This window comes from Planctomycetaceae bacterium (genome assembly GCA_041398785.1).
GTDB lineage: Bacteria > Planctomycetota > Planctomycetia > Planctomycetales > Planctomycetaceae > JAWKUA01.
The window spans coordinates 115344-173014 of the sequence record JAWKUA010000007.1 but is presented as its reverse complement, the minus strand read 5'-3'; the positions used below and the strand labels follow the sequence as shown (position 1 = coordinate 173014).

Sequence of the window (57671 nt, the reverse complement as noted above, 5' to 3'; positions counted from 1 at the left end):
ATCCCGTGGCGAACAGCAGCGTTGTCAGCAGAAGGAAAGCAGAGAACGGAATACGTCGTTCGGGGAAATCGGAATAGCAGGACATAATGCCGAAGATCCGGAGTTGAGAGATCTGGCGAATGGGAGACACAGAGTCAGAACCCGTAACAAAAAAGCGGTTGTTGAATCGGATGGGATTCAACAACCGCCTGTCATCGAAAACTCAGCAGTCAGTACCGGCTTCCCGGCCCATATTAGGCGATCGGCAGATAAGAGTTTACCAGTGCAGAGCGGCAACTGCTTTACCCTCCCGTTTGAACGGGAGGGTCGCCGATCGAATGCCGTTCAGGCGTTCGATCGCGGGGAGGGCTGGGCACAGGGCACTCCCGTTGCGCGGCCGACCCTCCCCTCGATTGATCGGCTAAACGCCGATCATCCCCGACCCTCCCGCGGTCGGGAGGGTATATTCTCATCTGCCGCAGGCCTTATTCGGAATCCTCATCGGACTGTTCCGAACTATCGGCGTCGGTGTCAGAACCAGGCGTGGACATACTGAACAGCGGGCCGGCTCCGGAACCGGTGCCACCCTTGAGTTCTTCCCGCTGCCTTGGTGCGGCGGCTTCTGTTTCACCGGCGGCTTCGGCCGCGGCGGCTTCCTTGATTTCCTCATCAGAACGACAGCTCAGGCCGATCTTTCGATCCGCAGTGTCGACTCGCAGGATGCGGACTTCCAGCATGTCGCCGACGTTTACCATGCTTTCCGGATGTTCGACTTTGTGGTCGGCAAGTTCGGAAACGTGCAGCAGGCCTTCCAGTTCGGTTTCCAGCTCGACGAACACGCCGAAGTTGGTGATCTTGGTGACCTTCCCGGTGACGGTTTTTCCGGGAGCGTACTTTTCGGGAATGGTCGTTTCCCAGGGATCGTTGTCCAGTTGCTTCAGACCCAGCGCGATTCGGCGCCGGTCTTCATCGACGGACAGAATCTGGCATTCGACCTCGTCGCCCTTCTTCAGCATTTCGTTGGAGTGGGAGATCTTTCGGGTCCACGACATGTCGCTGATGTGCAGCAGTCCGTCGACACCTTCTTCCAGTTCCACAAAAGCGCCGTAGTTGGTGAGGTTGCGGACGGTGCCTTTGACCTTTGCTCCCACCGGGTACTTTTCGGAAACATTGTCCCAGGGATTGGCCTGGGTCTGCTTCATTCCCAGCGAGATTTCCTGCTTGTCCTCATTGATGCCCAGCACCATGACTTCGACTTCGTCGCCGATGCTGACCAGTTCGCTGGGATGATTGACGCGGCGCGTCCACGACATTTCGCTGATGTGGACGAGCCCTTCGATGCCGTCTTCCAGCTTGACGAAGGCACCATAGGACAGGACGTTGACCACTTCGCCGGTGATGCGAGTGCCAACGGGGTACTTTTCGCTGATGTTTTCCCAGGGACTGGCGCTCTTTTGTTTCAGACCCAGAGCGATCTTTTCCTTGTCGTAGTCGATGTTCAGAATCATGACTTCGATTTCGTCGTCGATCTTCACCATTTCCGTGGGGTGATTGATGCGTCCCCAGCTCATGTCGGTGATGTGCAGCAGACCGTCGATGCCGCCCAGATCGACAAACGCACCAAAGTCGGCGATGTTCTTGACCGTCCCCTTGCGCAGGTCGCCGATGTTGATTTTTTCCAGAAGCTCCTTCTTCATCTTTTCGCGGGCTTCTTCGATCAGACGGCGTCGCGACACGACGATATTGCGCCGCTGTTCGTCGATCTTCAGGATCATGCATTCGATGTCCTGACCGATGTAGTCCGCGATGTCAGACGGTCGCCGCACGTCCACCTGGCTGGCCGGCAGAAACACGTTGACGCCGATATTCACCAGCAGGCCGCCCTTGATCTTGCGCACGACGGGGCCTTTGACAACGTCGCCTTCGTTGTGCGTGGAGATGACCTTTTCCCATTCCCGGACGCGGTCCGCTTTCCGCTTCGACAGGACGATCAGGCCGATGGAATCCTCGAATTCCTCCAGCAGCACTTCGATTTTCTGGCCGGGTTTCGGCTGCTCGTCACCTGGTTCCCATTCGTCCCGCTGAACAACGCCTTCACTCTTGTACCCGATGTCCACCATGACTTCTTCGTCGTCAACTTTGACGATCGTGCCCATCATGATTTCGTTGATGTCGTAGGTCTGGGCTTCCGTTTCGTACATCGCGGCTTCGTCAAGAAAGCCGGAATCGTCGGTCGGGAAAAGTGAATCAAGTTCCTGTTCGTCTACGGAAAACTCACGGAGAAGGTTACGATCAACCATTATTGAAACCACCTGAAACTGCCGCCTGAGCCACACGGTGCCGACTCAGAACGAGCGTAAAAAGGGCCACGACCGGGACCAGGAACGACACGCTGCCATTCGCACGAAGGGGGAGTCACCAGTTCAGGACGCGGCGTTATATCGGCGACCCGCGAAAAAGTCCAGTTGAGCATGCGTGCGGACAAAAGGCACACACCGGGCAATTCCTGTGGCAATGGCCGGAAAACGCGGGTCACAGCAGTGCCTGGAGGAGCGGCTATTCCACGCCCTGAGCGGCCAGCCAGCGTTCGGCATCCAGCGCCGCCATGCAGCCGGTTCCGGCCGCCGTGATGGCCTGCTTGTAGTAGTCGTCGGCGACGTCGCCGGCCGCGAAAACGCCTTCCACACTGGTGTTCGTGCGGAATGGAACGGTCCAGACAAGATAGCCCTTGCTGTTCATCTTTAGCTGGCCCTTCAGGAAATCCGTATTCGGAGTATGCCCGATGGCGGCGAAGTAGCCGGTCGCCTGCAGTTCCTCCGTCGCATCTCCGGAAGCGCTGCGAATGCGAACGCCGGTGACGCCGGCTTCGTCGGTGCCGAGCACTTCATCCACAACAGAATTCCATTTCACTTCGATCTTTTCACTTGCCAGAGCACGGTCGGCCATGATCTTGCTGGCTCGGAACGCATCGCGGCGATGCACGATGTAGACCTTCGACGCGTACTTTGTCAGAAACGTGGCTTCTTCCATGGCACTGTCGCCGCCGCCGACGACAACCAGCGGCTTTCCGCGAAACCGAGGCAGCGCACCGTCGCAGACGGCGCAGGCGGAGACTCCCATGTTCTTGAATCGCTCTTCGGATTCCAGGCCCAGGTAGTTCGCGCGAGCCCCCGTGGCGACGATGACCGCGTGCGATTCGAACTCTTCACCACCCAGACTCTTCAGCCGGAACGGCCGGGTTGAAAAGTCCACTTCGGCGATATCGTCGGTGACGATTCGTGCTCCGAAGTTTGTGGCCTGCTGCCTCATCAACTCCATCAGTTCCGGCCCGGACACGCCTTCCTTCGCGTGCGGAGCCATGTACTTTCGCTTGCTTTCGTCGATGGAGCTGTCCAGGTAGGCGGTCATGTCGCCCGCCGGGAATCCCGGGAAATTCTCGACTTCGGTTGTCAGTGCCAACTGCCCGAGCGGCAGCGTTCCCTTCAGGCGATTGTCTTCGTTAAAAGCGCCCTCGAAGACCAGCGGCTCGAGATTCGCGCGGCCGGAATAGATCGCCGCTGTCCATCCGGCCGGGCCGGAACCAATGATCGTGATTCGCTCTGTCATGCATCTGTCCGAACGTCTGGTGCTGTCGATGAAACGCGGCGAACCTTAGCGTAGTGCCGTCAGTGGAACAACGGTTCCGTGATCGCCAAACTCGGGTGCTCCGGGGAGAATTGGCTGTGCCGATTCAAACACGGCTTCTTCCGGAGGGACGTCAACTGCGGACCAGGACGCGTCGGGCGTTTCGGACGCTAAGGCGTGCGGCAGATGAGAATCTACCCGCCAGCCGCAGGGCGGTAGTGTTTTGTCAGGCATAAATCGATGGGTCGAACAACGAACCGGCAACACGCCGCAGTTCCCGATGAACCTTTTTCCGGCATATCCGTGACGTCGGCAGAGTCCATGTCAGCGGATTCCCCTGGCCGTCGGTTGCAGACAAACGAGGCGATCCGGTCGCCGACGCCGGCGGAGTGGCATTCAGTCCCGGTGTGCCGGCGCGTCAGCATTCGCGGAGTTTCCGTCTTCCTCCGAATGCCGGGAATCGTACTCTTCCATCAGGACCGACGGGCAGGTTTCTTCCTGTTCGCACTGTCGGCAAATGATGCGAATCAAGTCAGAACCGCCGAGTCTGAGATCGTGCGTTTCGCACAACTGGTAGAGATCCTTCAGATGCGTGCAGACCATCGCGGTGACTCCGTGGGAACGTGGCAGTCAGTGAACCTGGCAGCCGGGAAACGTCGCTGCCGGCACACCATCTTACTGGGATTCGTCGCCGACCGACGATTCTCGACAGTCGCTGTTCACTCCAGGAAATCGTGATTCTACGCCGGCGCGGACGGATTTTGCGCGATTCCTGCGAAGTCCGCCATGCCGCCGCGGAGTGACTGAGGATTTCGCAGGATTGCCGTTCAGCCACAAATGCTTGGCGGAATACAGGTTACGCGATTCCGCCGCAGGTGACCGGCGTTGACGGCATTTGTCGGTCAGAATTATACTCGCTCCACCGATCGACGGATCGATCGTTTTCGCCGGCACGCGCGACGCCGGCCGTGGAATGCAGGCACAGGAATCAGGGACGAATTCCATGCAGTCAGATGGCTCTGACCGGCGCGAAGTTATTCCGTTGAGTGACGACGAGCAGGTGCGCGAAGCTCAGTCGATCGTGCGCCAGGAAGCCGATGCTTTGCTGCGACTGGCGGACGGACTCGACAGCACGTTTTGTGCAGTGATCCGGTCGATCCGGGAATGTTCCGGCCGCGTGATCGTGACCGGCGTGGGCAAGGCGGGGCTGATCGGGCAGAAGGTTGTGGCGACTCTGGCGAGCACCGGCACGGCCGCGTTCTTCCTGCATCCCACGGAGGCCGTTCATGGAGACCTTGGCTGCGTGCGCTGCGGCGATGTCGTCGTCGCGTTTTCCAACAGCGGCGAATCCGATGAGGTGCTGCGACTGGTGCCGAGTCTGCGTCGGATCGGCGTCACACTGATCGCTGTGACTCGCGACACACAGAATTCGCTAAGTCGGCTGGCTGACATTTCGCTGCCGCTGGGGAATCATTCCGAAGCCGGACCGCTGCAGTTGGCGCCGACATCCAGTACCACCGCCATGCTGGCTCTGGGCGACGCGGTCGCGATGGTGTTGAGTCGCCTGAACGGATTTTCCGAACACGACTTCGCATTGTTTCATCCGGCCGGAAGTCTGGGAGCCAAACTGCGACCGGTGCACGAAGTCATGCGACGCGGCAGTCAGCTTCGCATTGCGGACGCGTCCGAAACGGTTCGACAGGTGATGATCGATCACAGTTGCCCGGGCCGCCGCACGGGAGCCGTCATCCTGACCGGCTGCGAAGGCCGCATCGCCGGGATCTTTACCGACAGCGACCTGGCTCGACTGTTTGAACAGCGACGTGAAGATCAACTGGATCAGCCAATTCGCGAAGTTATGACTGTGAACCCGACCACGGTGCGAAGCCACGTGCTGCTGCCGGAAGTCATTCAACTGATGTCCGACCGAAAACTCAGCGAACTTCCTGTGATCGACGACGATCGCCGACCAGTGGGCCTGGTGGATATCACCGACGTGATCTCCATGCCAGTGGAACCGTACGCTGCCGCAAAGAACCAACCGATCAGACGAACGGGTTGAGAGTTGAGAGGCCAGAGTTGAGAGTCCAGAGGCCGGGCGTCGAACCGCCATTCTCCATTCTCAATTTCCCATTCTCTATCGTTCCCGTCCCCTTGTTCCTGCACTTAACGATTGACAACAGAACGTCTGTCGCAAACTTCCCCCATGGCATCCGGTAACTCAGATTCCCGATTCCTTCGCAGCATCGTGGTCGCGGTGTTGCTGGCGGGAACGTACGCCGGGTATTCGGCGTTGCTGTCGCCGGTGCTGGACGTTGCCAGGAAGGAGCGGCGATTGTCGCGTCCTGCGGCGAAGGAAAGTTTGCCGTCGGGAGCCAGAGAACTGGCCGTTCGATGGTTTCCGGCCGATCCGTGGGTGGCGGAATGCGGCAACGATCTGCATGACGGCAGGCGGTTTCTGTATTACGAACATTCGGAAACGATCGACGACGGGTACACGCTGAAGGCCAACCCGGTGGCTCTGCTGTGGCTCGACAATCAGTCCGATCGCGACAGCGTGCCGGTAACGGTGGTTGCCGAACAGGCACGACTGCGGACGTCGGAAAAGCTGTCGGTGCAGAGCAGCGGTATCGGGCGAATCGTGGGGGGGGTACTGGACGGGTCGGTTCGCATCCGGGGGCCGCGAAACCTGAGAATCGACGGTGATACGTTCAGCGTCTCGGAAAATTCTCTGACGCTTTCGTCCAGCCATCCGGTGTCGTTCGGATGGGAAGATCACACGGGCGAGGCGTCCAAGGGAGTCGACATTGCGCTGCGGGCTTCACGCGACGAAGATGGCGGGCTGATGTCGGTCTCCGATGTCAGCGAAGTCCGGCTGAACGGCCGTGTCACGTGCCAGATTCTGATTCGTGCCCGGCGAGCGGACGAGGAAGACATCCGCCTTGAAGTCACGGCGGCGGACGGTTTCAAGTATCACGTCGACAGCCGCATCGGAACATTTCACGGGCTGCACAAGCGGTCTCAGTCGTCTGCGTTCCGGCTGCAGGACCAGGTGCTGGTGACGCGGTTTGCGAAGGACGGCACGAAGGATCAGTTGGTGTGTTCGCAACTGGAACTGGATTTTCGACCCGAAGTTTCGCCCGTGACCGGCGTGGAGATTTCGAATCGCCTGCGGCTGGAACGCGTTGTCGCCGCCGGTGAACAGGTCGTGTTCTATTCGCAGGCTCAGAACCTGACGGCCAAGATGAGCGAACTGACGTATCTGGTCGATGAACGCCGGGTGCTGATGCGCAACACCAATCGCGACCCCGGCGATCGGCCGCTGCCGGTGGAAGTGTCGCAGCAGGGCAGCCGGCTGCTGGTCAGCGAATTGCAGATTCTGCACGCTTCCGACGGCCACGTTCAGCGGCTGGAATGTCGCGGTCCGGGAGGCATCCGTCATGCGGAATCCGTGCAGTCCGGAGTCCTGGCGGCTCACTGGCGAAACGCTCTGGTCGTTCAGGAATCGGCTGACCAGTTGCTGCGAACCGTCACGCTGACCGGCGACGCCGGTGTGGAACAGGAACAGGACGGCTTCGAACTGTCCGCCGACGAGATCATCATGAAGCTGCGCAATTCGCCGGCGGATGCGGCTGTCATCAGCAAGCAACCGGCGTCGGGTTCCGCTGCTCTGGATCTTCACAGTCTGCAACCGGAACAACTGACGGCTCGAGGCCGCGTGTCGCTGATTTCTCCCGACGCGACCGGCACGATCCGCGATCAGTTGACCGTTACGTTTGAACCGGCGGTGCTGTCGTCGCCCGAAGACGGGTCGGCGGCGGGAACATCACCAGGAAATCCGCTGGCTCACCGCAGCCGCCAGCCGGAATCGTCGTTGGGCGGCGATTCGAACGAAGCAGCCGTTTCGTTTTCCGCTGACATGCTGAAGGCCACGATTCGGCACGGCAGCGATGGTTCCGCCGACGAAGGCGGCCGCAGGCGCATGGAACTGGCGAACGTGTGGCTGACCGGACAGGTGGAACTTGTTCGCAGCGACACCGATCCGGGAAAGACCTTCACGGCGTCCGGCAACAGTCTGGAAGCCGCCAACGGACTGCACGACACTCGGCAGATCCGGCTGTTCGGCGATCCGGCCAGTATTGTGACCGGACTTCGGCGGCTGGACGGCAAACGCATCGACGTGGAACAGAACCCCGATACGCTGACCGTGGATGGCAGCGGCCGGCTGAGAATCGTGACCGACAGGGGCATCGATGGAACGGTGTTGCCGCGCCCGACTCCGCTGGACATTTACTGGAGCGAATCAATGTCGTTTCAGGGCCGCGTCGCGAAGTTTGTCGGCAACATCCGCGTTGTTGTCGAAGACGGAGCGACGCAGGATCTGGAACTGACGTGTGCCGGTCTGAAGGTCCACTTCAATCGTGATATCGGACTTCAGTCGGATCGGAACGGCAACACGATTCAACTGACGTCGCTTTCGTCGTCGCCAGGTTCTGACAGCAGTCCGCCGATTGAAATTTCCCGCATCGAATGTGAAAGCGTCGTGACGGTGCGTTTCGACCAGCTTGTCGACGGTGCCGTTCACGCTCGCCATAGCGCGCGAGTTGTCGATCTGAGCGTTGATACCGAAACGGGTGACTGCCACGCTCTGGGACCGGGCTGGATTTCGTCCACGTCTCCGGATACCGAAGGGCCGCTGCAAACCACAACCGCCGCGTCCGCGCGAGCGAACGTTCCGGCGCGAATCAGTGACAATGAATTTGTGTTCGTGCAGGCGTCGTTCATCGGCGAACTGAGCGGAAATCTGCAGCAACAGAATGCCACTTTGTCGCAGCATGTGCGCGGCGTGTTTGCTCCCGTGCGGGACATCAATGGTCAAATCACGGTCGACACAATTCCAACCGATCAGTTGCCGGAAAATGTCGGCATTCTGCGAGCGGAGCGGCTTGTGGCCGCGGCGATTCCGGCCGTCAGCGATCATCCGGCTTCGTTTTCACTGACCGCCAGCGAGAACGCTCGAATCGAATCTCGCCCGTTTTCGGGCAACGCCGATGTGATTACGTACGATCATTCCAAGCAGCAGTTCATCCTTCGCGCGGAAGGCAGCGCGTCGGCGAACGTGCGTTATCGCGACGGAAAAAGCGGCGGCTATTCGAACACCAGCGGCCAGCGATTCGTCTACAACCGAGCGACCGAACATCTGGCCTTCAATTCGATCTCCGGATTGTCCGGCGGAAAGTGATTCCGTTCGGGGTCAGGGCGATCGGTTACCACGTCTTCGAAGCCGTCGTGTCGCGCAGCGATCGGAAACCGCTTACGGACACTGTTCGGAAATGTGACGGACGACATCGGCGGGGCGCCGGACACCGCTTTCTGACGGCGGTGCCGCGCAACGTCGTTGAAGATGTGGTACCCCGCGGGGCATGCGATCAGTGACGCATCCGTTACCAGATCTGAATCCGGTCTGCCGGTGCCTTGTACAGCTTGTCGCCGGGCTTTGTCTGGAAGGCTTCGTGGAAGGCGTTCAGGTTGGTGATCGGACCGTTTGCCCGGAAATGGCTGGGAGAATGGGGATCCGTGACGAGCCGCCGAATCAGTTCCTCATCGCGGTACAGTCGCCGCCAGATTTGCGACCAGCCCAGGAAGAAACGCTGCGGGCCGGTGAATCCGTCAATAACCGGAGCTTCCTGGCCGTGCAGCGACAGCAGGTACGCCTTGTAGGCAATCGCCATTCCGCTCAGGTCGGCGATGTTTTCGCCCAGCGTCAGTTCGCCGTTCAGCGTTCGTCCCGGCATGGCCTCATACCCGGCAAACTGATCGACGAGCTGCCCCGTCAGTTTTCTGAACGCCGCTCCGTCTTCGTCGGTCCACCAGTTCTGAAGGTTGCCGTCACCGTCGTACTTGCTGCCCTGATCATCGAAACCGTGGCTGATTTCGTGACCGATCACAGCTCCGATGCCGCCATAGTTGGCGGCGGCGTCGGCTTCGGCGTCAAAGAACGGCGGCTGCAGAATCGCGGCCGGAAACACAATCTCGTTCTTGCTGGGGTTGTAGTACGCGTTGACGGTTTGCGGCGTCATGCCCCATTCCGTTTTGTCGACGGGAGTACCCAGCCGGTCAATGTCGCGCTGATGTTCGAACTTTGCGGACCGCATGATGTTGCCGATCAGATCGTCGTCGCGAATTTCCAGTTTCGAATAGTCTCGCCACTTTTCCGTGTAGCCGATTTTAGGCGTGATCTTGTGAAGCTTTTCCAGCGCCTTCTGCTTTGTCGTATCGGTCATCCAGGTCAGGTCACCGATGCTGGTTTCGTAGGCTGCCAGCAGGTTGGCGACAAGTGCGTCCATCTGCTGCTTGGCTTCCGGCTTGAAGTACCGGGCCACGTAAAGCTGACCGACGGCGTCACCCAGCACACCGAAATCTCCCGCGCCGCCTCCCGATGTCGCTTCGACACCACGCTTCCAGCGCGGCTCCTGCTCCGGCACACCGGCAAGTTGCCGGCGGTGCAGGTCGAAGTGAGCATCCACAAACGGAGTTGGCAGGTAATCGGCATAGGCATCCAGCAAGCGAAACGTCAGATACTGTTTCGCGCGATCCAGCGGCAGCGTGCCGCCAATCTGCTGCAGTTCTTCGAAGAAGCTGGGAGTCATCACGTTGACCTGCTTCAGGTCGGGGACTCCGGCCGCTTCAAAGAAGACCGGCCACGGCAGATCAGGAGTCAGTTGCGGAAGGTCGGTGACAGCATATTTGTTGTATCGCTTTTCCGCGTCACGAAGCTCCGTTCGCGTCCACTGAGCCTTCGCGAGCCGGGTTTCGAGTTCCAGAATGGCTTCCGCCGCGGAAGCGCCGTCGGGTTGATCCGCCAGTTCAAAAAGGCGTTCGATGTATGTCTTCAGGGCCTCACGAGCCTGCAGGTACTTTTCCTTGTCTTCCAGATAGTAGTCACGGTCGGGCAGAGTCGTGCCGCTCTGAACGATCGCGGCCAGGTAGCTGTTCGAATCCTTCGCGTCGGTGGAAACAAAAATCCCGACGGGTCCGCCGACGCCGATCGTCTGCAGGTAACCCATGTGTCGAAAAACGTCTTCCATACTGCCCAGCCGCTGAATTCGCTTCAGCTCGTCTTCGATCGGCTTCAGACCATTGGACTCGATCAGTGATTCGTTCATGAAGCTTTCAAAGAACTGTCCGACCTTGCGGCCGTTATCGTCCTGAGGATCGCGGGCCGCTTCTTCGATGATTTCGCGGATGTGTTCCCGCGCCGCGTCGTCCAGAGCACTGAATGATCCGTAGTTGGACTTGTCGGAAGGGATCTTTGTCGACAACAGCCAGCGGCCATTCACGAACAAGTACAGGTCGTCCTGTGGCCGAACGGACCGGTCGAAGCCATCCGGATCAATTCCGGAAAACAGATCTTCGGCAGAAACGGGAACCCACATGGCGGCGACACACAGCGACACGGCAGCAAGCAAACGAGACATGACAAAAACCCGAACGTATCAGAGAAAGTGATATCCAGCAAAAGACGCGAACTCGTGAGCGGCGATTGTCGCGCATCCGGATCAGGTTTTCCATCGCACCAGCGACGAAGCTGCTTCAATTGAGATTGCGGCGGGTGAGTCCCTGAATTCGATGACACCGGTTTCCGACGGAGATCCTGCCGCGGAGCAAAGTCCGGAGTTCTCGCAGACGATGATTCGGGCGACCGATGCAGAATCAGGCTTCGTTCGCTCCATCAATCAAAGCGGACGTGATTTGACCGGTGCCGTGCGGTTCGCGGCGGAGAGCCCCGCACCTTCGCCAACGCTGCCAGGCGTTGACCTATGTTGTGCGAACGACGCTCAGTTGTGTGAGACCTGGTCGATGGTAGAATCGACCGCTGCGCGATGTGGAGCGGAGTTGCAGGAGGTTGACATTTTTCAGCTAATCAGATTTTAAGATTGGGGAGCCATGCCGAAGAGCATTCCAAACGACGGCGAAGAGACAGCGGTGGCCAGCGAAGCGGCGGTGAATCCTGCTTCGGGTCTGATCGGAGGACACGCTCTGGTGATATCACCGCTTGTGGGCATCGCTCTGTCGGTTGTCGCCGCCCTGGTGATCTGGGGAGTGCTCGAATCCATACTGCCCGTGTTTGAATTGTCGGAACGCCTTCGGGAACTGAGCGGTAACGCTCCCGAAGAACAGCAGCGTGAACGAATGGAAGCGTCGATCGCGGCGGCCAGCAACAACGCGACGCTGTCAATGGCGATGCTGGCGGCCACGATTGCATTGTTTCTGGCGGCCGCGGAAGCAAAGTTCCGACGGGCGGGTCTTCGCATGATGTGGGGAGGCGTGCTGGCTGCGGGGGTCGCAGCTGGATTTGCCGTCGGTGCCGGAATTCTGCGTGGTGAGCTGGACGCTTCGTCGGCAATGCCGGAAGACCCCCTGACGGAAACCATTGTTCTGCAGACCATTGCCTGGGGTATCACCGGACTGGGAATCGGGCTGGGAGTCGCTCTGGGAGTTTCGCTGCCGAATGTGTCGTCAAAGTTGCTGGGAACGTGTCTGTTTGGCGGACTGCTGGGAGGAGCATTGGGTGGTCTGATCTACCCGCTGGCGTCCAGCGTGCTGCTGCCGAATGCCCGCACCGAAGTTTCCATGCCCGACCCGGGATTGAGCCTGTTTCTGTGGCTGGGGCTGGGTGCCGTCATCATCGCTCTGACGGTCACCGGAATGGGACGCGAAAAGAAGAAGGCCGAGGCATGACGCGGCCGTGGTCGTTACGTCGCCGGTGAGACCCGGACGGACGCACGAAGCGAGCCTTGTCGAGTCAGTTCGGGCGGCGGTTGTGCGGGATCCAGTTCCATGAAGCCAGCCGCATTATTCGGACGACCGATGGTGCTTCTGTGCGTCGTGATTGCCGCGGGCCTTGGCATTCGAGCGGTGCTGCGGACGGCGGGACCGGAACAGAATCCGTCAACAAAGTCGCAGCAGTCGCAGTCGCAGCTACAGCCGGAGCCGACGTCAGAACAGGCGTGGTCGCCGACAGGGCTCGATGGTCCGATTCAGGTCAAAGTCACCGGACACGAATTCTTCTGGCGTTTCCGGTTTCCCGGTCCGGACGGCGAATTTGAAACGGAAGATGATGCTGCCGTGGAAAAGGTGATTCATCTTCCGATCGGGCAGGATGTTGAGTTCCTGGTGACCAGCGACGACTACGTTTACACAATGGCAATTCCGGAACTTGGCCTGAGACAGATTGCGGTGCCGGAACTGACATTTCCGCTGGAATTCAGGACCGCGCAGGAAGGGACGCTGGAGATCGCGGCGGATCCGTTGTGCGGAGTTCGTTTGCTGCATGACGAATTCATGGGCCGCATCGTCGTTCAGTCAGCTTCCGCGTTTGATTCGTGGTACAGGGAGATTCCATGACGCTGTCGTCCGGCACGTTCCTGTCGTGCGCAGTGGGACTGTGCCTGCTGGCTGGTTGCGAGGGCGACGCGGCTCCGGGCCGTTTTCCGGCGATGTCTCCCGGCGATGACGGTATCTACCACGTTCATCCGGGTGAAAGTATTCAGGCCGCGATCGAAGCCGCCGCTCGCGATTCCGCCCACAAAACTGTGAAAGTTCACGCGGGAACCTACCGTCCTTCGCGCGCGGGTCAGGCATTGATCTGGTTCAACCGCAGTCATGACGGAGTGATTCTGGAAGCGGAAGGCGAGGTCGTGCTGACGGCGCAAAACCCGGAAATTGCGGACAAGTCAGCGGCCGGTTACCCGGCGGTCGTCAACCACGTCATCTATTTCGGCGACGGCATCACGGGCCGCACGGTCGTCCGCGGCTTCAGGGTCACGGGAGCCAACAACTTCGTCACGACGACGGAAGGAGCCGGTTCCGTCGAGCCGGAACCTCTCGATCCGATGCTGACAAAGGGACTGTTCTTCTATGCCGACGGCGGAGGCATCAAAGTGTTCGGACGTTCCTATCCGACGATCGAACACCTGGAAATCGTCGACAACTACACCAGCCCCTGCGGTGGAGGAATCTCCATCGAACATGCCGGTTTCAATCAGGATTCGGTGACGATCAGGGACTGCGTGTTTCGAAACAACCGCTGTCAGATCACGGGATCCGCGGTGGATGTTCTGGTGGGAAGTTCGGCGACGATCAGCAACTGTCTGTTCGTCGGCAACGTTTCGAACACGGGCGAAAACTACATCGGCGGCGCGGACAATCCGTACAACGAAGAACACGGCTGCGGCGCTCTGACCGTGTTTCCCAATTCGCAGGTAACCGTCGACCGCTGTACCTTTACCGGCAACTGGAACGGTGCCGACGACAAGGGCACCGGCAATTCCTACACAAACTGCATCTTCTGGAAGAACACAAAGGAAGGCGGCATATCGCCGGAACATCGCTACGAACTTGACATCCTTGACGGGGCCGGAGTGAAGGGCTGCTTTCTGGGCGGAAGCACCAGCGATCTGCGGGGAACCATCGACGCGGCGGCGAATACGCTCAACGCCTCCGATCCGGACTTTGATGACTTGTTCGTGCCTCAGGCCATAGAATACGCCGGCGTCGGTTATCGACCGCCGGATCGGCAGCAATGACGTGTCTGCGCGGCGAATCGTGGTTGTGCGTGGAAGTCGGTGTCCGGAAAGTCACGCCAGTGGTTCGTGATCGTCGCCGATCGAAGCGTCGACAGGACCAGACGTCGTCCCCATTGCGGCAGATTCTCATTTCAGACGCCGAACACCGAACGGGCATAGTGAGGTCCCCATGAAGAAAGTCATCGCCGTCTGCCTGCTTGCGGCGTTCAGCGGATGCGAGTCAGACACGACGCCCGTGGACTCAGTGGCGTCCACAGGGAACGCAGTTGCGGAAGAAAAGGTGCACAATCCGCCGATCCTGATGCGCGCGCCTGACTTCGAGTTCACGGACCAAACCGGCCAGCCGTATGGTTCTGACAATATCCTCGGCCGAGTCTGCATTGTGAACTTCATCACGACGCGCGGGGAGAACACATCGCAGGCTCAGACGTCGCGGCTGGCGGAGCTTCAAAAGGAATGGAGAACCAGCCGGGCGTGGAACGATATTCGGATGCTGAGCATCACGGTCGATCCCGACTACGACACGCCGCAGATTCTGAGCGAGTACGCCGCGAAAGCAAAAGCGGACCCGGATCACTGGAAGTTTCTGACCGGCCCGCGAGATGCCGTCGTGGAACTGTCGAGCGTCGGGTTTCAACTGCAGGTCGACGAAACCGCGCAGGCCGACGGTGCTTCAGTCCCGCACAGCCCCGGACTTGTCCTGATCGATCCCGAAGGAGACGTTCGGGGAATCTACGACGCCGGTGTCGCGGAAGACATCGACCGGTTAAAGCTGGATCTGGCAACGACACTGGAAGAACGGCTGCTGATTCACGCCGACCTGCTGGATCCGTCATGGCTGAAACGCCGACGCGACGCGCAGCTTGCGACGGTGGACCGGTTTAGCGTGTTCCACGATTTTTCGTTCACCGACCGCCGTCGCGAAAGCGGGATTACGTTTCGAAACCGGATTGTCGACGACGCGGGACGCGAACATAAGCCGTGCCACTACGATCATGGAAACGGACTTGCCGTGGCCGACGTGGATGGTGACGGATTGCTCGACGTGTACTTCGTAACTCAGGCTGGCGGCAACGAACTCTGGAAGAATCGCGGCGACGGAACGTTCGAAAACGTGACGCAGGCAGCCGGTGTGGCGGTCAGCGACCGGATCGGCGTTTCAGCTTCGTTCGCGGATATCGATAATGACGGCGATCCCGATCTGTATGTCACCAACGTTCGCAGCCCCAACGTGCTGTTCCGCAATGACGGAGGCGGAAAGTTCACGGACGTTTCCGCGGCGTCCGGCGTCGACTACAACGGCCATTCGTCGTCCGCTGTTTTTTTTGACTATAACCGCGACGGGCTGCTGGATCTGTTTCTGGTAAACGTCGGCAAGTACACGACGGAAGAAGTCAAAACCGTTGTCCACGACCGCTATACCGGCCCCGATACCGGTGACTATCCCTTTTATGTCGCCAACCCCGATGCGTTCATGGCACACCTGAAGCCCGAACGCTCAGAAAGCAGTGTTCTGTTTGAAAATCGCGGCGACTGCCGGTTTGACGATGTCACGCAGAAAGTCGGCCTGGACGATCGATCCTGGTCGGGCGACGCCAGCGTGCTGGACGGCAATGACGACGGCTGGCCCGATCTGTACGTGCTGAACATGCAGGGCCATGACGAATACTACGAAAACGAAGAAGGCCGGCGGTTTGTCAGGAAGAGTCGTGAACTGTTCCCCGCGACTCCCTGGGGAGCGATGGGAGTCAAGGTGTTCGATTTCGACAACGACGGACGGCAGGACATGTATCTGACCGACATGCACACCGATATGGCGGATCCCGTCGGCCCCGAAAAGGAAAAGCTGAAGGCGAAGATCGAACAGTTTGCACCCGGTGTCTTGAATACGGACGGCAATCATGTGCTTGGAAATGCGTTCTTTCAGAAGCAAGCGGACGGCGGCTACCGGGAGATTTCCGACAGCATCGGAGCGGAAACGTACTGGCCGTGGGGAATCAGCACGGGCGACCTGAACGCCGACGGCTTTGACGACGTGTTTGTTGCCGCCAGTATGAACTTTCCATTTCGCTATGCGGTCAACTCCGTCCTGCTGAACAACGAAGGTCACGAGTTTCTGGATGCGGAATATCTGCTGGGTGTCGAGCCGCGGCGAAGCGGACGCACGGCGATTCCCTGGTTCGAATTCGACGTCACCGGGAACGACAAGGAACTGTTCGAAGCGTACCAGGCACGAGGTTCCCGTGTGACTCGCATCGTCGCATGGGGCGCCCTTGGGACACGCTCGTCGGCAATCTTCGACATCGACAGCGACGGCGATCTCGACATAATTACCAACGACTTCAACTCCGAACCGCTGGTGCTGGTCAGCGACCTGAACGATCGAATTCCGGAACTTCACTTTCTGAAGATTGACCTGACCGGAACAGAATCGAATCGTGACGGACTCGGCGCTATCGTCACTGTCAGGACAGCGGACAAGACCCAGGTGAAGGTGAACGACGGCAAGTCAGGATATCTGTCACAGAGCAGTTGTCCGCTGTATTTTGGTCTGGGTAATTCCGGCAATGTTCAGGGGATTGAGATCCGCTGGCCGTCGGGGACACTGCAGAAAGTTGAAGGGCCCGTGACAGTGGATTCGACTCTGGAGGTCCAGGAAGCCGATCCGCAGTGAGCGGCTGCTGCGTTCGACCGGCTGATGGTCGGTGAGTTGAATTGCAGTTAGCTTCTGACTCTAATGCTGGCCGTTCTGAAGGTTCCATCCGTTGGTGGAATCCTTCTGTGATTTGTGACGCTGGTTTCAAAGTTCTGAGGTAGTGTTCGATGGCTCGTTATTCATGGTTGCTGGTGCCGTTTGCCTGTTTCGTCTTCTCAGGATGTGCTGAAGAAACTCTTCCGGCACCGGATGAAGCGGAAACCAAGACGACAACCCCCATTGAAGATGACTTGAAGGATGCCGGTATGGGCAAGATGACCGATGCCGAGTACACGAGTGGCGGCAAGAAGTAGTCATCGGTTGTCGACAGCATTCGCGACGCCCCCGGCAGGTTGCCGGAGGCGTACTTTGCTGTGCTGCACACTCAGGACCGTGCTGCGATCTCAGGCTAGTGCTTTGTCAGGCGTGGATCGGTGGGTCGTGTGCCACTGGCTGTGCCAGTGTTTTCCCGAGCACAGGGCACTGGCACAGCCAGTGGCACACATCAACTTACGATCGACAGGACACCAGGCCAGCGCAAGTGGCTGGGATTGCCGATGCATGGCTGGCACGCATCGTGACGGACCCGCCTTGTGAGCTGTGACCTGAGCCGCCGTTCACGATGGACGTCATCCTCCCGCGCGCAGCGGGAGGATGGTTGTTGTTGATCTGTGTGGAATGGATCAGGCGTCGGGACGGCGGGCTGAGCGCTTTGCTGCTCGGATTCCCGCGACGCCTGGCTGACTCCGTCCCACCCATTCGCGCGAGCGGGACGTTTCTCCGGACTCCGCGGGTGCTCGACACACGATGTACCTGCGCAGCGGCGATTCAACGGTACTCCCAAAACCCCCAGGAATTCAAACCATGAAACACATGTCGCGCTGTCTGGCGTTCACACTGGCCATTGGCATTGCTCTTTCCGCATGCGCCGCGGAGAAGACTCAGCCGGTGCGGATGGGTTGCGGGATCATGACGTTCGACACCGTCCCCGGATGGGCTCTGGGCGAAGACGGGAAGTCCGTTCTGGGACCGACTCACGGGGCGGTGGTGATCGACAAGGCGGGAAACATCTACACCAGCGCGCAGATCGGCGTGTTTGTGTTTTCTCCCGACGGCAAGGTGGTCCGCCGATTCCTGGGTGACGAATACTCCAACATCCATGACATGGAAATCCGTGATGAGCCCGATGGCGAATTCATCTACGGTGCCCGCAACGCCAACGCCGAAGGAATCAAGTTCAGCGCCGAAACCGGTGACATCGTTCTGAAACTGCCGTTTCCGGAAGAGTCCGGTCTGAAGCTAGACAAGTTCAGCCCGACGGCCATCACGGTGGCTCCCAACGGAGACATCATTTTGTCCGACGGATACGCCAGCAATCACATCTTCAAGTTCGACAGCACCGGCAAGTATCTGATGCACTTCGGAACAAAGGGCAACGGGCTGAAGGAATTCAACACGGCTCACGGGATGACGCTGGACACGCGCTACGACCCGCCGCGGCTGCTGATCTGTGACCGCAACCACACTCCGCCCGGATTCGATAAGCCCCGCGGAAGACTGCTGCACTACAGCCTGGACGGTGAGTACATCGACGAAGTCATCACAGGTCTGGGAATGCCCACATCAGCGGCGGTTCAGGGAGACTTTGTATCGGTTCCCGACCTGAATGGCCGGCTGGTGATTCTCGACAAGACGAACGTCATCATGGCGGTCCTGGGCCACAATCCCGATCCATCGAAGGGCACCAACTTCAACGTGCCGCAGGAAGAATGGATCGAAGGCATTTTCCACGGGACACACGGTTCATACTGGGACCGTGACGGAAACCTGTATGTTCAGGACTGGAACGTTTCCGGCCGCATTATGAAGCTGGTGCGAGCCGACGCGGGGCTCCACTGAAAACAGCTCGCATCAGAATTCGGCACCGTCAGCGACACAGCGGCAACGCTTCACGCGATGGTCAGCGGGTTACGTCGTCGACGGGACGGCGATCGGACAGCAGCCGCAGCAGTTCCATCCGCAGGTTTGCCCGGGTGTACGACGGCGGCAGCGAATCGACAAACTCACAAAGTTCTTCGACGCGATCGTTGCGGATCATGGCCTGAGCGAACCCCTGCTGTCCGAGTGCAAAGCACGAGCAATCGTCGCCGTTCAGGATCGCCGCTGCCGCTGCGTTTTTGTAGGTCCGAAAGGCGTCTTCAGTCAGACCGGCTTCCGCCTGAAGCACGGCGACTTTGGGAAACGTCGTGCAGTTTTGGAAATGACCGTAGTGCCGGCTGTTTAGCTGTCGCAGGCATTCGTGTGCAACGGTCTGCGCTCCATCAGCCGATCCGTTTTTGGCCTGTTCGATCGCAATTTCGACCCCGGCACACATGGCCTGTTCCGAGTCGCTGATCAGCCGGGCGGTTTCCAGCGCTTCCGCGTACTGTCCCGCTGCCGCTTCAGCGACGGCGATGTCGCGGAAGCCGACTGACTGAGCACTGTCGTTGGCGATCGACCGAACGGTTGCCTTCGCCTGGCCAAACAGTTTCGACTGCGTTTGCAGGTGAGCGATCACGGCCAGCGTCTTGATCGAAAGCGAATCGTTGTTCATCGACCGGGCCGTCGCGAGTGCCTCCGGAAACATGCCCAGTTTTGCCTGAGCAACCGCGATGCTCCACAGCGCGAAGGAACTGCGATATTCGTCTCTGCTTTCGCCGACCAGTTTCGTCGCCTCAACGATCGCGATCGACGCCTGATCCGGGTCGGACGCTTCCGCTCTCGCGTCGGCGACAAGTGCCAGAGCGAGTGCTGTCCATTCGTCGCTGCCGATGGAACGAGCGGTCTCAAGTGCCTGCGGAAACATGCCGACATGTGCCTGGGCTCGGGCGATACCGCTGAGTGCCGAGTACCGCGATTGTTCGTCGTCAATCGATTCCGCGAACCCGCGGGCTTCCGCGATGGCGGCGCACACGTCGTCGTGAGCGGTATCTTCGGGCAGTTCGAGTATGACCTGTGACAGGATGAACGCCTGTTTGTATTCCTCACGCACCAGTCGAACGGTTTCCAACGCATCTCTGTACATTCCCAGGCTGGCCTGAGCCTCCGCGATGTCGTGAAGTGCGTGCGATTGCTTTTCACTGTCCTTCACCGTCCGTGCCGACTTCAGGACATGCCGCAGGTCGTCGATCGCAGAACGTCGCAAGGCGGCCAAATCCGGCTGCTGAATCAGTTCGCTTACGTCCGCCGGCAGCGGAACAGATTCTGAAACCAGCGACTGCGTGTTTTCCGCTTCCGCTGCAGCCGTCGACGCGGAATCTGACGTCGTCGGCGACGCCTCATTTGCCGCAACCGCCGCGGCGGTGTCGGTTTCGGGAACGATCTCAGCGTTTTCGGACGAACGGTCATCGGAAGGTTCCGACACGCTGGCGTCGTCGGGAACGGCATCCGGTTCGTTGATTGCCGACAACAACTGCGCGTCTTCCTCCGTCGTGTCCGGCACCACGGACGATACTTCATTAACGACCGAAGGTTCATCAACGGACGATGATGCTTCGACGGCGGTGGTCACAATGTCGGTCGACTGATTCCGGACGACTTCGCCGGGATCGTGAACGTCAACTGCGACGCTGGCTTTGTCGCGCTGGTCGAAGACGGCAGCATCTTTTTCGCTCGGTTGTTTGGAGTTCTGAGCGTCACTGGTTTCGATCTGTTCCGCCAGTGAGTCTGTTCCGGACGTCGGACCTGGCCCGGCTTCGACTGCGGTTCCGCTGTGATCCGTCGCACGGCTCAGCCAGCCGCTCAGCCGGTTCCGGATGAGGTTGTCCGGAACCACGGCCAGCAATGCCAGCAGCGTTCCAACCAGGATGACGCCGGTCACCCAACGGACGACATGCCTTCGGCGTCGGCGTCGATGCCACGACTTCGCGTTCGGCCGACTGCCCGGACGAGTGCTCTGGCGGCGGCGATGTCGCGGTATCGCATCGCTGCGGGAGCTGACGATTGCCGGTTCGCGGGTACCGGCTGCCGCGAGCGGATCGTTCGAATCCGGCAGCAGCGTTCCAGCATCGGCGCGCGGTGCCGGCATCGTCCCGGCGGTCTGACGATTCGCCGCTGCGGTCGCCGAGTCTCTTGCTGAGTCCATGGTCGCGGCACGCAACTGTCGCGCGAACTCACGGCAATTCGGCCAGCGGTCCTGCGGATTCTTATGCAAAGCCCGGGCGACGATCGGCTGTTCGTTCTCCGGAAGTGATGACAGATCCGGCGCGAGCGACAGGTGACCGTACATTACTTCGTGAAAGCTGCCTTCAAACGGAACGTGACCGTGCCGAAGCTGGCAATAGGTCAGCGCCAGGGAATACTGATCGCTGTGAATCGACACTTCGCCGCGAAACATCTCCGGCGCGGCGAACAGGGGCGACATGGCTCCCGTGTGACTGGCTCCGGACGGCCCGACCGCCTTGGCCAGGCCGAAATCCGCGAGTTTTACGGAACCGCCGACCAGAAAGATGTTCTGCGGCTTCACGTCGCGATGCTGCACTCCAGCGCGAACTTCGCCGCCGGAACCGCACTGCGGATCGTGCAGAAAATCGAGTCCCATGGCGGCCTCGTCCAGATACCGCAGCAGTTCCTCCAGCGGGATGCCCGGCAAATGCTGTTCGCGGCATTCGCGGAAGCGGTCCCACAGGCTGCGATCGCACAGCGACGTGGCGATCACCAGCCAGTCGTCCACCTGCACGACAAAATGCACGTCCAGCAGATGCGGATGTCGGATTTCGCGAATGGCCGTCAGAGCACGATGTTCCGGACCCGTGTGCCCCTGCTTCGTATCGATAAACTTCAGCGCGACGTGCAGCCCGCCGGGCGCTTCGGCCTTCCAGACTTCGCCGAAGGTGCCCCGACCGAGAAAGTCAACCAATTGATAACCAGGGATCGGCCTGGCGCCGGCACATAAGCTGAACGGCATGACCAATTCCTTCAGTCACAGTCACGGTTGTTGCGTTCTATCGATGACGGGCCATCGGTTTCGCCATTCGCGCTGCCGGTTCTGCCGGTGGCGGCCACCGTTCGAACGTTTTCCGGCTGGCCGGCACCGGATTCGTCGAACACCACCTGCAGCGTTTCCCCGGACAGCCGCAGCGCAGCACCGCCCGTTGTCCGATTCGGCAGCGAGCGAGGCTATACCCCAAGCGGGGCGATTTGAGGTATTCTGGCTCGCGGCATGAAGAAGTGCGAAAAGTATCAGCGTTCGCCGCGGCCAGTATAAAAGCCATTGTCGCCGTGGTTGACGACCGGTTGCGTGGATTTCTGAACGAACCCTGCACCAGGCGCGACACGTGCCGGGACGCCGGGAAAGGGACCAGCTACGATGCTCCCCGTCGCACGCGCCAGGCGACGCAGCGGTGCGACAAGTGGAATCGGGCGGCGCGGGATTCCGTCACCGGATCGCCCGGCGACGATCCCGTTTTCTTCTGAATTTTTCCGGACCAGTGGCAATCGCATGAAGATCGAACATACAGCTTTCAATGTGGAAGAACCGGTGCTGATGGCGCGCTGGTACGTGGAACATCTCGGACTGACCGTCAAGCGTCGCACCGTCGACGCTCCGTACGCCCATTTTCTGGCGGACGACAGCGGTTCGGTGATGATTGAAATCTACGGAAATCGCGACGCCCCTCTTCCCGATTACCGCAACAGGAATCCGGCCGAACTTCACCTGGCATTCGTTTCCAAAGACGTCTCCGGCGACGTACGCCGGTTGACCAATGCCGGAGCAACCGTCGTGGCCGACACGCATTCGCTGCCGGGCGGAGACACGTTTGCGATGCTGCGCGATCCGTGGGGGCTGCCGCTGCAACTGGTTCAGCGAGCGTCGCCGATGATCTGAGCACCGCGCGCGGCGATGGAAATCGGCGGTGCGCAGACATCGCGGATGTTCGGGAGTATCATCGCCTGCGGAAGCTCCGCCGTGGCAGGAGTGCCTTGTCCATCGTGTTTTGATGCGTGCCACTGGCTGTGCCAGTGCTCTGTGCTCAGGAAAACACCGGCACAGCCAGTGGCACTCATCAATCTGAACCCCGTATCCTGACGGAGCTCTCTCATAATGAAATCGACATCAAAAACTGGTGGGTGCATCGACGCCCGAATCGCGGAGCGCGTTGCTGTTCGAAAACACAGTTTGGGAAGTCTGGTCTGTGCCGGCGGACGTCTGACGTCGCGTCGCAGAAACCGGGATTCGACCGATCGGGGATATTCTTGTTGGAAGGGCTGATCTAATGAAACCACTGACTCTGGCAACCGCCGTGATGTGCGTGCTGACTGGCGGTATCGCCATCGCCGACGACGCAAAGGAAGCCACTGACGTTACTCTGACCGCCGGAACGTGGCAGGATCTTCAGGCGTATGTGGCCCAAAACCGCGACAAGATCGTGGTGGTCGACGTCTGGTCCACGTCGTGTCTGCCGTGCATGAAGGAGTTCCCGGGGCTGGTGAAGCTTCACGAATCCTTTCCGAAGGACGTGGTCTGTGTCAGCTTCTGCGTCGACTATGTGGGGATCAAGTCGCGGCCGCCGGAACGATACCGGGAAAAGGCGGAGAAGTTTCTGGTCAAGCAGAACGCTGCGTTTCGCAACTACCTGAGCACCACCGCATCGGACGAGTTGTTTGACGAAATCAAACTCAGTTCCATTCCCGCGGTGTACGTCTATGGCCGCGACGGAAAATTGGCAAAACGCTTTGATCCGTCGCTGATTGAGGACGGTAAAGAAGAAGCCTTTACCTACGCCGAAGATATCATTCCGTTCGTCAAAGCGATGCAGAGGACGAAATAGCCCCGCCAGAAGCTTCGGTACAGAATTCTAGCCGGCTGCCCGAAATTGCGCCCGCTGCATGGTGAACGCCCGATCGCCTTTGGCCGCGCGGTTTGGGGAGGTCGTGGCTACCGGCGGCGGTGTCGGCACGGACTTCGGCAAAAACTGCGGATTCGTCTGGTCGCGATTTTGTGAATCGGCTAAGTTCCGGCAGAATCCGCTGAAAGTTCGCGCGGAGGGGCTCCGCACAGAGCGGGTTCGTCGCGCAAATTGTCCAATGCAGGGAGGCATTGATCATGGAAATTCGGTTTCTTCACGCGGATCATCTGCGGCTGGCATCGTCGGTTCGAGGCATCGCCGACGCTCCCGGATGGCTGAAGACTCTGGCGGCCGGAGCGTTTCGCCAGGCGACTCGCAACCTGATTGAGCAGGCGATCGCCACGAGGGCTCACTTTGTCGTGATCGCAGGTTCGATCACGGATTCCGACGCGGATCTGGAGCCCGTCGTGAGGTGGCTGGACGGGCAGTTCGACTCGCTGCGGAACGCTCAGATTCCGGTGGTTGCGTGGGCTGCGAATGAGACTCACCGTTCGGCGCTGAGTCGAATCTGTTCGGTGGTCCTGACCAGCGATCAGCGGCTGGACGTGTGCTGCGATTCGCTGACGTCAGCGGGACAGCTTCGGTTTTCCGCGAGGCCGATGACGGCTGACACCCGATCCGATCTGACGATCTGCGCCGGGCAGTCGTTTGCTGATCGGTGGTCGGGGAATTCGCTGCGGTATCAGATTCAGCCGTCGCGGCAACATCAGCACGCAAATCGGCTGACGGCGGGTAATGGTGTTCTGACAGCCTCCGCCGGAGCAACTCAGGCGCAGTCGCCGGACGAACGACATGCGTGCGGCTGCCTGCTGGTCACAGCCGACACGGCCACGCAGTCTCTGACGGCGAAGTTTCTGGAGACGGACGTTCTGCGGTTTTCACAGCAGCATCTGTCGCTGGATTCCGCGGCCCTGCATTCCGGGCTTCGCGAATGCGTGGGGCGAGTGCTGTCCGGTGTGGGCGTTGACAACGAACGAACGCTGCTGGTCGACTGGGTGGTCAGCGGTGCCGGACGATTCGGCGGGCCGTCGCTTCACGAGTTGTCGGAAGCGCGCCTGCTGAGACTGATGCGGAATGACCTGCAGTCCGGACATCGCGGAGCCTGGCCGCGATCCGTCCGCTACCAGGAAGACCTGGTATCGGTGGAAATCCCGTCGCTGACGCTGGCCATGCGGGAATTCCTGAGTGTTGTGCGAGCGGACAGCGGCACGATCCGTACGCGATGCGGAGAAACCTGGGCCGGCCTTGAACTTCTGTCACGAGCCGCATGATCGGGGGGTGTTCGTCGTCGGCCGCCGGCGGTGGCTCACGGCGGCAGGTCACGGCGGTGTCCGGTGAGAACATTTCACTTCGCGAAACCGGTCGATTCGGCCAGACGGGGCGCAGGCCATCGTGACGGTTCGCACAACAGACCCGGCATCCTGATATTCCAATTCGGCACTGCGCTGCCGCAATCAATCGGTTTCCTGTCCCTGTAGTCGAAAGCAGAACTCATGCAATTCAACGAGTTTTCAATTGACCAGTTCGGCATGTTTCAGAACTTTCCTCTGTCCGGTCTGGCACCGGGGCTTACCGTCATCTACGGGGGCAACGGGACCGGCAAGACGACGCTGGTTCACTTTCTGCGCGGTGTCCTGTTTGGTTACCACGCGGATTCGGTCAGCGAGGGATTCCGTGACGTCCACAACCACGGCTACCTGGATATCGAATCCACAGATCGCCGGTTTCGACTTCGCCGCCGCGCGCGGACGAGTGGCGTCGGCGGACTGAACGACGATCTGGAAGTCGTGGATCGCGGCACTGATGCGCGGCTTTCTTCCGTGTCGAATCGTCTGCCGGACTGGGTGTCCGAAGACGTTTACCGCGAGATTTTCAGTGTCGGCCATCAGGAGGCGGACCGCTTCGATCTGTTGACGCGGCTGTGTCTTTCCGGTCCGCTGGGCGGCAGCGACATTGAGGCCGAAATTCGCCGCGCGGAGATCGCTCTGGATCAGGCGGTTCGTGAACGGACCGGCGACGCAACTGCGATCGGGCTGGTCCGGCAGATTGAACAACTTGCCGCGCGCCGCCGAGCGTTGCAGGACGAACTGGCTGCGATGCGAACTGTGTCGCCTTCCGTCCCGGCGCGCATTGCGGAACTTGAAGGTGAACTGGCGGCGCTGCGGCAGGAGCTGCTTTCCCTGGCAAATCAGATTGCCGAACTGCAGGCGGAAATCGCACGGCTGGAGGCTCGGCGCAGGGAACTGCTGCAGCGAAATCTGCTGGCGCTGGACCGCGATCGCATCCAGGCGGAATTGGTGCAGATTGACAAACGCATGGAAACGTGGAGCGCCGTGCAGGCCACCATTGAACACCAGGGGTTGTCGACGTCGACCATCACCGGCAGCAAGCCTCACACTCACGAATCCCTGCGTTCGGTGCGAGCGCTGATCAGTCGTCTTGAACACCGGCTGAACGACCTGGAACACCAGGGTGCCGCATCCGGTTCAGGCGGACTGCCGGTCGCGACGCTGCAGAATCATCTTCGCGACGAAATCTTCGCGCTGTGTGATTACGCCGCCAAACACGAAGCCGCCGTCGTGGCGCATGAGCAGGGTCTGGAAGCCATGTTCGCCTCGCGGGCACTGCAAAGCATCGCGTCGCTGCAGGACGTCATTCGCGGTCGCCGCGACTGCCTGCGTGACGAGCTTCAGCGGGCTGACAACATTCTGGCCGCCAAACATTTTTCGTCGGCGACCGCTGACTGCAGTCTGGAAGCTCATCGTCATTACCGGCGCACGGATTCTCATTCGCACGATGCATCACTGCAGGAACTGGATGCCAGGCTGCGGCAGTTGCGGCTTCAGCTTGACGAACTGACCGTCCGTCGCGAACGCACGTCAGAACGAATTCCGGTCCTGGAACGCGAACTGGACGACCTGCGACGCCAGCTTGCCGCAGCGGCGCGGCTGGAAGATATTGATCGTCTGAATGCTGACATCGCCGAAATCGATGCTCAGACGGAACTGCTGAAGGCTCGCCTGAGTGTCATTGAACGGACCGAAGCCAGCCTGCGGGAAGTCATTGCCCGGCTGAAGAGTCAGCGAAAGCCGGCGGTTCTGGACCTGGCGTCGAAGTATCTGCGGCGTCTGACCGAAGAGGAATGCACGGGATTCGGAGTGACCGGAAACCGGACAGGGCTGACCGTTCACACCCGCCGTTCGCCGGTGCCGGTGCCGGTGTCGCAACTGAGCCGCGGGACTCGCGATCAGGCTGCTCTGGCGCTTCGGCTGGCTCTGATTCAGATCAAGGCGGCCGACAGTGATCGAGTGCCGCTGGTGCTGGATGACGTGTTTATTTCCGCGGACGATGACCGGGCCGAAGCGGCCGCCGACCTGCTGATGGAAGTGGCGTCGTCCGGCCAGCAGATCCTGCTGCTGACCAGTCAGAACGATGTCCGCGAACTGTTCGTGCGTCGCCGCGCCGCCATGCGAACTCTGGAAGAACTGCCCGCTCAGCAGCCGCAGCAGGTGTTTATTCCTCAACCGGTGGCGGTCCCTGTGCCGACGCCGGTTCCCGTGCGCGAACCTGTCATTGACGATCAGTCGCTGGTGTTCAAGGCGTTTGACGGCGAGGCGGAGGAATTCCCCGGCGAAATGGGTGAGCGGATTGCTGACGCGTCGAACGAAACGGATGCCCGGTGGCTTTTCTACCTGGAAACGGATAACCCGGTCGAAGACCTTGCCGGGCTGACCGTAGCGGAAATCGCCGCGCTGCAGTCCGTTGATATTCAGACGATCGATGAACTGCTGCAGATCCCCGCTCCGGAACTGGAACACCGGTTTCGCGACCAGGGATTTCTGATCGACAGTGAGCGAATTCATGCCTGGCAGGGTCAGGCGGAATTGTCCTGCCGGATTCCGATGCTGCGGCGACGCGACGCGGCTCTGCTGTATGCCGCCGGAATTCGTTCCGTCGAACAGATGAGCCGACTGAGGCCGGAAGCGGTGTTCGATCTGCTGACGGCGTTTCAGTATTCGGATTCGGGACGACATTACCTTCGGGCCGGACGAGCGATCGATCGTCAGGAAGCCATCAACTGGACTCGCTGGGCGCTGCATGCACGATCGATGGAAGACGCCCGCCGGCACCGCCATGAGTACCACAGTCGTTCCGGAAACGGGTCGTCGTCACAGCGGTCGTCGACGGTCATTCATTCAACGGGCCGGGCACGGAGTAGTTCCGGAACGGGTTCCGTGCGCCGACAGCGACGGCCGGGATACAGCGGAGAGTCTCAGCGGACGCGATCCGAACGCTTCTCGCGGCGCCGGCGTCGCATGGAGCGAAAGGCGGAATCTCGCCGTACCACTCGCGTCGCCAGCCGGCTGATGGATCGCGACAATGACCGGCGGTCCCGCAGTCATTCGGAAAGTTCCTCCGGCGCCAACGGCAGCTCAAACGGAAACGGAAATTCCGGCGGACACGGCGGCACGGAATGGAAGTTCTACCTGAGCCGCAGCAGCGACGTCGAAGCCGCACCGTCCATCGGTCCCAAAACCGCCGAACGCCTGGCGAGAGCCAACATTCTGACGGTCGATGACCTGCTGAACGCGTCGCCGGAAACTGTCGTCGCTCAACTCAACAATCGCCGCATCACCGTCGAAGTTGTCGAACAGTGGCAGGCGCAGGCCGCGATGGTGTGTCAGATCCCGCAACTCAGGGGACATGATGCACAGATTCTGGTGGCCTGCGGTTACGGTGAAGCGGAAGAAGTGGCGTCGCAGCAGCCGAGCGATCTGCTTGCCGAAGTCGCGCCGTTCTGTGAGTCCGCCGAAGGTCAGCGAATCGTCCGCGGCGGAAAAATGCCGGATCTGGAAGAAGTCACGAACTGGATCAACTGGGCACAGAATTCCCGTTCGCTGAAAGCCGCTTAGCAACGCCGGCTGACCGTTCGACGGCGGCGTTCGGTTTGTTCGACGACACCGGATTCGTACCCCGGCACCGCGGTTTCGTGTCCCGGCACTGCGGTTTCGATCAGTGCCGAAGACACGATTCTGAATTGCGGTGGCGTCTTCGCGTCAGTTGTCGATATCCCGGTACGGATCTGCAGAATCCTTCGCGCAGTGCCCGCCTGACAGTTGCAATGCCGGCAAAATCGCGAAGATACAGGGGCGAGTGTGTTTCGCCGGGGTTTGCGTTGCGGGCCAGGGCGATTGCTCGCCGAGCCTGAACAATCGGCAAGGCAACCGCGCCGCGCGGCCGGCGACGCGTCGCCGATTGTCATTCATCGGCATTCGCGCAGTCAGCAACCAATAAGCACGTCATTTCGCAGCGGGCAACATCACAATGGGTTCCTTGTTTCGACGGCTGGCCGGCCATTTCCATCTGCATACCAACGGGAAATGGTTTCTGCTGGCCGTGGTCACGGGAATCATGGCCGGCGTCGGAGCCATCGTGTTTCAGGTGCTTGGTCAGATCGTGGTGCGATTTGTCCTGCTTCAGTTTGCCGGGTTTCAGCCGGGCGAAGCCGCCGGCGAACAGCATCTGTTTCATCCCCCCGATACTTCGTTTTCGTTTCTGGCGCTGCTTGCGGTGCTGATCTGCGGCGGGATCGGGTCAGGACTGCTGGTTTACACGTTCGCTCCGGAAGCCGAAGGTCACGGCACCGACGGAGCGATCGATGCCTTTCACAACAAGCGCGGCAACATCTCGCTGCGTGTTGCGTTCGTGAAAACGATCGCGTCGGCGATCACGCTGGGAACCGCCGGATCGGGCGGACGTGAAGGGCCGATCGCACAGATCGGCGCGACTCTGGGATCGTGTCTCGGGCAGCTTCTGAAACTGTCGGCGCGGGATCGGCGAGTCCTGATGGCTGCGGGAATGGGCGCGGGCATCGGAGCCATCTTTCGGGCTCCCCTGGCCGGAGCACTGTTCGCCGGCGAAATCATGTACCGCGATGCCGACCTGGAGTCCGAAGTCATCGTGCCGACAGCGATCGCTTCGATCGTGGCGTATTCGGTTTACGGACTGTTTCTGGTTTACGGGCTGGGGCTGCCTCCGGAAAAGTGCTTCGAAACCGTCTTCGGAAAACTGCCGGAATACACGATGAAGTCGGTCTCGGAACTGGTGCCGTACGGTCTGATGTCGATCGTTCTGGTTCTGGTGGGAATTCTTTACATCAAGTGCTTCTACGGCATTCACAGTCTGTTTCACCGGCTTCCCGGGCCGCGGCACATTCGGCCGGCGATCGGAGCGGGACTTGCCGGACTTGTCGCGGCGGCGCTGTACTTTGGATTCGGCCCGCACGGCGGATTGATGAATCAGCTGCCGACGAAGGACGCGCAGGTCGCTGCACTGCGGAGTGAAACACATGCGTCCGAAGTCGGCGACGCGACAACGGCAACGGGTGCGGATTCGTCGTCCACGGACAACGCCGCGGACAGCGCTTCGGCCCTGCAGCGGCTGGAACAGCGAAAGCTACTGGGAGTTCTGTCGACCGGATACGGAGTCCTGCAGACGGCTTTGCAGGAACCGGAAACGGTGACGATCAAGCTGTTGCTGATTGTGGCTCTGTTCAAGATCCTGACGACGTCGCTGACCATCAGTTCCGGAGGCTCCGGCGGTGTGTTCGGTCCTTCGATGGTGATCGGGGGCTGTGTGGGAGTCGCCTTCGGAACGCTGGCGAAGAGCTACTGGCCGGAACTGGAACCGGGTGCCTTCGGGATTGTCGGTATGGCCGGATTTTTCGCCGGGTGTGCCCACGCGCCGATTTCGACGATCATCATGGTTTCCGAAATGACCGGCAGCTATCAGTTGCTGCTGCCCACGATGTGGGTCTCGACGCTGTGTTTCCTGATGGAACAGCGGTGGACGCTGTACAGCAAACAGGTCTTGTCCCGGCTGCAGTCTCCGGCTCACCGCGGCGATTTCCTGGTGGATGTTCTGGAAGGACTGACGGTGGACCATGTCTATCGCCGGGATCGGAAGATCGAATGCGTTCCGGAAGCCATGCCTTTGTCTGAGATCGTCAAGCTGGTCAGCCGCACTCACCAGCACTATTTTCCCGTTCTCAACGACGAAGAAAGAATGGTCGGCATCTTCTCGGCGGACGATGTTCGGCGGTTCATTTACGATGAAACGATCTGGCAACTGGCTGACGCTTCCGACGTGATGGTGTCGCGTTTTCTAAGCGTCTCGCCAGCGGACGACCTGAACGTCGCGCTGAGCAAGTTCACGACACTAAACATCGACGAACTCCCGGTACTCGACCCGAAGGAACCCGGACGACTGCTGGGGATGGTTCGCCGCAAGGAGACCATCGCCGCCTACAACCGGCTGCTGCTGGCAAGAAAGGAAGCGGCCGCCGAACAGGAAGTCTGACTGCACAACGCCATCCATCTCCCGAACCACCTCCCGTCGGCCGACTGACGACTGACGACTGACGACTGACGACTGACGACTGAAGACTGAAGACTGAAGACTCCGCACTTCCACAGCCGTACGAAACCCCGCGTCACCTCTTGCTCACATCGTTCCCGGATGACCACGCACAGAATCAGAATCGCCACTCGCTCCAGCCGGCTGGCTCTCTGGCAGGCAGAACATGTCGCGTCGCTCATTCGCAGTGCGGCTGCGGATGTCGCGGTCGACATCGTCCACATCCGCACGGAAGGTGATGCGAATCAGACTGATCCGTTGCGGCAATTCGGCGGCACCGGCGTGTTCACTCGCGAAGTCCAGGTGGCGGTTCTGAACCGGCAGTGCGAGATCGCCGTTCACAGCCTGAAGGATCTGCCTACGGAATCGGCTGATGGCCTGATGCTGGCGGCAGTTCCCGGACGAGCTCCGCGGTGCGATGCGCTGATTCTGCCTTCGGATGTGAGTCCGATCAGCCGGCTTTCGGAACTGAAGGCGAAGGCTCGCATCGGAACCGGCAGCCCGCGCCGGCAGGCTCAGTTGCTGCACTGGCGCAGTGACTTGTGGACGGAAGAAATCCGCGGCAACGTGGAAACACGAATTCGAAAACTCGACGACGGTGAGTTCGACGCCATCGTTCTGGCGGAAGCCGGACTGCGGAGGCTGGGACTGGCCGATCGCATCAGTTTGCTGCTGGAGCCTCCCGTGATGTTTCCCGCTGTCGGCCAGGGTGCCATCGGAATTGAATGCCGAACCGACGACACGGTGACTCAGACGATTCTGAACAACATCAGCAATGTCTCTGTTACTCGATGCGTGACCGCCGAACGGACGCTGCTGGCGGACCTGCGAGCCGGCTGTCACGCGCCGCTGGGTGCATGGACCGAACTTGACGGTGACGAACTTACGCTGACGGCCGTGTTGCTGAGTGCAAACGGCGAACATCGTCTGGAAGCCACAGAAACCGGCAGCGCCGCCGAACCGGAATCGATCGGCAGTGCGGTTGCTCGAGCATTGCTGACGGCGGGCGGAGAAGAACTTGTGCGGACATAGCCGCGAAGTGAACATCGCACGACACGGCTTCCAGCGTCCCGAGTCGCGGACGTTATGATTGAAACTGGCCGCGGCGGACACTGACACTTTCGCAACTCATGCGGCCGCGAGCCTGAGTGCCTCGTTTTTCCCCGCTCGCGGCAGACTTCCATCCGGGTTTTGCGAAAAATGTTCGAACGAAGCAAATAGCCGGCGCATCGCAGGCGTGTTCGGACATACTGCAGACTGATACGATCCGCCACGAACGCGACGATTTCGCGTGGCTTTCCGATCTCCCAATCAACGAATCTCCTATGACCGCCTTTTCCGGAATCATCCCGCCGCTGGTTACGCCGATTAAGTCGTACGACAAGCTGGACGTCGACGCGGTGGATCGAGTCATCGACCACGTCGTTGACGGCGGCGTCAGCGGAATTTTCGTGCTGGGAACTACGGGCGAAGGTCCTTCGCTGACGTATCCGATGCGATACGAAATGGTTGAGCGGGCGTGCAGCGTCGCCGAAGGACGCGTGCCTGTTTTGGTCGGCGTCACGGACTGTTCATTCGCCGAATCGCTCTATCTTGCGGAACACGCCGCCAGTTGTGTGGCCTCCGCGATCGTTGCAGCCGCTCCATTTTATTTTGGCGTGAGCCAGGCGTCGATTGTCGACTGGTTCGGCAAACTGGCGGACGAAACGGCTCTGCCGCTGATGCTGTACAACATGCCGAGTTGCGTGGGAATTCATCTGGAACCGGATTCCGTTGCTCAGCTTGCGTCGCATCCGAACATCTTGGGGATCAAGGACAGCAGCGGCGACCTGACCTACTTTCGCACGTTGTGTCAGCGGTTTGGCGGTCGCGGTGACTTTTCGGTCATCATGGGACCGGAAGAACTGGTGCCTCAGGCCGTCGCGGCGGGGGCTGACGGCGGAGTCTGCGGGGGAGCCAATCTGCTGCCGCATGTCTACGTCGAACTGTTCAACGCGTCCCGGCGTCAGGACACGGCGGAGGTTTCGCGGCTGAAGGGAATCGTCGACCGCGTATTCAGCGACGTGTACCGAGATCCGGATGGCGAAATGAACCTGATTCCCGCGCTGAAATACGCCATGCACCTGTGCAGGATCTGCGGTTTTGAGGTCGCTCCGCCGCTGCCGACGCTCAGCCGGCAACATGAACTGCAGATTCGGGAACGGCTTCCGGAACTGCTGTCGCTGGCGGATTCTCCCGTTGCCTGCCACCCACAGCCGGTTCGAAAAGCAGACGTTTGACACACTGCGGGTCGCACCGTACACCTGCCGTCCTGTGACTGCTTTTGCCTGCCTGGCAGCGAGACCCGCATGACACGCCAATCGCTGACGCTGATTAGTTTTGACGACGGAATCTACGCGGAGGGAGCATCGCTGGATGCGGAATCCTCCGGGCTGAGATCGTCGCGCGGCGCCGACTGGTTCGTCCAGCATGAACGGCTGAGCGGCGGGCTTTCTGACGGTGTCGATGTGATCTGGCTGAACAACGATCGTCTGGAACTGGCGATCCTGCCGACTCGCGGAATGGGCGTCTGGAAGGGTGACTGCGACGGCATTTCACTCGGCTGGAATTCGCCCGTGCGTCGTCCCGTGCATCCGGCGTTTGTTGATCAGAACCGCCGGGGCGGAATTGGCTGGCTGGACGGATTCAACGAACTGATTTGTCGCTGTGGACTCGGCTGGAGCGGCGCGCCGGGGACCGACACGGTTCGCGACGACGACGGCCGTGTGGTTTCCGAACAGTTTCTTCCGCTGCATGGGCGCATCGCCAATCTGCCGGCGCATGACGTTCGCTGCGACGTTGATGACGACGGCGTCATTTCCGTCACGGGAATTGTCGAAGAAGCCAGCGTTTTCGGAGGTCGGCTGCAACTGACGTCAACGCTCAGCACTCAGATCGGCAGCAGCATGTTTCGTGTGCGAGATACCGTGCGGAACCTGTCGGCACAGCCGGCGGAAGTGGAACTGCTTTACCACTGCAATCTGGGACCGCCGTTTCTTGGAGCCGGCGCGGTGTTCAATATGGCGGCCGAAGAAATGGCGCCGCGCGATGATCGTGCGGCCGAGGATGTCAACGACTGGAGCGTCTACGGGGCTCCACAAACCGATTACGCGGAACAGGTGTACTTTTTGAAGCCCCTCGCGGATGCCGACGGTCGGGCACTGGCGATTCTGTCCGCTGCGAAGCTGACGGAAGCCTTTGCCGTCCGGTTCGATGTTTCATCCCTGCCGTGGTTCGCCCTGTGGAAGAACACTCAGTCGGAAGCCGACGGCTACGTCACCGGACTGGAACCGGCCACGTCGTTTCCCTGCAATCGGTCGTTCGAACGGCAAAACGGCCGAGTCATCACGCTGGCCCCCGGCGAAGAAATCGATTTCGAACTGGATTTCGAAATCGCCGAAAACAAGGCTGCCGTAAGTCGCCTGCTGGACGAATGCCACGCGATGCAGACGTCGAAAATGGTGACTCATTCCAAACCAAAGTCCGGCTGGAGCCCCGCGGGCGTGTGAACCGGCGTATGCACTGTGCGGAATCGGTCCGCGCCGCGGATTCTGGGACGTTTGACGGTCTCAACGGCCGACGCGGATTCCCCGACGCAGTCGATTCGCGGGGGATTTCGGTTCTGATGGCGTTTCCGGCGACGGTCAGATTGCAACGCCGCCGCGTCGCTGCCATTATCTCTGCGGAACCCGGGACGGCCACTGGTCACAGCGTCCTGAGTTGTTCGGCGAAAGCCTGAGTTGTTCGGCTAAAGAAAGTCAATCGCGTGTCGGATCCGACATTCACGAAAAAATCCATCCTGATCGTTGAAGACGAAGACATCATTCGGGAGACACTGGCGGAATTCCTTTCGGGAGAAGGATTCGACGTCGGCACAGCCGCCAGCGTCGCGGACGCTTTGAAACTCGTTCGAGAACGCGACTACGACGTCGGCGTCTGCGACGTGCAGCTTCCCGACGGCGACGGCGTCCAGTTACTGCGGCGGCTGCATCGCATCAATCCCGCGATGTTCATTCTGATCATTTCCGCATACGCCACTGTTGAAAACGCGGTCGAAGCATTCACCGCCGGGGCGTTCGACTACCTGGTCAAGCCGGTCATCTTTGACGAACTGACCAATCGCCTGAAACGGCTGTTCAAGTTTCAGGATTTGTATCTTGAAAATCAGCGGCTGCGGAAGGATTTGAGCCGCAGTGCCGGCTTCGACCAGATCATCGGCAGCAGTCGTGTGCTGCAGGACCTGTTGAAGACTATCCGTAAAGTGGCGGCGACAAATTCCAACGTCCTGCTGGTTGGCGAAACGGGAACCGGCAAGGAACTGTTCGCCCGCGAAATTCACATGGCGGGACCAAACAAGGACGAGAAGTTCCTGGCCGTCAATTGCGGTACTCGCCCCGTGGAACTACTGGAAAGCCAGTTGTTCGGCGTCAAGGGAGGCCAGTCAGGGCTGTTTCGTACCGCGGGTCAGGGAACGGTGTTTCTGGATGAAATCGCACAGCTTCCCCCCGGCACCCAGGCGGAACTGCTGCGGGCGATCGAGTACCAGGAAATCATGCCGTCCGGCGCGTCGGAAACGATCAAGGTCAATGCTCGAATCATTGCCGCCACCTCGCGCGACCTGATGCGGGAAGTGGCCGACGGAAATTTTCAGGAAGATCTGTTCTACCGGCTGGACGGCGTCAAGATCCGCATTCCGCCGCTGCGTGAACGCCTGGACGATATTCCGGAACTGGTCGAATACTTCATGGCGCGCCACTGCGAAGCGATGGGCAAACGCGTGACCGGAGCCACCAGCGAAACGATTCGCACGCTGATGGCCGCTCACTGGAAAGGCAACGTCCGGCAGCTCGATAACGCCGTCGAACGCGCTGTGATGATGTGCGAAGGTGATGAGATTCTGCCGCAGGACCTGCCTCCCGATCTGCTTGGGCTGGGCAGCAGTCTTCCGGATACGGACGACCTGCGTTCGGCGCTCAGGCACTACGAACGCCTGCACATCACGCGAGTTCTGAAGCAGTGCCCGGACAAGAAGGAAGCGGCTCGCCGCCTGAAGCTTGGCTTGTCCAGTCTGTACCGCAAGATCGAAGAGCTGAAGATCGAGCTGTGACGGAATGAACATCGATCAGATCCAGTCCTGCATTCCTCACCGCGCTCCGTTTCTGTGGCTGGACGAAGTGACGGAGATCTCCGACCGGCGAATCGTCGCGAAGAAACACCTGCCCGCCGATCTGCCCGTGTTTCAGGGACATTATCCCGGCTTTCCGGTGTTCCCCGGCGTCCTGCAGTGCGAAGCCTGCTTTCAGGCCGGCGCTGTCCTGATTTCGCAATTGATTGAAGTCGGCAACGGAGAAGTGCCCGTGGTCACTCGACAGAACAACACGCAGTTCCGTCGCATGATTCGCCCCGGCGAGACGATTCAGATGGAAGTGGAACTCACCGAACGACTGTCCAATGCCTTCTACCTGACCGGGAAGGTTACGGTGGACGGCAAGGTGACTTCCCGCCTGGAATTCGTATGCACTGCCGCGAGAGTGAACTGAGTTCTTCGCACCCGCGTTCCCCGGAGAGCGTCCAATTTGTGATCGACGCTCTGATTCGATTCAGCGCGTAGGATGACGTGTTTCGAGTTCGCGTGCCGCTACTGCTTTGTCCGGCGTGGATCTGCGGGTCGTGTGCTACTGGCTGTGCCAGTGTTTTCCGGAGCACAGGGCACTGTGCACAGCCAGTGGCACAAATCAGTTTACGATGGACGGGACACTACGCTGATATCGACCCTGCAATTGGAGCCGAGTCGTCGCGGGTTCCGGGCAGCGCGGCGTCGGGTGTTACCACCGAAACAGGCCGGTGCCCCAGGTCAGGCCTGCTCCGAAACCGCACATCAGGACGAGATCGCCGGGTTTCAGATGTCCCTGTTGCTGAGCTTCGTCCAGCGCGATCGGTATCGATGCCGCTGACGTGTTTCCGATGCGTGACAGGTTGTTGAAGACCTTCTCCGGCGGGATTCCCAGGGCCTTCATGGCGTTGTCGATGATCCGGATGTTTGCCTGGTGCAGCACAAACAACTGCACATCGTCCACGGAATGTCCGCTTCGTTCCAGGATCAGTTCAATCGTTTCCGTAACGACCTGAATGGCCCACTTGAAGACGTTGCGACCGTCCATCCGGAGAAAGTGGCGACCGTCGGCAACGCACTTTGCCGTGAGCGGCCGGCGACTGCCACCGACCGGACGATCCAGCAGTTCAGCGCCGGCTCCGTCGGAACCAAGCTGATAACACACCAGGCCCTGCTGGTCGCTTCCGGCGCCAAGCAGGACAGCTCCGGCGCCGTCTCCAAACAGCGGCGACGTCCGCTGATCGGTCGGGTCCACGATGCGACTGTTAATATCCGCTCCGATGATCAGAGCCAGTTTGGAATTGCCCGTGGCGACGAACTGAGCGCCCGTTGCCAGCGCATACATGAATCCGGAACACGCGGCGGACAGGTCCATCGCGGGAACGTCCAGGCCCAGCTTCTGCTGCACCAGACAGGCGGTCGACGGGCACGTGTAGTCGGGTGTAAAGGTGCCGACGACCAGCAAATCAATTTCCGACGGATCGACACCGGCCGCCGCGATCGCCTGCCGGGCCGCTCTGACAGCCAGGTCACTTGTTCCTTCGTTGGCTGCGGCATAGCGGCGCTGCCGGATGCCGGTTCGGCGTTCGATCCAGCCGGGTTCAAATCCGTATTGCTGCTCAAGTGACTCGTTCGAAATGACCAGGTCCGGGACGCAGGTTCCGATGGATCGAATGCTGACTCCCGTCAGACGGCACGTTCGGTCAGAACGACGAAAGAGAATTCGCTGAGTATCCGCGTCGGTATTTTCGAAATTCGGCTGCAAGGCTCGTCGAACCAGTTCCGGGTTGATCCCCGGTTCGGTTGCCTGAGTGTTCTGGTAATTCATGAAGAATGCCCGAATTGAATGCGTTTGCTCCAATGGCATTCGCAACTGGAAAAGCCGGGAACTGCCGGAATGGGCCGGGGAAAAGGCCGGCAGAAGGCTGTGATGCCCGTTGACTTACCGCAGAAGTTTACCGAGTGATCGTTCCCTTGAAAACCTCGCAAAATCCCGCGATTGCCGACATTTCACTGCGGAGTGACCGAAATGCGGCTGGTTGCGATCCGCGGATCAACGGTCGCGATCCCATACAGCCGCGTTTGGTCGTGTTCGCCGGTGTCCCCTGCCTGGTTCGGCGGACCAGGAAGACTTTGCCGGTAGGCGAAGCGCTGTCGATGCTGCGCTGACTGCGAATCGAACGTGTCATCGGACTGCGGAATTTGAAGAGAATCCGGCATACGGCGGACAACCGGCAGCGAAACCAAACGCGAATGACGGCTGCGGCAGAATTCGCTCCAACCGTCCGTAGTATGCAGACGATTTACCGAACCACATGGAGTCTGACACGGACCGTAACCGGCCACTGGCCGGCAATTCACCAGGAGGAATGCAGGATGCGATTCAGGAGCCACATATCCGTTTTCGTGTTCGCGATACTGATCGGCCAGAGTGCCGTTCACGCGAACGACAGGGCGATCAGCGGAACCGCCATTCAGCCCGTGCCGGTGGGGCCGGCGGATGAGTATTCTGACTGCTTCGGATTCAACGGATTCAGCCAGTACCGAATGTCGCCGGACCTCGGCGGCGAGGGATCGGCGGGGCATGGGTTTCAGCATTTTTCGATGCCCATGCATTCCTATACGACCTGGTATCGGCCTCGCGCGGCCACACTGAATGAATGTGTCCGATGCGCTCAGGATTCGTTCCGCCCGCGGGGATTCGGCAACCTGTTTGCCCGTCCATGTGACGGTTACCGGATGGAATACACACCATATGTGCTCGGCGGAGACCGGTCGAAGTATGGTCCCGCCTATATTGCTCGTCAGCCGGATCCTCGCTGCAGGGATTGTGACCATACAGCGGACGGCGGTCACCATCATTAGGCCCGCCTGAGCCCGAAACGGGCCGGATCGAATGCATCCGTCCCGACGGTGCCCAACGAAATCTCTCAGCCGCCTCGCGATCCCTGCAGTCGCGCGGCGGCTGTTTGCATTTCCGGATTGCGATGCCTGTCCGGGCAGCGTTACACCGCGACACCTTCCAATCGCAGCAGCGTCGTTTTGCGGTCCAGGCCGCCGCCGTAGCCAACCAGTTTTCCGCTGCTGCCGATGACGCGATGGCAGGGGACGACAATGGAGATGGGATTTCGTCCATTCGCCATGCCCACCGCTCGCGAAGCCTGCGAGCGGCCGATTGCGCGAGCGATTTCGCCGTAGCTGGTGGTTTCTCCGAAGGGAATTGCGGACAGCGCCGACCAGACCTGCTTTTGAAATTCGGTTCCGTCGGCGGCAAGCGGAAGATCGAAGTGCCGCAGCTGACCGCGAAAGTACGCATTCAGTTGCCGAACCGGTTCCTGCAGCATCGCCGCGTTTTCTTCCCAGTCCGGTCGGGGCTGGCGATTGCGGTCACGCCCCGGACCATTGTCGAACAGCACGTACTTCAGTGCCAATTGTTCGCCGGCAATCAGCAGCCGGCCGATCGGAGTGTCATTCATCCACGTGTAAAACATCGGTGTTCTCCTGAGACTGGAATCGCTCGGTTCAGATCTTACAGTTCGCGTCCCGAAAACGAAAACTTCGCTCCGGAACCCGCTCATGTCCAGCGCCGCCGAACCGACATCCAACGATGAACACCAGCAGTTGGTCAATGAACTTCGCTGGAAAAAGTTCCCCGTGCTGGATGACGGATTCGTTTGTCTGGTCGATGTTATGGGCGACGACAGCAGTGTCGTCCAGGCGGCTCGCGTGAGTTACGGTGAAGGTACCAAACGCGTTTCCGACGACCGCACGCTGATTCGGTATCTGCTTCGGCATCGCCATACGACTCCGTTCGAAATGGCGGAAATCAAGATTCTGGTCCGCGTGCCCATGGATTGCTGGCGGCAGTGGATTCGGCATCGCACGGCCAATGTCAACGAATACAGCACCCGGTATTCTCTGGCGATCGACGCCGCTCAGACGACGCCTGCCGATCAGTGGCGGACCCAGGCGGAATCGAACCGGCAGGGCAGCGGTGAACCGCTCGCCGCCGAGCTGGGAGAAAAGCTGACTCAGCAGGAAGCGGATTTGCATCAGCAGATGAAGAAAGTCTATACCGAACGCATTGAAACCGGCGTCGCCCGGGAACAGGCTCGCAAGGACCTTCCGCTGTCAACTTATACCGAAGCTTATTGGAAGATCGATCTGCATAACCTGCTGCATTTCCTGGCGCTGCGAATGGACAGCCACGCTCAACTGGAGATTCGCAGTTATGCCGCCACGATTGGCGAGCAGATCGTGCAACCGCTGTTTCCAGTCGTGTGGGAAGCGTTTCAGGATTACCGCATGAACGCCATGTTTCTGACGCGACTTGATTGCGGCGTCGTTCAGCGGCTGACCGCCAATGCGGCATCGTGCGGCCAGTCACCTCCGTTCAGCGAAGAAGCGTTTCTGGCGGCTCAGGATCCCGCATGGTCCTCGCTGACACGCAGCCGTGAGCGCGACGAATGCCGCGGCAAGCTTCACCGACTGGGACTGTTGAGTTCCGGAGATCTGTAGACGAATGACACTCGTCGATCGCGATGACCGGAGGCTCCGCCCCGTCATGGTGACGTAACGACCAGCAGATTGTGGCAGGCTGATGGCACTGGGAATTGATCCCACAGTGGATTTTGCATTCAAGTTGCTGCTGGGAAGTCCGGAGCACCCTCGCGTTACGATTCACTTTCTGAACGCGGTATTGGATTTTTCGGAGCCGGTCACGGAAGTTGAGTTCCTGAATCCGATCCTGGGAAGGGAACGATCCGAAGACAAGCTTGCCATTCTGGACGTGCTGGCCCGGGATGCGACCGGGCGGCAATTCAACATCGAAATGCAGACGACGCTGCCGACCCACCTTCCCAGGCGCCTGACGTATTACAACTGTCTGAACTACGTCCGCCAGATTTCCGCCGGCGAACGGTATCTTCGATTGCGCCCGGCGCTCAGCATCTGCGTGCTGAGCAGGACGCTGTTCGGTGAGTTTGACGAAGCCCACCTGAGTTTCCGGCTGCGATGCGACCAGCAGCCGCTGGTGTTCACCAATGACCTGGAATTCCACACTCTGGAGCTTCCCAAATTCCGATCGGAGGGCCGGACGATTGCGCAGTTTTCCAGGCTGGAGAAGTGGCTATACTTGCTGAAGAACGCACGCGACGCCGACGCGGAGGAATTGGTTCACGTTCTTGATGAACCGGAATACACGGAAGCCGTGGAGATTCTGAACATGATTTCGAAGACACCCGAAGACCGGCAGTTTTACGAAGCCCGCATGAAGTTCCTCCATGATCAGGAAGCTCGCCTGATTGCCGCCAGGGAAGAGGGGCTTCAGACGGGAATTCTTCAGGGACGAGAGCAGGGCATCGAAGCCGGACGCCAGGAAGGACGCCAGGAAGGACGGAACGAGGGTCAGCGGCAAGGGCTGATCGCGGGACGAATCCAGATGTTGCAGGAGTTACTGGGCGATGCCGTTTCGTCGATGGACGATCTCGGCAACCGCTCCGCCGCTGACTTGTCGTTGCTGCAGGATCGGCTGCAGGAACGTCTGCGAAATCGCGACTCCTGAATCGCCGACAGCTTTCCCGCCGCGCCCGCGCAATGCGGCTTCTGCCGCGTGATCGCTTCGGTTTGGCTCCATGACGCGATCCCGTGCTCGGTGTGATCGGCGTTGCCGGAGTCATGCATCAGACTTCGGGAGCGGTCTCCACTATTGAGCGCTGTTCATGTCAGGACGCAGTTTTGCGGCGGACCGAAGGTAAACATGTTCGATTTCACGGGGAGTCCGTTTGCTGTTGACGTGCAGCAAGACGCGAATGCACAGTGGCATCGATCCCGGCACCGGAATCTCACGGGCACACAGCAGGGGGACAGTGTTCATTCCGATGAGCCGTGCTGCTTCGGCGGGAAACAGTGAATGCAGATCATCGGTCGTTGTGAACACGGCGGAAATCACATCGTCGAAGTCGGTGATTTCGTTGCGGTGCAGAATCGCTTCGATCAGCTCGCGCGTCGCTTCGCGAATCAGGCCCGGTTCGTCTGCGTCCACGCAGGTAGCTCCGCGAATCCCACGAACGGCCATTGTCAGAACTCTCCCACGCGAAATGAACGATCGGGCAGTGTTTCTCATGCGGTATCTTCCCGCAAGTCAGGGGCTGCCGCGGGAACGTGAATCCCCGCTGAAAAACACAGATTCTCTGGATTCTGAACGGCATTTCCTCTGCTTGAAGTTTGAATCCGCGGTTGCTACCGTTCCCGCTCGTTTCGGCCGCTGCCGGCCCCTTTCAACAGCGTCCCAACCTGTTGTGCGACAATGGGTTGAGGTTTCTTTCGGGCAGTGTCATTCCGCTGCTCACACTCCTGCGCGGCTGCGCAGCAGTGGCAAGTTCATGAGGTTCATACTCGATGGCTGACCATAAGTACGTTTACGTTTTCGGTGATGGCAAGGCTGACGGCAATGCAACGCAGAAGTCTCTGCTGGGCGGCAAGGGGGCCAATCTTGCGGAAATGAGCCGCATCGGAATGCCGGTGCCGGCGGGGTTTACCATCACGACAGAAGTCTGCACGTATTTCTACGCGAACAATCGTCAGTATCCGCCGGAACTGCGGGATCAGGTCAACGACGCGATTCGCAATGCCGAACAGGTGATGGGAAAGAAGTTCGGCGACGCCGAAAATCCGCTGCTGCTGTCGTGCCGTTCCGGTGCCCGCGAATCCATGCCTGGCATGATGGACACGGTGCTGAATATCGGTATCAACGAAAAAGTCGTCCAGGCTCTGATTCGCCAGTCCGGCAACGAACATTTTGCCTGGGATAGCTACCGCCGCCTGATCCAGATGTATGGCGACGTCGTGCTGGGTCTGAAGCCGGAAAGCAAAAATGATCCGGACCTGTTTGAAGACATCCTGGAGAAAGCGCTGCATAAGGCCGGCGTCGACCATGAAAAGGACCTGTCGGTTGATGTGCTGAAGGAAATCGTGACGCAGTTCAAGGCCGTCATCAAAAAGCACGCGGGCATCGATTTTCCGGAAGACCCGATGGAACAGCTCTGGGGCTGCATCGGCGCTGTGTTCGGAAGCTGGATGAACGACCGTGCGATGGTGTATCGTCGCCAGTACGGCATTCCGCACGACTGGGGTACAGCGACGAATGTGCAGGCGATGGTGTTTGGAAATCTGGGAGACGACTGCGCTACAGGAGTCGGCCTGACTCGCAATTGTTCCGACGGAACTCCCGGGTTCTGCGGTGACTATCTGATCAACGCGCAGGGTGAAGACGTTGTGGCGGGAACTCGCACTCCCAAGCGAGTCGAACAGACGCTGTCGGAAGACGCACCCGAAGCGTTTCAACAGCTCGACAACATCGGCAAGGCGCTGGAGCAGCATTACAAGGACGTTCAGGACATTGAATTTACCGTGGAACGCGGCAAGGTCTGGATGCTGCAGACTCGCAACGCCAAACGAACCGGTTTTGCGGCGGTTCGCATCGCCGTCGATCTGGTCAACGAAGGTCTCATTGACGCAAAGACCGCTCTGGAGAAGCGACGGATTCCGGCGGACGACCTGAACCAGTTGCTGCAGCCGATTTTCGATCCAAAGGCCAAGGCGCGAGCGGAAAAGGAGGACCGTCTGCTGGCCAAAGGTATCAACGCCGGGCCGGGAGCTGCCACGGGACAGATTGTGTTTCATGCGTCCGATGCTGAAGCCACATGGAACGCCGACAACAACGCACAGTTGGTTCTGGTTCGCAAGGAGACCAGTCCGGAAGACCTTCGCGGAATGAAGGTCGCCAGAGGAATTCTTACGGCGTTCGGGGGAGCATCCTCCCATGCGGCTCTGGTCAGCCGACAGATGGGAAAGACGTGTGTCTGCGGCTGTTCGGCACTTCACATCGACTACGAAGCGGGAACCGTCACGGTCGGAAAAACGGTCCTGAAGGAAGGCGACTGGATTTCCATCGACGGTTTCAGCGGCGAAGTCTTCAACGGTCGTATCGACACCACGCCGTCGGAAGTCATGGAAGTTCTGATGGGCAACAAGAAGCCCGAAGAATCCGAAACGTACCAGCGATACGCTCAGTTGATGGCGTGGGCTGATGAGCACCGCACGCTGAAAGTGCGAGCCAACACGGAATCGCACGACGCGGAAGCTTCCGTCCGGCTCGGTGCGGAAGGCGTCGGGCTGTGCCGCACGGAGCACATGTTCTTTGATCATCTGGACGAAATTCGGGAGATGATTTTCTCACGGACCAAGGCCGATCGCGCGAAGGCACTGGCCAAGCTGCTGCAGTTCCAGAGAGATGACTTCACGCACCTGTTCAAGGTGCTGGGAGACCGGCCGGTCACGATTCGTCTGCTCGATCCGCCATTGCATGAGTTTCTTTCGCACCACCATCTGCAGGAAGATGAGGAACTGGCAAACAAGCTGGCGGAGGCGTTTGGTGTGACTCCGGCGGATGTCGATCGGCGTGTGCATGAACTCGTGGAAACGAACCCCATGCTGGGACACCGCGGCTGCCGCCTGGGTATCGTCTACCCGGAAATCACGGAAATGCAGGCTCGCGCAATCCTGGAAGCCGCGTGTAACCTGAAGAAGCAGGGCATCAGTTGCTTCCCGGAAATCATGATCCCGCTGGCCGGATACAAGTCAGAAGTGGACAACCAGACGAACGTTATCCGGGAAACCGCGAAGACCGTGTTTCAGGAGCAGGGCGTCGAAGTGGATTTCATGATCGGCACCATGATCGAAATTCCGCGTGCGGCACTGACTGCCGGAGAAATCGCAAAGACCGCGGAATTCTTCAGCTTCGGAACGAACGACCTGACGCAGACGTGTCTGGGTATGAGCCGCGACGACTACAAGGGCTTCATCGGCTACTACACCGAGAACGACATCGTCCCTGCCGACCCGTTCCAGACTGTTGACCCCACGGGAGTCGGCCGGCTGATGCGCATCGCTGTCGAAGACGGCCGCAGTACTCGTGAAAACCTGAAGATCGGCATTTGCGGCGAACACGGCGGCGACCCGCGTTCGGTCTATTTCTGTCACGAAATCGGACTGGACTACGTCAGTTGCTCGCCACGCCGAATTCCGATTGCCCGGCTGGCAGCCGCTCAGGCCGCTGTGGCCGGATCGTAGGACGCCGATACCGGGGTCTGTGACGGCGGAATTCGCCGTCTTTCACGTTGAACAATCGCGGGAGGGCTGTCACAATCCCCGCCTGCTGTACCTGCCCTCCGCATCGAATACCGGATTGATAACGACATGGACCGCCAACGCATTGAGCGTCAATTGAAGCTCGCTCAGGAAGATCTTTTGCGCTGGGAAAAACAGCTCGATGCGCAGAAAGTGGACGCGAAGAAACGGTCGAAGAATCCGAAATGGCGGTCGCTGAATGCCGATGTCAGGGCTCTAAAGCGGCGGATGATTGCCGTGAAGGGCATCGAAGCACGCGAAGCCGCCGCTGCGGAACGTAAGGCTGCAAAGCAGGAAGCCGCAGCCTCCGCCGACGAATGATTCGAAGTTCGCGCCCGCCCGCTCCGGTCGGGCAGCAACTCGTTCGCGCGGGAAGTTGACTTGCTCTGACGCTGCACTTGCCGGCATTGCGTGGACCGCCACGGTCTTCAGCGCTATTCAGCCATCGCAGCTTTCGTCATGATGACGACCGGGGAGTCAGATCGACGACACCGCAGCCGCAGCTTTCATTGTCCCGCAAAGGCCGCCGGAGATTCGCCGGACTCAGGGCGGACAACGCCGCGATCGTGTCGTCGGTGGGCAGTCCGGGCGGCGAATCCGATCTGCACACCTGCTGCGGCGATTTCGTACCGGCTTCCGTTTCTGTGTCGACGTGCAAATGATTCTATCTTTCGGCGCAGTTCATCAGATTGGCGCACCGTTTGCCTTTGTACTGTCGGTACGATCGCGGTAGACCGTACGCCGACAGTTCGATAGAACGTGGTCGAACACGGCCACGAATTTATCAGAAACGGATTGGGAACAGATCACGATTGTGAGTTGGCGAAACGGCTGTTCTGCCGACAGCTTGCAGTTGGAACCAGTTACCTTTTCGCCGTCGCCTTGAAGAATCCCGGTTCGGCATGTTGCACACGACCCTGACAATTGCCACGACAGTTGCGGTAACGCTGCACGCGTTGCTCGGGTGCTGTGTCCATCACGCGCATTCGGCGGATTCGCGACACGCGAGCGTTGCCGGTGCGGATGAATGCCGGCACCATCACGGCCAGCCACGACATCCGTCAGTGTCTCATGACGTTGATCACGAGGACGCGACGGAACGGCACTCCGACGATCCGTCTCCGGGCGGTCCCGCACCGTGTGATGAGCCGGATTGCCGCTACGTGACGGCTGAACCTTCGGACGAAGCGGGTATCGGGCTGGCAGCGTCGGACCGGTTTCCGGCGTTCAGCACTGACGCCGCGACGACGCTTTCCCGCGGTTGTACCGTCCGGCCTGCCGGACTGCCGAATGCTGTGGGACGGCAGTTCCCGGCGCAGCCCCTGCGCGCGCAGTCGCAGGTGTGGCGACTGTAGACGCCGGAATCGCACAGGCAGGCGTCTCGCTGACGGACGCAGTCAGCCGGCTTCGCGCGAGTCTTTCGCGCGGCGATTGATCCGGTCGGGCTGAACGTCGAACGCTTCCTGGTCATTGCCATTGACGCGAGAGTCCCGGCGACCACGTCAACTGACTTGCTGGTCGGCTGCGGCCCTGCGTGCGGATGTTCTCATCGACGCGCAGCATTGCACGTGAATCATTTCCAACCGGCGCGAAATCCCGCGTCGTTCTCCAGTCGGAAGCCTCAGACGATGAACAACGTACTCAGGAAAATCTCCGTCAAGTGGCTCTTGATCGTGACGTCGGCGGTGATTGCGATCGCGGCCGGAGTTTCCAGGAATACCTGGGTACCGGTGGCCAACACCTGGGTGCAGCGCGTGATCGCGTCGTTCCGGCCGACCGGCGCGGCGGCGGATGCTGACGGCCACGGAGAAGAACCGGATGCTCATGCCAGCCACGATCATTCAGGCCACGATCACGCAGCCCACGCCGGTCATGAGGAGACCGAGTCGCTGGAACTATCGGACCAGGCGCTTCGCAACATCGGCCTGACGGCGGACACGCTTCGGCCCGTCAGCCTGCAGACGTTTCGCAGGTCGATTACGGTGCCGGCGATCGTTGCGGAACGGCCCGGGCGCACTCGCGTGCAGGTGGCGACACCCATGACCGGCGTCATCACGCACGCGCACGTCGTCCAGGGCGAAGCCGTTGAACCGGGAACGCTGCTGTTTCAGATCCGGCTGACTCACGAAGATCTTGTGCAGGCGCAGACAACGTTTGTGATGACGCTGGGGGAACTGGATGTCGAGCGGCGTGAGATCGCGCGCCTGTCCGACGCTACACAAAGCGGTGTCGTTCCTCGCCGAACACTGCTGGAACGCCAGTACGCCAGCGACAAGCTGGTATCGTCGCTGCAGGCTCAGCGGGAGGCGCTGCGGCTGCACGGGCTTTCGGAAGCACAGATTCAGCAGATTGAAGCTGCCCGGCGGCTTCTTCGTGAACTGCAGATCTTTGCGCCTTCGGTCGACGATCACAGCCATGATGAACTCATGCTTTCCGGCCAGCCGTTCCAGCCGACTTCACTGCCTTCGCAGAACGGCGGCAATCGCGGCAGCGAATTCGCAGCAGGAACCAACTCCGGCCGTGTTCGCTCACAGCACGACGAAGAAGACCACAGCGACCACACCGGACCACTCGTCGTTCAGGAAATGAGCGTTCACAAGGGACAGTCGGTCAGCGCCGGAGAAATGCTGTGCATTCTTGCGGACTACGAAGAACTGTTCATTGAAGGGCTGGCGTTCGAACAGGACATCAGCCAGCTTCGCCGGGCATCCGAAAACGACTGGAAGGTCGACGCGATCTTTGATCAACCCGGCGAACTCAGACACGAAGTCACCGGCCTGGACATTGAATATCTGGCGAATCAGGTCAACACGGATTCCCGGACGCTTCACTTTTACGTCCGGCTGCCCAACGAAATCACACGCGACAAGCGATCCGACGGCAATCGCTATGTGGAATGGCGATACCTTCCCGGCCAGCGACTCCAGCTTCGAGTACCGGTTGAGGAATGGCCGGAACAGATCGTGCTGCCGGTGGAAGCGATCGCTCGCGAAGGCACGAGTCGTTCGTCTTCCGGCAGAACGGCAGCCATTTTGACCGCGTCCCGGTGCATGTTCAGTACCGCGACCAGTACTCAACGGTAGTCGCCAACGACGGTTCTCTGTTTCCCGGCGACGTCATTGCCATGCCGCGCTCACCAGATGCAAATGACTCTGCGAAACCAGTCCGGCGGCGGAGCGGACCTGCACGCGCATAGTCATTGGCGATAGTCATTGAGTCGAGTTGAGAGTTGAGGATATTGAGATGTTTCGCTTCGAGAAGCTGATTGTTTGGCAGACGGCGGTGGAGCTTGCTGACAACATTTACGAGGCCACAAATCATTTTCCGGTTGATGAGCGATTTGGACTGACCAGCCAGCTCCGTCGCGCAGCGGTATCGGTCTCAGCAAACATTGCCGAAGGAAGCGGCCGCGGAACCAACCCGGATTTCGCACGATTCGTCGAGATTGCGTACGGATCTGTCATGGAAGTCGTCTCCGAAATGGTGATCACAAGGCGGCGAGGCTGGGTCTCCGAATCAGGCTTTGATGCGGTCTATCGCGACGCCGACGAACTGGCACGAATGCTCAGTGGGCTTCGAACCAGTTTGAAAACCGAAACGAAGTAAGCACCGTACTCTCGACTCTCGACTCCGGACTTTCCCCAATGCTGAATTCCATTATCAGATTTGCACTTCGTCAGCGGCTGCTTGTGGTTGCGGTGGCGTTGTTTTTGGTTGGGTACGGAACGTGGCAGGCGACGCGGGCGCAGATCGATGTGTTTCCGGATCTGAATCGTCCGCGCGTTGTCATCATGACCGAAGCCCCGGGACTGGCGCCGGAAGAAGTCGAAACCCTGATCACCTTCCCGATTGAAACCGCGATGAACGGAGCCAACGGAGTTCAGGCGGTGCGCAGTTCGTCGGGAGTCGGCATTTCCGTGGTCTATGTCGAGTTCGACTGGGGCACCGACATCTACAATGACCGTCAGGTGGTCAACGAACGGCTGCAGCTTATTCAGGACCGAATGCCGCCCGGCGTCAGCCCGACTCTGGCTCCGATTTCGTCCATCATGGGCCAGATACTGATGCTGGGAATGTGGGAGGAGGGTCGAGAGCTAGGAGTCGAGGGTCGAGGGGAATCGCAGAGCAATGTTCGCACTCTCAACGCTCAACTCTCAACCGCGGACTCACTTCGGCTGCGGACTCTGGCCGACTGGGTGGTGCGGCAGCGGCTGCTGACGATACCAGGAGTATCGCAGGTCTTTACGATGGGCGGCGGCCGGAAGCAGTTTCAGGTGCTGGTGGACCCGGACGCGATGCTGCGTTTCGGAGTCACGCTGCCGCAGGTCCGGCTGGCCGTGCAGAACAGCAATGAGAACGCGACGGGCGGCTACCTGGACGAACAGGGCCCCAGCGAACTTCTTGTCAGAGCTCTCGGTCGCGTGCAGTCGATCGAAGATCTGCAGAAGGTAGTGGTCACGATTCGCGATGGACAATCCGTGGCTCTGGGTCAGATCGCCCGGGTGATCGAAGGCGCACAGGTCAAACGCGGCGACAGCGCGGCCTATGTCCGCGTCGAACAGGACACACTGGCGAAACGAAACGTCGAAAGCCGCGGAGATTCGGAATCGCTGGTGTCGCCCGACAGGGAAACGGCGAACGCGGATGTTTGGTCCGGCGGACCGGCCGTCATTCTGACCATCAACAAGCAGCCGGGAGCCGACACGCGCCGCGTGACGACCGACATCATGAACGCCATCGATGACCTGCGATCGGCGCTGCCGGCCGGCCTGCGGATTGAGCCGCTGTATATGCAGAAATCATTTATCGATCGCGCGGTCGCGAATGTGGTCGAGGCCCTGCGCGACGGCGGCATTCTGGTCGTCATCATTCTGTTTCTGTTTCTGCTGAATCTTCGCACCACATTCATCACGCTGACCGCGATTCCGCTGTCGCTGGTGATGACGGCGATTGTGTTCGCATTCTTCGGGCTGTCGATCAACACGATGACTCTGGGGGGCCTGGCGGTGGCCATCGGAGAACTTGTTGATGACGCCATCGTGGACGTGGAAAACATCTTTCGGCGACTTCGCGACAATCGCCGCAGCGCCGATCCGAAGCCCGCACTGCTGGTTGTGTTCCAGGCGAGCGTGGAAATCCGTAACTCGATCGTCTTCGGGACAATGATCGTCATTCTGGTGTTTGTGCCCCTGTTTGCTCTCTCAGGCATGGAAGGCCGACTGTTTGCTCCGCTGGGAGTGGCCTATATCGTTTCCATTCTGTCGTCGCTGGTTGTTTCACTGACGGTCACGCCGGTGCTTTCCTACTGGCTGCTGGGCCGGCAGAAACTGAACGAACAGAAGCATGAACAGGACGGACTACTGCTGCGGTGCATCAAGCGGATCGGGGAAATCGTCATTCGATTCAGTCTGCGGCTTCCGGCTTTGAATCTTGCTGTCACGGTCGCAGCCGTGATCGTGGCCGGCTGGTTTGCCGTCAGTCTGGAACGCGACTTCCTGCCACCGTTCAATGAAGGAGCAATTCAGTTGAATGTGGTGCTGCCGCCGGGCACGTCGCTGCAGACTTCGAACGACATCGGCCACCGCGTGGAACAGCGGCTTCGTCAGATCGAAGACGTCGTGAAGTTCGTGCGCCGCACCGGTCGCGCGGAACTGGATGAACACGCGGAAGGAGTCAACATGAGCGAGATCATTATCGAGCTCAACCCCGACTCGCCGCGTTCCCGGGAACAGCAACTGGATGAGATTCGGGAAGCGATGGCCGACATTCCCGGCATTGTCACAGCCGTCGAACAGCCGATCGCTCACCTGATTTCCCACATGCTTTCGGGCGTGAAGGCTCAGATCGGCATCAAGATTTACGGCGACGACCTGGACCTGCTGCGTCGCGGAGCCGCCCGGATGGAAGCCGCCATCAGACCCGTCCCCGGAGTGACCGACCTGCTTGTTGAACCGCAGGTCACGATTCCGCAGCTTCGCATTGAACTCGACCGCGACAAGCTGTTGCTGTACGGACTGACGCCGGTGGAAGTCAATCAGTTCATCGAAACCGCGATGAACGGCCAGGTGGTTTCCGAAGTGCTGACCGGTCAGCGCACGTTCGACCTGCTGATTCGCCTGGACGAGAACTATCGCGAAGACCTGCAGGCTCTGCGCCGCCTGACGATTGACCTGCGCGACGGCGGAAAGCTGCCGCTGGAAGCCGTCGCACGCATCTATGAATCCGGCGGGCCCAACACCATCAATCGCGAAAATGTCCGACGACGAATTGTCCTGCAGTGCAATGTCTCCGACCGTGGTGTCGTAGACGTCGTCCGGGACATCAAGCAGCGAGTTCAGCCGGTTGTGGCGTCACTTCCGTCGGGTTACTTCGTCGAATACAGCGGGCAGTTCGAAAGTCAGCAGTCCGCCTCCCGCGTCATCGGTGCACTGTTCGGCGTGTCGCTGATCGGAGTGTTTCTGGTGCTGTTTTCGATGTTCCGTTCCATCAACCTTTCGCTGCAGGTGATGGCGGCGCTGCCGATGGCGTTTATCGGTTCCGTGGCGGCTCTGGTTGTGACGGGACAGACGCTGACGATTGCCGCGATGGTCGGTTTCATTTCGCTGGCCGGCATCGCGTCCCGCAACGGGATTCTGCTGCTGAACCACTACCTGCACCTGGTGCGATACGAAGGCGAATCCTGGACGAAGGACATGATCGTCCGCGCCGGTCTGGAACGGCTGGCTCCGGTCCTGATGACGGCTCTGACATCGGGAATCGGGCTGGTGCCGCTGGTGCTGGCCGCCGGCGAACCGGGCAAGGAAATCCTGTACCCGGTCGCAACCGTCATTCTGGGCGGGCTGATCAGTTCCACGCTGCTTGATTTCTTCGTGCATCCCGCGTTGTTCTGGCTGTTCGGATTGAAGGAAGCCGAACGCGTGGTAACCGATGCGAAGTCGGAAGCCGCACTCACCGAAATTTCGTAACCACGTTTGCGCTGAGCGATGCGTCGAACGATTTTCCGCCGTGTTGTGGAATTCGGCGGCCCGTTCACGAAGCGTGGCACTGCCCTTCGCCGTTTACGATCGACCGCAGCATGTCCGCGGTGACCGTTGTCAGGTCGCTGACGTGAGCATCCGCGCGATGCAGTTCTTCGCGCGTTCGACCGCGGCTGACGACGCCAAGGCAGCGGCTGCCGGCGGCCAGAGCCGCTTCGACGCCCGGCGGCGCGTCCTCCAGAACGACACAGCGGGACGGGTGCAGGCCCAGCCCGCGAGCTCCCAGCAGAAACACTTCCGGGTGAGGCTTGCCGATGGTCACGTCGACTCCCGTGATGACCGTCGAAATCAATTCGTTCGCGTTCAAAGCGTCCATCACCGCCTGAACATTCGGCGGCGGAGCACTCGACCCGATCGCCATCGGAACGCCTTCGGCCGCCAGATTGCGAAGCAACTCCACGGCTCCCGGCATCGCGGGAAAGTCTTCGGCGATTGCCCGGCGAAACAGAGCTTCCTTTTCTTCGTCGAATTGCCGAATCGTTTCGTCCGGCAGTTCATCGCCCAGCAGGCTTCGCAGCACTTCGCGGCTGGTGCGCCCGAATCCGGTGGCGAAGTCCGCTTCCGTGCAGGCCCAGCCGTACTTTGTCATCGTCGTCCGCCATGCCTGAAAGTGAGCGTCATACGAATCGACCAGGACGCCGTCGACGTCAAAGATCACACCGAATTCCGAATTGTCAGTCATCGTGATTCCTGAATGCAGCAGGCTGACAGCGGACATAAGCCGCTCTTCCGGCCGCATGCTAATGTTGCCGCCGCCGCGTGGCTTCAAATCGCTGCAGGAATCTCAGAATCGGTTGCCGCAGCCGAGTCAACGCGGGAAAATGTGCTGATCCAGATACGAACGGAGTTCACTTTAACCCAAAGCAGGAGTGCCGAAGCATGCGACGAATGTTCCTGGCGCTGGCAGCCATGACCGGACTCAGCCTGATTCAAACGCCTGCGTCTGCGGACGACGGCGACTCCGGCTTTGCCGCCGTTCAATGGACGCTGAACCAGTTGACGAAACTCGACGTCGGCGACGACGGGCAGCTTCAGTTGAAGCGCGATCACTGGGAAGTCGCCGCGAAACGACCTCTGCCGAAACCACCGCAGCCGAAGCTCCCGGGAGGCCTGGGTCTTGCGGGTGGCGCAGTTCTGACACCGCCGCAGCGGAATCCGTTCGCAGATCAGGAAGTCAGCCCGCTTGAGCAACTGTTCGAACGCATGGCTCTGGAAAGCGGCGGTTATCGCAGCGGATCCCGTTCCGGCATCGGCGATCGCGTCACGCGGTCCTGGACATCAGCCATGCTGGATGGCCGGCTCACGACCGAAGGCGACGATCTGAAGCTCGAACTTAGCGAACTGGCGGGCAGCCAGCGATCGTTCAGATTGGCAATCGACGGCCGGCGAGTGCGGCTGTTGTTTCGAAGGGCGTCGGACTTCGTTCAGGTCCTCCGAAACGGAGATGTAGTTTTGGTCTGTTCGTCCATTGACGGAGATACAAAGTCTCTGGCAGGGAGTTCATTCGCCAGGCTGGTTCAGGACAACGAGGACTATTTCCGCGACGATCTGCAGCCGCTGTTGACGGATGTTACGCAGTTGCCGATCGACCAGGCCGTCGCACTGAACTTGCCCAGGGAAGACGCCTTGCCGGAGTTTCCGCCCGTCAGTTTTGAAGACGGACCGCTGACGGAAGGCGACGTCGGCAGGGCGTTCAGAGCAGTCGTCCGTTTTTGCATTGTGGACGGCCGGTTGCGAATCAACCGCTTTGCCGGTGATCAGCGTCTTCTGAAACAGGAGATCGAAGTCGTCAGCAGGGAATTTCAGGAGTCCCTCGACCGGGCGATCGAGCGCCTGCGAGAACAGGATGTTCCGGAAAGCGTGATCGATGCACTGAAGTCGAAAATGGGGGGCTGGCAGGACCGTGACGTGGTCGCGGTGCCGGTCGGTGGTAATCCGTTTGGCAACGTGCAGAATCCCGCGTTCGGATTCGGACGCGCGCGGCTTGATCCGTTCCCGCAGGAGGCATTTTCGGATCCGCTGGTGACTGCGTTTCAGCGGTTGCAGGAGGCCGCCGGACCTGGCGGCCGTGGAGCGTCACTGGGCGGCGACGACTATGCGCTTCACTTTTCAAGCGGAGAAATCTCCGCCGCACTCAGCCGGCGTCAGGCGACAACGACCTTTCAGGCCAGTGACTCCGCTGTGCGGATCGAAGTTCGCGAAAGACTGACGGGCACGGAGCTTCAGATCGAATCCGATACCGCTCAGTTGATTATCAGCCAGCACGTTGGCCAGCCGTGGACCATCCTGCTGCTGGGAGGCGGGCAGTGTGAGCATCTGGTCGGCGAATCTCTGGCGGCTCTGATCCATCGACACGAAGACGCCTTTCGAACCCGCATCCTGCCGGTACTGACTCGCTACGGGATTTCGGGACTGGATCCGCTCAGCGACAAATACACGACAGCGGTGCTCCGGCATCTGCAGAACGAACTGCCCGACAAGGTGGACATCGAAAACGTCGTCAGCGAAACCGACGCGTACGTGCTGCCGCTGCTGAATGACGTGGCCTACCTGCTGGTTCTCGCGAAACGGCTGGAAGGCGATGACCCGCATTGGTCGAAAAACGGATGCGGCAGCTCATGCAATAAGGTTGGGGGGAGTCACATGGTGTCATACCGCGACAGGAATTCGGTTCGTCAGGGCGAAACCTGAATTGCGGGGTCCTGCACGTCGAAACAAACGCCACCCCGCATGTCACCATGGCCGCAATTCAGAAGGAGAACACGATCATCTCTGGCGGTTTCCTTTTTTCGCCGCTGCTGCAGATGAACGGCATCAGCAAGTCGTTTCCGGGGGTCCGCGCGCTGAATGATGTTTCGCTGACGCTGAACCGCGGTGAAGTCGTCGCTCTGATTGGTGAAAACGGCGCCGGCAAGAGCACGCTGATCAGGATACTCGGCGGAGCTCACCAGCCGGATGCCGGGACGATCGACATCGACGGAACCTCAGTCCGCCTGGCAGATCCCCGTTCCGCCATGGATGCGGGCATCGGTGTCATCTATCAGGAATTCAACCTGATCCCGGCCCTGACCGCGTGGGAAAACATCTTTCTGGGCCGCGAACGATCGCGCGTGTTCGTGCATCGTTCACACGAGCGCTCTTGCGCGGCGGAGATCTTCGGCCGCATGGGTGTGTCCGTGCCGCTGGACATGCCGTGCCGACTGTTGTCGATCGCTCAGCAGCAGCTTGTCGAAATCGCCAAAGCGCTGTCTCAGGATGTGCGCATTCTGGTCATGGACGAACCGTCCGCCGCGCTGACGCCGCAGGAAGTGACGTGTCTGTTTCGCATCATTCGCGATCTTCAGAACGACGGCATCGGCATCGTCTACATCAGTCACCGACTGGATGAAGTCCAGGAAATCGCAGATTCCGTAACCGTGCTGCGCGACGGCGAACACATTGCCGACGTGCCCATCGCCGACATCACGCGGCAGCGCATGATTGAACTGATGGTTGGGCGATTTATCGACAACGAGTTTCCGAAGGAACACATACCGCCCGGCGATGTGCGGCTGGAAGTCAGCGGTCTTGGGCGCGGAACCGCCGTGCAGAACGTCAGCTTTTGCGTTCGGGCCGGCGAAGTGCTGGGAATTACCGGACTGGTCGGCGCCGGCCGCACGGAAACGGTGCGGCTAATTTTCGGGGCGGACGTTCCCGACAGCGGAACGATCGTGCTGGACGGAAAGCCGCTGCGGATCCGTCATCCGCGTGATGCGATTCGAGCCGGCATCTGTTTGCTGACGGAAGACCGCAAAGCTCAGGGGCTGGTGCTGAATCACAGCGTGCGCGACAACTTTGGTCTGCCGAATCTGTCGCGACTGTCGCGTTTCGGGCTTGTCCGTGAGCGGGAAGAACGCCGGCGGCTTGGCGAATATGTCACGTCGCTGTCGATTCGCATTCCCCACCAGCAGCAGTTGGCCGGCAACCTTTCGGGAGGCAATCAGCAGAAGGTCGTGCTGGCCAAGTGGCTGCAGCGCAATGCCGAAGTGATCATCTTTGACGAACCGACGCGCGGCATCGACGTCGGCGCCAAGCATGAAATCTATCTGCTGCTGAACAAGCTGGCGGCACAGGGCAAAGCCATCATCATGATCAGTTCAGAACTGCCGGAGGTGCTCGGCATGAGCGACCGGATCCTTGTGATGCACAGCGGCCGAGTCACCGGGGAACTGGACAATTCCTCCGCGGAGCCTCACCTGCGAGTGACTCAGGAACAGATCATGGAACTGGCCATCGGCTGAGCCACCGTTGGTGAGGCGTTGCGGCGACAATGGAGCGGAGGGCTGTGGTCGGTGCAATCGAGGGAACGTTTACGGAACGAGCACGAAACGAGAAAGTTCGTCAACCGGGCGTCAGCTTTAAGGCGATCGGCAGAAAGAATTTACCAGTGCAGCGACGTTGCTTCACCCCCGTTGAAACGGGAGGGTATGCGTTGATCGCGAACGGACAGGAAACGTGCACGTTCCCAACCGATAGTGTCAGCCGCAGGCCTGTCTACGACGGGCGGGAAACAGGTTCCGTTGGATTATTCATCCTGCGGAGTCGCCAGACGTTTTTGAAGTTCGAGACGTTGCGTTCGTTGCCGTCGGGGCGTTCGTGGGCGTATAGCAATGCTTCGCGGTAAAGGCTCTCCGCTTCTTCTTTGCTGCGCATGCGCCGGACTTCGTCACCGTATTGCATGAGAGCGTCCACAACGACGGGCTGACTTCGAAACGCCGGTACGGGGCGTACCAGATTCGCAAACTCCAGAATCGTCTTTTCGGCGTTCACCATATCGCCCTGTTTTCGATACAGCCCCGCCAGATTCGCCAACTGCATGATGACGAGCGGATGTTCATGACCAAGGCTCTGGCGTGCCAGATCAAGGACCTTCAGGTAGATCGCCTCCGCCTCCTCGAAACGTCCCGCGCGCCGGTGGGAATCGGCCAGGATCAGGCTCAGCATGGCCCTGCCGAATTCTGCGTCTTTGCTGCTGAGCTGGAATTCCGCAGCCGCGCGCGATGCGTACTCCAAAGCGGCAGGTTCCTGGTGTTGCTGACCGAACTTGACACTGGCCAGTGCTGC

At 59.9% G+C, this 57671-nt stretch carries 41 protein-coding genes (2 of these 41 cut by a window edge); 30 read left to right on the top strand and 11 right to left on the bottom strand.

The genetic code is table 11. The annotated features are described in order from the left end of the window. The 4 genes from R3C19_10510 to R3C19_10495 all read right to left on the bottom strand — a co-directional run. Window positions 1–130, bottom strand: partial view of an ABC transporter substrate-binding protein gene (locus R3C19_10510; GenBank protein MEZ6060785.1) — the 5' end (the start) only. The gene continues 932 nt to the left of window position 1, outside the view; only the first 130 of its 1062 coding nucleotides appear in the window; it begins with the start codon at window positions 128–130; its stop codon lies beyond the left edge, outside the window. Between the two features lie 334 nt (window positions 131–464). Then, window positions 465–2279 carry a 30S ribosomal protein S1 gene (locus R3C19_10505; protein ID MEZ6060784.1) on the bottom strand — a complete coding sequence of 605 codons (1815 nt, stop codon included), beginning with the start codon at window positions 2277–2279 and terminating at the stop codon, window positions 465–467. 256 nt (window positions 2280–2535) lie between these two features. Further along, window positions 2536–3585 (bottom strand): thioredoxin-disulfide reductase, encoded by a 1050-nt coding sequence (locus R3C19_10500; GenBank protein MEZ6060783.1) that lies wholly within the window; start codon window positions 3583–3585, stop codon window positions 2536–2538. A 414-nt stretch (window positions 3586–3999) separates the two neighbouring features. Then, window positions 4000–4206 (bottom strand): hypothetical protein, encoded by a 207-nt coding sequence (locus R3C19_10495; protein ID MEZ6060782.1) that lies wholly within the window; start codon window positions 4204–4206, stop codon window positions 4000–4002. Window positions 4207–4606: 400 nt separating this feature from the next. On the opposite strand from R3C19_10495, the gene R3C19_10490 reads away from it, so the two are divergent. Both R3C19_10490 and R3C19_10485 read left to right on the top strand, forming a co-directional pair. Further along, window positions 4607–5665, top strand: a complete 1059-nt coding sequence (locus R3C19_10490; protein ID MEZ6060781.1) for a KpsF/GutQ family sugar-phosphate isomerase — start codon at window positions 4607–4609, stop codon at window positions 5663–5665. Window positions 5666–5809: 144 nt separating this feature from the next. Beyond that, entirely contained in the window at window positions 5810–8845 is a 3036-nt protein-coding gene (locus R3C19_10485) for a hypothetical protein (GenBank protein MEZ6060780.1), read from the top strand. 202 nt (window positions 8846–9047) lie between these two features. Here the strand turns inward: R3C19_10485 and R3C19_10480 are convergent, their stop codons facing one another. Then, the gene (locus tag R3C19_10480) at window positions 9048–11081 is read right to left on the bottom strand and encodes a M13-type metalloendopeptidase (GenBank protein MEZ6060779.1); all 2034 of its coding nucleotides are present in this window, start codon (window positions 11079–11081) and stop codon (window positions 9048–9050) included. A 469-nt stretch (window positions 11082–11550) separates the two neighbouring features. Between R3C19_10480 and R3C19_10475 the strand changes: the two genes are divergently transcribed. From R3C19_10475 to R3C19_10450, 6 genes are all read left to right on the top strand, one after another. Then, window positions 11551–12345 carry a hypothetical protein gene (locus R3C19_10475; protein MEZ6060778.1) on the top strand — a complete coding sequence of 265 codons (795 nt, stop codon included), beginning with the start codon at window positions 11551–11553 and terminating at the stop codon, window positions 12343–12345. Window positions 12346–12444: 99 nt separating this feature from the next. Beyond that, window positions 12445–13011 carry a hypothetical protein gene (locus R3C19_10470; protein MEZ6060777.1) on the top strand — a complete coding sequence of 189 codons (567 nt, stop codon included), beginning with the start codon at window positions 12445–12447 and terminating at the stop codon, window positions 13009–13011. After that, window positions 13008–14192 carry a right-handed parallel beta-helix repeat-containing protein gene (locus tag R3C19_10465; GenBank protein MEZ6060776.1) on the top strand — a complete coding sequence of 395 codons (1185 nt, stop codon included), beginning with the start codon at window positions 13008–13010 and terminating at the stop codon, window positions 14190–14192. Before R3C19_10470 ends, R3C19_10465 begins: the two co-directional genes overlap by 4 nt. 169 nt (window positions 14193–14361) lie before the next feature. Continuing rightward, window positions 14362–16866 (top strand): FG-GAP-like repeat-containing protein, encoded by a 2505-nt coding sequence (locus tag R3C19_10460; protein MEZ6060775.1) that lies wholly within the window; start codon window positions 14362–14364, stop codon window positions 16864–16866. A gap of 149 nt (window positions 16867–17015) precedes the next feature. Beyond that, window positions 17016–17201: a hypothetical protein gene (locus R3C19_10455; GenBank protein MEZ6060774.1), complete on the top strand. Its 186-nt coding sequence runs from the start codon at window positions 17016–17018 to the stop codon at window positions 17199–17201. A gap of 550 nt (window positions 17202–17751) precedes the next feature. Continuing rightward, window positions 17752–18786 carry a 6-bladed beta-propeller gene (locus R3C19_10450; GenBank protein MEZ6060773.1) on the top strand — a complete coding sequence of 345 codons (1035 nt, stop codon included), beginning with the start codon at window positions 17752–17754 and terminating at the stop codon, window positions 18784–18786. Between the two features lie 61 nt (window positions 18787–18847). Here R3C19_10450 and R3C19_10445 read toward each other — a convergent pair whose 3' ends face one another. Further along, the gene (locus tag R3C19_10445; GenBank protein MEZ6060772.1) at window positions 18848–21832 is read right to left on the bottom strand and encodes a protein kinase; all 2985 of its coding nucleotides are present in this window, start codon (window positions 21830–21832) and stop codon (window positions 18848–18850) included. A 263-nt stretch (window positions 21833–22095) separates the two neighbouring features. Here R3C19_10445 and R3C19_10440 point away from each other — a divergent pair, with 263 nt between their 5' ends. The 11 genes from R3C19_10440 (at window position 22096) to R3C19_10390 (ending at window position 36769) form a co-directional block, all read left to right on the top strand. Further along, on the top strand, window positions 22096–22341 hold the full coding sequence (locus R3C19_10440; protein ID MEZ6060771.1) for a hypothetical protein: 246 nt from the start codon (window positions 22096–22098) through the stop codon (window positions 22339–22341). 25 nt (window positions 22342–22366) lie between these two features. Next, window positions 22367–22753: a VOC family protein gene (locus R3C19_10435; GenBank protein MEZ6060770.1), complete on the top strand. Its 387-nt coding sequence runs from the start codon at window positions 22367–22369 to the stop codon at window positions 22751–22753. Between the two features lie 388 nt (window positions 22754–23141). Next, complete coding sequence (locus R3C19_10430) at window positions 23142–23696, top strand: TlpA disulfide reductase family protein (protein ID MEZ6060769.1); 555 nt, start codon at window positions 23142–23144, stop codon at window positions 23694–23696. A 275-nt stretch (window positions 23697–23971) separates the two neighbouring features. Then, window positions 23972–25045, top strand: a complete 1074-nt coding sequence (locus tag R3C19_10425) for a hypothetical protein (protein MEZ6060768.1) — start codon at window positions 23972–23974, stop codon at window positions 25043–25045. Window positions 25046–25267: 222 nt separating this feature from the next. After that, a complete protein-coding gene (locus tag R3C19_10420) occupies window positions 25268–28687 on the top strand; it encodes a DUF4332 domain-containing protein (GenBank protein ID MEZ6060767.1) in 3420 nt (1139 codons plus the stop codon). Between the two features lie 412 nt (window positions 28688–29099). Then, a complete protein-coding gene (locus R3C19_10415; protein ID MEZ6060766.1) occupies window positions 29100–31133 on the top strand; it encodes a chloride channel protein in 2034 nt (677 codons plus the stop codon). 159 nt (window positions 31134–31292) lie between these two features. Further along, window positions 31293–32222, top strand: coding sequence for a hydroxymethylbilane synthase (hemC, locus tag R3C19_10410; protein ID MEZ6060765.1), 930 nt, complete (start codon window positions 31293–31295; stop codon window positions 32220–32222). A gap of 293 nt (window positions 32223–32515) precedes the next feature. Continuing rightward, window positions 32516–33469 (top strand): dihydrodipicolinate synthase family protein, encoded by a 954-nt coding sequence (locus R3C19_10405; protein ID MEZ6060764.1) that lies wholly within the window; start codon window positions 32516–32518, stop codon window positions 33467–33469. A gap of 69 nt (window positions 33470–33538) precedes the next feature. Then, window positions 33539–34738 carry an aldose 1-epimerase family protein gene (locus tag R3C19_10400; protein MEZ6060763.1) on the top strand — a complete coding sequence of 400 codons (1200 nt, stop codon included), beginning with the start codon at window positions 33539–33541 and terminating at the stop codon, window positions 34736–34738. A gap of 257 nt (window positions 34739–34995) precedes the next feature. Beyond that, window positions 34996–36336: a sigma-54 dependent transcriptional regulator gene (locus R3C19_10395; protein MEZ6060762.1), complete on the top strand. Its 1341-nt coding sequence runs from the start codon at window positions 34996–34998 to the stop codon at window positions 36334–36336. Window positions 36337–36340: 4 nt separating this feature from the next. Next, window positions 36341–36769, top strand: a complete 429-nt coding sequence (locus tag R3C19_10390) for a 3-hydroxyacyl-ACP dehydratase FabZ family protein (protein MEZ6060761.1) — start codon at window positions 36341–36343, stop codon at window positions 36767–36769. A gap of 285 nt (window positions 36770–37054) precedes the next feature. On the opposite strand, the gene R3C19_10385 is transcribed toward R3C19_10390, so the two are convergent. Then, entirely contained in the window at window positions 37055–38170 is a 1116-nt protein-coding gene (locus R3C19_10385; GenBank protein ID MEZ6060760.1) for a beta-ketoacyl-ACP synthase III, read from the bottom strand. 548 nt (window positions 38171–38718) lie between these two features. Between R3C19_10385 and R3C19_10380 the strand changes: the two genes are divergently transcribed. Beyond that, window positions 38719–39207 (top strand): hypothetical protein, encoded by a 489-nt coding sequence (locus tag R3C19_10380; protein MEZ6060759.1) that lies wholly within the window; start codon window positions 38719–38721, stop codon window positions 39205–39207. 140 nt (window positions 39208–39347) lie between these two features. Here R3C19_10380 and R3C19_10375 read toward each other — a convergent pair whose 3' ends face one another. Continuing rightward, window positions 39348–39833: a methylated-DNA--[protein]-cysteine S-methyltransferase gene (locus R3C19_10375; GenBank protein ID MEZ6060758.1), complete on the bottom strand. Its 486-nt coding sequence runs from the start codon at window positions 39831–39833 to the stop codon at window positions 39348–39350. Between the two features lie 85 nt (window positions 39834–39918). Between R3C19_10375 and thyX the strand changes: the two genes are divergently transcribed. After that, window positions 39919–40860, top strand: coding sequence for an FAD-dependent thymidylate synthase (gene thyX / locus R3C19_10370; protein MEZ6060757.1), 942 nt, complete (start codon window positions 39919–39921; stop codon window positions 40858–40860). A gap of 82 nt (window positions 40861–40942) precedes the next feature. After that, window positions 40943–41905 (top strand): Rpn family recombination-promoting nuclease/putative transposase, encoded by a 963-nt coding sequence (locus R3C19_10365; protein ID MEZ6060756.1) that lies wholly within the window; start codon window positions 40943–40945, stop codon window positions 41903–41905. A gap of 141 nt (window positions 41906–42046) precedes the next feature. Here the strand turns inward: R3C19_10365 and aroH are convergent, their stop codons facing one another. After that, window positions 42047–42418: a chorismate mutase gene (gene aroH, locus R3C19_10360; GenBank protein ID MEZ6060755.1), complete on the bottom strand. Its 372-nt coding sequence runs from the start codon at window positions 42416–42418 to the stop codon at window positions 42047–42049. Window positions 42419–42741: 323 nt separating this feature from the next. Here aroH and ppdK point away from each other — a divergent pair, with 323 nt between their 5' ends. From ppdK to R3C19_10330, 6 genes are all read left to right on the top strand, one after another. Continuing rightward, entirely contained in the window at window positions 42742–45474 is a 2733-nt protein-coding gene (ppdK, locus tag R3C19_10355; GenBank protein ID MEZ6060754.1) for a pyruvate, phosphate dikinase, read from the top strand. A 126-nt stretch (window positions 45475–45600) separates the two neighbouring features. Then, window positions 45601–45852 (top strand): hypothetical protein, encoded by a 252-nt coding sequence (locus R3C19_10350; GenBank protein MEZ6060753.1) that lies wholly within the window; start codon window positions 45601–45603, stop codon window positions 45850–45852. A 743-nt stretch (window positions 45853–46595) separates the two neighbouring features. Further along, window positions 46596–46886 carry a hypothetical protein gene (locus R3C19_10345; GenBank protein MEZ6060752.1) on the top strand — a complete coding sequence of 97 codons (291 nt, stop codon included), beginning with the start codon at window positions 46596–46598 and terminating at the stop codon, window positions 46884–46886. A 273-nt stretch (window positions 46887–47159) separates the two neighbouring features. Beyond that, window positions 47160–48614 (top strand): efflux RND transporter periplasmic adaptor subunit, encoded by a 1455-nt coding sequence (locus tag R3C19_10340; GenBank protein ID MEZ6060751.1) that lies wholly within the window; start codon window positions 47160–47162, stop codon window positions 48612–48614. A gap of 160 nt (window positions 48615–48774) precedes the next feature. Further along, entirely contained in the window at window positions 48775–49137 is a 363-nt protein-coding gene (locus tag R3C19_10335; protein MEZ6060750.1) for a four helix bundle protein, read from the top strand. Window positions 49138–49175: 38 nt separating this feature from the next. Next, the gene (locus tag R3C19_10330) at window positions 49176–52496 is read left to right on the top strand and encodes an efflux RND transporter permease subunit (protein MEZ6060749.1); all 3321 of its coding nucleotides are present in this window, start codon (window positions 49176–49178) and stop codon (window positions 52494–52496) included. Window positions 52497–52560: 64 nt separating this feature from the next. On the opposite strand, the gene R3C19_10325 is transcribed toward R3C19_10330, so the two are convergent. Further along, entirely contained in the window at window positions 52561–53250 is a 690-nt protein-coding gene (locus R3C19_10325) for an HAD family phosphatase (protein MEZ6060748.1), read from the bottom strand. 197 nt (window positions 53251–53447) lie between these two features. On the opposite strand from R3C19_10325, the gene R3C19_10320 reads away from it, so the two are divergent. Beyond that, a complete protein-coding gene (locus R3C19_10320; GenBank protein MEZ6060747.1) occupies window positions 53448–55259 on the top strand; it encodes a hypothetical protein in 1812 nt (603 codons plus the stop codon). Between the two features lie 47 nt (window positions 55260–55306). After that, a complete protein-coding gene (locus R3C19_10315) occupies window positions 55307–56848 on the top strand; it encodes a sugar ABC transporter ATP-binding protein (protein MEZ6060746.1) in 1542 nt (513 codons plus the stop codon). Window positions 56849–57101: 253 nt separating this feature from the next. Here the strand turns inward: R3C19_10315 and R3C19_10310 are convergent, their stop codons facing one another. Beyond that, a protein-coding gene (locus tag R3C19_10310; protein ID MEZ6060745.1) for a serine/threonine-protein kinase crosses the window boundary here: on the bottom strand, window positions 57102–57671 show its final stretch. 2217 nt of this gene lie beyond the right edge of the window; 570 of the gene's 2787 nt are visible here — the last part of the coding sequence; its start codon lies off the right edge, out of view; it ends in the stop codon at window positions 57102–57104.

Excerpts from the sequence above, each read along its gene's own strand:
- R3C19_10505 (MEZ6060784.1), bottom strand. The coding sequence starts at position 2,279 with ATGGTTGATCGTAACCTTCTCCGTGAGTTTTCCGTAGACGAACAGGAA.
- R3C19_10500 (MEZ6060783.1), bottom strand. The coding sequence starts at position 3,585 with ATGACAGAGCGAATCACGATCATTGGTTCCGGCCCGGCCGGATGGACA.
- R3C19_10495 (MEZ6060782.1), bottom strand. The coding sequence starts at position 4,206 with ATGGTCTGCACGCATCTGAAGGATCTCTACCAGTTGTGCGAAACGCAC.
- R3C19_10490 (MEZ6060781.1), top strand. The coding sequence starts at position 4,607 with ATGCAGTCAGATGGCTCTGACCGGCGCGAAGTTATTCCGTTGAGTGAC.
- R3C19_10485 (MEZ6060780.1), top strand. The coding sequence starts at position 5,810 with ATGGCATCCGGTAACTCAGATTCCCGATTCCTTCGCAGCATCGTGGTC.
- R3C19_10480 (MEZ6060779.1), bottom strand. The coding sequence starts at position 11,081 with ATGTCTCGTTTGCTTGCTGCCGTGTCGCTGTGTGTCGCCGCCATGTGG.
- R3C19_10475 (MEZ6060778.1), top strand. The coding sequence starts at position 11,551 with ATGCCGAAGAGCATTCCAAACGACGGCGAAGAGACAGCGGTGGCCAGC.
- R3C19_10470 (MEZ6060777.1), top strand. The coding sequence starts at position 12,445 with ATGAAGCCAGCCGCATTATTCGGACGACCGATGGTGCTTCTGTGCGTC.
- R3C19_10465 (MEZ6060776.1), top strand. The coding sequence starts at position 13,008 with ATGACGCTGTCGTCCGGCACGTTCCTGTCGTGCGCAGTGGGACTGTGC.
- R3C19_10460 (MEZ6060775.1), top strand. The coding sequence starts at position 14,362 with ATGAAGAAAGTCATCGCCGTCTGCCTGCTTGCGGCGTTCAGCGGATGC.
- R3C19_10455 (MEZ6060774.1), top strand. The coding sequence starts at position 17,016 with ATGGCTCGTTATTCATGGTTGCTGGTGCCGTTTGCCTGTTTCGTCTTC.
- R3C19_10450 (MEZ6060773.1), top strand. The coding sequence starts at position 17,752 with ATGAAACACATGTCGCGCTGTCTGGCGTTCACACTGGCCATTGGCATT.
- R3C19_10445 (MEZ6060772.1), bottom strand. The coding sequence starts at position 21,832 with ATGCCGTTCAGCTTATGTGCCGGCGCCAGGCCGATCCCTGGTTATCAA.
- R3C19_10435 (MEZ6060770.1), top strand. The coding sequence starts at position 22,367 with ATGAAGATCGAACATACAGCTTTCAATGTGGAAGAACCGGTGCTGATG.
- R3C19_10430 (MEZ6060769.1), top strand. The coding sequence starts at position 23,142 with ATGAAACCACTGACTCTGGCAACCGCCGTGATGTGCGTGCTGACTGGC.
- R3C19_10425 (MEZ6060768.1), top strand. The coding sequence starts at position 23,972 with ATGGAAATTCGGTTTCTTCACGCGGATCATCTGCGGCTGGCATCGTCG.
- R3C19_10420 (MEZ6060767.1), top strand. The coding sequence starts at position 25,268 with ATGCAATTCAACGAGTTTTCAATTGACCAGTTCGGCATGTTTCAGAAC.
- R3C19_10415 (MEZ6060766.1), top strand. The coding sequence starts at position 29,100 with ATGGGTTCCTTGTTTCGACGGCTGGCCGGCCATTTCCATCTGCATACC.
- hemC (MEZ6060765.1), top strand. The coding sequence starts at position 31,293 with ATGACCACGCACAGAATCAGAATCGCCACTCGCTCCAGCCGGCTGGCT.
- R3C19_10405 (MEZ6060764.1), top strand. The coding sequence starts at position 32,516 with ATGACCGCCTTTTCCGGAATCATCCCGCCGCTGGTTACGCCGATTAAG.
- R3C19_10400 (MEZ6060763.1), top strand. The coding sequence starts at position 33,539 with ATGACACGCCAATCGCTGACGCTGATTAGTTTTGACGACGGAATCTAC.
- R3C19_10390 (MEZ6060761.1), top strand. The coding sequence starts at position 36,341 with ATGAACATCGATCAGATCCAGTCCTGCATTCCTCACCGCGCTCCGTTT.
- R3C19_10385 (MEZ6060760.1), bottom strand. The coding sequence starts at position 38,170 with ATGAATTACCAGAACACTCAGGCAACCGAACCGGGGATCAACCCGGAA.
- R3C19_10380 (MEZ6060759.1), top strand. The coding sequence starts at position 38,719 with ATGCGATTCAGGAGCCACATATCCGTTTTCGTGTTCGCGATACTGATC.
- R3C19_10375 (MEZ6060758.1), bottom strand. The coding sequence starts at position 39,833 with ATGTTTTACACGTGGATGAATGACACTCCGATCGGCCGGCTGCTGATT.
- thyX (MEZ6060757.1), top strand. The coding sequence starts at position 39,919 with ATGTCCAGCGCCGCCGAACCGACATCCAACGATGAACACCAGCAGTTG.
- R3C19_10365 (MEZ6060756.1), top strand. The coding sequence starts at position 40,943 with ATGGCACTGGGAATTGATCCCACAGTGGATTTTGCATTCAAGTTGCTG.
- aroH (MEZ6060755.1), bottom strand. The coding sequence starts at position 42,418 with ATGGCCGTTCGTGGGATTCGCGGAGCTACCTGCGTGGACGCAGACGAA.
- ppdK (MEZ6060754.1), top strand. The coding sequence starts at position 42,742 with ATGGCTGACCATAAGTACGTTTACGTTTTCGGTGATGGCAAGGCTGAC.
- R3C19_10350 (MEZ6060753.1), top strand. The coding sequence starts at position 45,601 with ATGGACCGCCAACGCATTGAGCGTCAATTGAAGCTCGCTCAGGAAGAT.
- R3C19_10340 (MEZ6060751.1), top strand. The coding sequence starts at position 47,160 with ATGAACAACGTACTCAGGAAAATCTCCGTCAAGTGGCTCTTGATCGTG.
- R3C19_10335 (MEZ6060750.1), top strand. The coding sequence starts at position 48,775 with ATGTTTCGCTTCGAGAAGCTGATTGTTTGGCAGACGGCGGTGGAGCTT.
- R3C19_10330 (MEZ6060749.1), top strand. The coding sequence starts at position 49,176 with ATGCTGAATTCCATTATCAGATTTGCACTTCGTCAGCGGCTGCTTGTG.
- R3C19_10325 (MEZ6060748.1), bottom strand. The coding sequence starts at position 53,250 with ATGACTGACAATTCGGAATTCGGTGTGATCTTTGACGTCGACGGCGTC.
- R3C19_10320 (MEZ6060747.1), top strand. The coding sequence starts at position 53,448 with ATGCGACGAATGTTCCTGGCGCTGGCAGCCATGACCGGACTCAGCCTG.
- R3C19_10315 (MEZ6060746.1), top strand. The coding sequence starts at position 55,307 with ATGGCCGCAATTCAGAAGGAGAACACGATCATCTCTGGCGGTTTCCTT.